At 59.7% G+C, this 57,671-nt stretch carries 46 protein-coding genes, 2 tRNA genes, 2 rRNA genes and 1 pseudogene (2 of these 51 running past the window's edge); 31 read left to right on the top strand and 20 right to left on the bottom strand.

Annotated features, from left to right (window positions below; all coding sequences use genetic code 11):
- The 6 genes from U6037_RS03445 to U6037_RS03420 all read right to left on the bottom strand — a co-directional run.
- A 23S ribosomal RNA gene (locus U6037_RS03445) occupies positions 1-2,795 on the bottom strand (it extends 99 nt beyond the left edge of the window).
- A 234-nt stretch (positions 2,796-3,029) separates the two neighbouring features.
- Positions 3,030-3,105, bottom strand: a tRNA-Ala gene (locus U6037_RS03440).
- Between the two features lie 10 nt (positions 3,106-3,115).
- A tRNA-Ile gene (locus tag U6037_RS03435) sits at positions 3,116-3,192 on the bottom strand.
- 123 nt (positions 3,193-3,315) lie between these two features.
- A 16S ribosomal RNA gene (locus tag U6037_RS03430) occupies positions 3,316-4,852 on the bottom strand.
- Together the 16S and 23S rRNA genes with 2 tRNA genes alongside form the textbook arrangement of a ribosomal RNA operon.
- A 577-nt stretch (positions 4,853-5,429) precedes the next feature.
- Positions 5,430-6,923: a CoA-acylating methylmalonate-semialdehyde dehydrogenase gene (locus U6037_RS03425; RefSeq protein WP_064118435.1), complete on the bottom strand. Its 1,494-nt coding sequence runs from the start codon at positions 6,921-6,923 to the stop codon at positions 5,430-5,432.
- A 77-nt stretch (positions 6,924-7,000) separates the two neighbouring features.
- The gene (locus U6037_RS03420; RefSeq protein WP_212546374.1) at positions 7,001-8,350 is read right to left on the bottom strand and encodes an aspartate aminotransferase family protein; all 1,350 of its coding nucleotides are present in this window, start codon (positions 8,348-8,350) and stop codon (positions 7,001-7,003) included.
- Between the two features lie 138 nt (positions 8,351-8,488).
- Between U6037_RS03420 and U6037_RS03415 the strand changes: the two genes are divergently transcribed.
- The 7 genes from U6037_RS03415 to U6037_RS03385 all read left to right on the top strand — a co-directional run bounded on the left by U6037_RS03415 (position 8,489) and on the right by U6037_RS03385 (position 16,506).
- The gene (locus tag U6037_RS03415; RefSeq protein ID WP_053116962.1) at positions 8,489-9,409 is read left to right on the top strand and encodes a LysR family transcriptional regulator; all 921 of its coding nucleotides are present in this window, start codon (positions 8,489-8,491) and stop codon (positions 9,407-9,409) included.
- Between the two features lie 143 nt (positions 9,410-9,552).
- The gene (locus U6037_RS03410) at positions 9,553-10,941 is read left to right on the top strand and encodes a nucleobase:cation symporter-2 family protein (RefSeq protein WP_322845808.1); all 1,389 of its coding nucleotides are present in this window, start codon (positions 9,553-9,555) and stop codon (positions 10,939-10,941) included.
- Between the two features lie 88 nt (positions 10,942-11,029).
- Positions 11,030-11,680, top strand: a complete 651-nt coding sequence (locus U6037_RS03405) for a TetR/AcrR family transcriptional regulator (protein WP_122594969.1) — start codon at positions 11,030-11,032, stop codon at positions 11,678-11,680.
- A 7-nt stretch (positions 11,681-11,687) separates the two neighbouring features.
- Positions 11,688-12,269, top strand: a complete 582-nt coding sequence (locus tag U6037_RS03400; RefSeq protein ID WP_322845807.1) for a YigZ family protein — start codon at positions 11,688-11,690, stop codon at positions 12,267-12,269.
- Between the two features lie 643 nt (positions 12,270-12,912).
- Entirely contained in the window at positions 12,913-14,460 is a 1,548-nt protein-coding gene (locus U6037_RS03395; RefSeq protein WP_322845806.1) for an ABC transporter ATP-binding protein, read from the top strand.
- Between the two features lie 13 nt (positions 14,461-14,473).
- Entirely contained in the window at positions 14,474-15,580 is a 1,107-nt protein-coding gene (locus U6037_RS03390; RefSeq protein WP_322845805.1) for an ABC transporter permease, read from the top strand.
- Positions 15,580-16,506 (top strand): ABC transporter permease, encoded by a 927-nt coding sequence (locus U6037_RS03385; RefSeq protein ID WP_322845804.1) that lies wholly within the window; start codon positions 15,580-15,582, stop codon positions 16,504-16,506. The genes U6037_RS03390 and U6037_RS03385 overlap by 1 nt, the downstream gene beginning before the upstream one ends.
- Before the next feature lie 40 nt (positions 16,507-16,546).
- Here the strand turns inward: U6037_RS03385 and U6037_RS03380 are convergent, their stop codons facing one another.
- Positions 16,547-16,981, bottom strand: coding sequence for a hypothetical protein (locus U6037_RS03380; protein WP_322847279.1), 435 nt, complete (start codon positions 16,979-16,981; stop codon positions 16,547-16,549).
- Positions 16,982-17,065: 84 nt separating this feature from the next.
- Here U6037_RS03380 and U6037_RS03375 point away from each other — a divergent pair, with 84 nt between their 5' ends.
- The 3 genes from U6037_RS03375 to U6037_RS03365 all read left to right on the top strand — a co-directional run bounded on the left by U6037_RS03375 (position 17,066) and on the right by U6037_RS03365 (position 19,736).
- The gene (locus U6037_RS03375) at positions 17,066-17,416 is read left to right on the top strand and encodes a MerR family transcriptional regulator (protein ID WP_322845803.1); all 351 of its coding nucleotides are present in this window, start codon (positions 17,066-17,068) and stop codon (positions 17,414-17,416) included.
- A gap of 25 nt (positions 17,417-17,441) precedes the next feature.
- The gene (locus U6037_RS03370) at positions 17,442-18,125 is read left to right on the top strand and encodes an SDR family oxidoreductase (protein ID WP_416221699.1); all 684 of its coding nucleotides are present in this window, start codon (positions 17,442-17,444) and stop codon (positions 18,123-18,125) included.
- A 252-nt stretch (positions 18,126-18,377) separates the two neighbouring features.
- Positions 18,378-19,736 (top strand): 8-oxoguanine deaminase, encoded by a 1,359-nt coding sequence (locus tag U6037_RS03365; RefSeq protein ID WP_127925724.1) that lies wholly within the window; start codon positions 18,378-18,380, stop codon positions 19,734-19,736.
- A gap of 117 nt (positions 19,737-19,853) precedes the next feature.
- Here U6037_RS03365 and U6037_RS03360 read toward each other — a convergent pair whose 3' ends face one another.
- Entirely contained in the window at positions 19,854-20,945 is a 1,092-nt protein-coding gene (locus tag U6037_RS03360; protein WP_322845802.1) for a calcium:proton antiporter, read from the bottom strand.
- A 287-nt stretch (positions 20,946-21,232) separates the two neighbouring features.
- Here U6037_RS03360 and U6037_RS03355 point away from each other — a divergent pair, with 287 nt between their 5' ends.
- From U6037_RS03355 to U6037_RS03345, 3 genes are all read left to right on the top strand, one after another.
- A complete protein-coding gene (locus tag U6037_RS03355) occupies positions 21,233-22,306 on the top strand; it encodes a BMP family ABC transporter substrate-binding protein (RefSeq protein ID WP_322845801.1) in 1,074 nt (357 codons plus the stop codon).
- 142 nt (positions 22,307-22,448) lie between these two features.
- A complete protein-coding gene (locus U6037_RS03350; RefSeq protein WP_322845800.1) occupies positions 22,449-23,414 on the top strand; it encodes a 2-oxoglutarate and iron-dependent oxygenase domain-containing protein in 966 nt (321 codons plus the stop codon).
- Positions 23,415-23,494: 80 nt separating this feature from the next.
- Positions 23,495-24,448, top strand: a complete 954-nt coding sequence (locus U6037_RS03345) for an adenosine deaminase (protein WP_008082147.1) — start codon at positions 23,495-23,497, stop codon at positions 24,446-24,448.
- Positions 24,449-24,568: 120 nt separating this feature from the next.
- On the opposite strand, the gene U6037_RS03340 is transcribed toward U6037_RS03345, so the two are convergent.
- The 3 genes from U6037_RS03340 to U6037_RS03330 form a co-directional block, all read right to left on the bottom strand.
- Positions 24,569-25,951, bottom strand: a complete 1,383-nt coding sequence (locus U6037_RS03340) for an MFS transporter (RefSeq protein WP_322845799.1) — start codon at positions 25,949-25,951, stop codon at positions 24,569-24,571.
- A 139-nt stretch (positions 25,952-26,090) separates the two neighbouring features.
- On the bottom strand, positions 26,091-26,825 hold the full coding sequence (locus tag U6037_RS03335) for a helix-turn-helix transcriptional regulator (protein WP_322845798.1): 735 nt from the start codon (positions 26,823-26,825) through the stop codon (positions 26,091-26,093).
- 317 nt (positions 26,826-27,142) lie between these two features.
- On the bottom strand, positions 27,143-28,072 hold the full coding sequence (locus U6037_RS03330) for a LysR family transcriptional regulator (RefSeq protein ID WP_322845797.1): 930 nt from the start codon (positions 28,070-28,072) through the stop codon (positions 27,143-27,145).
- 119 nt (positions 28,073-28,191) lie between these two features.
- On the opposite strand from U6037_RS03330, the gene U6037_RS03325 reads away from it, so the two are divergent.
- The 3 genes from U6037_RS03325 to U6037_RS03315 all read left to right on the top strand — a co-directional run bounded on the left by U6037_RS03325 (position 28,192) and on the right by U6037_RS03315 (position 29,865).
- Positions 28,192-28,485, top strand: coding sequence for a putative quinol monooxygenase (locus tag U6037_RS03325; RefSeq protein WP_322845796.1), 294 nt, complete (start codon positions 28,192-28,194; stop codon positions 28,483-28,485).
- Positions 28,486-28,517: 32 nt separating this feature from the next.
- Positions 28,518-29,531, top strand: coding sequence for a zinc-binding alcohol dehydrogenase family protein (locus tag U6037_RS03320; RefSeq protein ID WP_322845795.1), 1,014 nt, complete (start codon positions 28,518-28,520; stop codon positions 29,529-29,531).
- 160 nt (positions 29,532-29,691) lie between these two features.
- A complete protein-coding gene (locus U6037_RS03315; protein WP_007914687.1) occupies positions 29,692-29,865 on the top strand; it encodes a hypothetical protein in 174 nt (57 codons plus the stop codon).
- Between the two features lie 6 nt (positions 29,866-29,871).
- On the opposite strand, the gene U6037_RS03310 is transcribed toward U6037_RS03315, so the two are convergent.
- Together U6037_RS03310 and U6037_RS03305 are read right to left on the bottom strand one after the other, a co-directional pair.
- The gene (locus U6037_RS03310; protein WP_322845794.1) at positions 29,872-31,074 is read right to left on the bottom strand and encodes a multidrug effflux MFS transporter; all 1,203 of its coding nucleotides are present in this window, start codon (positions 31,072-31,074) and stop codon (positions 29,872-29,874) included.
- An 89-nt stretch (positions 31,075-31,163) separates the two neighbouring features.
- Positions 31,164-31,361 carry a cation transporter gene (locus U6037_RS03305; RefSeq protein WP_150652444.1) on the bottom strand — a complete coding sequence of 66 codons (198 nt, stop codon included), beginning with the start codon at positions 31,359-31,361 and terminating at the stop codon, positions 31,164-31,166.
- Positions 31,362-31,508: 147 nt separating this feature from the next.
- On the opposite strand from U6037_RS03305, the gene U6037_RS03300 reads away from it, so the two are divergent.
- The 3 genes from U6037_RS03300 (at position 31,509) to cueR (ending at position 34,891) form a co-directional block, all read left to right on the top strand.
- A complete protein-coding gene (locus U6037_RS03300) occupies positions 31,509-31,892 on the top strand; it encodes a hypothetical protein (RefSeq protein ID WP_322845793.1) in 384 nt (127 codons plus the stop codon).
- Between the two features lie 195 nt (positions 31,893-32,087).
- The gene (gene cueA, locus U6037_RS03290; protein ID WP_322845792.1) at positions 32,088-34,481 is read left to right on the top strand and encodes a copper resistance metal-translocating P1-type ATPase CueA; all 2,394 of its coding nucleotides are present in this window, start codon (positions 32,088-32,090) and stop codon (positions 34,479-34,481) included.
- Entirely contained in the window at positions 34,478-34,891 is a 414-nt protein-coding gene (cueR, locus tag U6037_RS03285) for a Cu(I)-responsive transcriptional regulator (protein ID WP_025111722.1), read from the top strand. Before cueA ends, cueR begins: the two co-directional genes overlap by 4 nt.
- On the opposite strand, the gene U6037_RS03280 is transcribed toward cueR, so the two are convergent.
- Positions 34,845-36,053: an MFS transporter gene (locus U6037_RS03280; protein ID WP_322845791.1), complete on the bottom strand. Its 1,209-nt coding sequence runs from the start codon at positions 36,051-36,053 to the stop codon at positions 34,845-34,847. The genes cueR and U6037_RS03280 overlap by 47 nt on opposite strands.
- 301 nt (positions 36,054-36,354) lie before the next feature.
- The gene (locus tag U6037_RS03275; protein ID WP_322845790.1) at positions 36,355-37,251 is read right to left on the bottom strand and encodes a PA4780 family RIO1-like protein kinase; all 897 of its coding nucleotides are present in this window, start codon (positions 37,249-37,251) and stop codon (positions 36,355-36,357) included.
- Positions 37,252-37,698: 447 nt separating this feature from the next.
- Here U6037_RS03275 and U6037_RS29385 point away from each other — a divergent pair.
- Together U6037_RS29385 and U6037_RS29380 are read left to right on the top strand one after the other, a co-directional pair.
- A pseudogene (locus U6037_RS29385) lies at positions 37,699-38,739 on the top strand (cache domain-containing protein); the annotation flags it as partial.
- Between the two features lie 138 nt (positions 38,740-38,877).
- Positions 38,878-39,645, top strand: coding sequence for a methyl-accepting chemotaxis protein (locus U6037_RS29380; RefSeq protein WP_416221716.1), 768 nt, complete (start codon positions 38,878-38,880; stop codon positions 39,643-39,645).
- Positions 39,646-40,063: 418 nt separating this feature from the next.
- Here the strand turns inward: U6037_RS29380 and U6037_RS03265 are convergent, their stop codons facing one another.
- Positions 40,064-41,341, bottom strand: a complete 1,278-nt coding sequence (locus U6037_RS03265) for an acetyl-CoA C-acetyltransferase (RefSeq protein WP_322845788.1) — start codon at positions 41,339-41,341, stop codon at positions 40,064-40,066.
- A 284-nt stretch (positions 41,342-41,625) separates the two neighbouring features.
- Here U6037_RS03265 and U6037_RS03260 point away from each other — a divergent pair, with 284 nt between their 5' ends.
- The 4 genes from U6037_RS03260 (at position 41,626) to U6037_RS03245 (ending at position 47,514) form a co-directional block, all read left to right on the top strand.
- Positions 41,626-42,978, top strand: a complete 1,353-nt coding sequence (locus U6037_RS03260; protein WP_322845787.1) for a 3-oxoacyl-ACP reductase — start codon at positions 41,626-41,628, stop codon at positions 42,976-42,978.
- A 2-nt stretch (positions 42,979-42,980) separates the two neighbouring features.
- Positions 42,981-43,835, top strand: a complete 855-nt coding sequence (locus U6037_RS03255) for a MaoC family dehydratase (RefSeq protein WP_322845786.1) — start codon at positions 42,981-42,983, stop codon at positions 43,833-43,835.
- A 299-nt stretch (positions 43,836-44,134) separates the two neighbouring features.
- Complete coding sequence (locus U6037_RS03250; protein WP_322845785.1) at positions 44,135-45,709, top strand: collagen-like triple helix repeat-containing protein; 1,575 nt, start codon at positions 44,135-44,137, stop codon at positions 45,707-45,709.
- A gap of 134 nt (positions 45,710-45,843) precedes the next feature.
- On the top strand, positions 45,844-47,514 hold the full coding sequence (locus U6037_RS03245; protein ID WP_322845784.1) for a ShlB/FhaC/HecB family hemolysin secretion/activation protein: 1,671 nt from the start codon (positions 45,844-45,846) through the stop codon (positions 47,512-47,514).
- Positions 47,515-47,658: 144 nt separating this feature from the next.
- Here U6037_RS03245 and U6037_RS03240 read toward each other — a convergent pair whose 3' ends face one another.
- The 4 genes from U6037_RS03240 to U6037_RS03225 form a co-directional block, all read right to left on the bottom strand.
- Positions 47,659-50,064, bottom strand: a complete 2,406-nt coding sequence (locus tag U6037_RS03240) for an autotransporter domain-containing protein (RefSeq protein WP_322845783.1) — start codon at positions 50,062-50,064, stop codon at positions 47,659-47,661.
- Positions 50,065-50,698: 634 nt separating this feature from the next.
- Entirely contained in the window at positions 50,699-51,106 is a 408-nt protein-coding gene (locus U6037_RS03235; protein ID WP_322845782.1) for a response regulator, read from the bottom strand.
- Between the two features lie 71 nt (positions 51,107-51,177).
- Positions 51,178-51,390: a Flp family type IVb pilin gene (locus U6037_RS03230; protein WP_150750022.1), complete on the bottom strand. Its 213-nt coding sequence runs from the start codon at positions 51,388-51,390 to the stop codon at positions 51,178-51,180.
- Between the two features lie 18 nt (positions 51,391-51,408).
- Positions 51,409-51,618, bottom strand: a complete 210-nt coding sequence (locus U6037_RS03225; RefSeq protein ID WP_007914649.1) for a Flp family type IVb pilin — start codon at positions 51,616-51,618, stop codon at positions 51,409-51,411.
- A 330-nt stretch (positions 51,619-51,948) separates the two neighbouring features.
- On the opposite strand from U6037_RS03225, the gene cpaB reads away from it, so the two are divergent.
- The 6 genes in view from cpaB to U6037_RS03195 are tightly spaced (at most 20 nt apart) and all read left to right on the top strand, a layout consistent with a single transcriptional unit that may run on beyond the window.
- Entirely contained in the window at positions 51,949-52,890 is a 942-nt protein-coding gene (cpaB, locus tag U6037_RS03220; RefSeq protein WP_322845781.1) for a Flp pilus assembly protein CpaB, read from the top strand.
- Positions 52,891-52,910: 20 nt separating this feature from the next.
- Entirely contained in the window at positions 52,911-54,128 is a 1,218-nt protein-coding gene (locus U6037_RS03215) for a type II and III secretion system protein family protein (protein ID WP_095121996.1), read from the top strand.
- Positions 54,125-55,315, top strand: a complete 1,191-nt coding sequence (locus tag U6037_RS03210; protein ID WP_102901613.1) for a pilus assembly protein — start codon at positions 54,125-54,127, stop codon at positions 55,313-55,315. Before U6037_RS03215 ends, U6037_RS03210 begins: the two co-directional genes overlap by 4 nt.
- A complete protein-coding gene (locus U6037_RS03205; protein WP_322845780.1) occupies positions 55,312-56,580 on the top strand; it encodes a CpaF family protein in 1,269 nt (422 codons plus the stop codon). Before U6037_RS03210 ends, U6037_RS03205 begins: the two co-directional genes overlap by 4 nt.
- A gap of 18 nt (positions 56,581-56,598) precedes the next feature.
- Positions 56,599-57,483: a type II secretion system F family protein gene (locus U6037_RS03200; protein ID WP_322845779.1), complete on the top strand. Its 885-nt coding sequence runs from the start codon at positions 56,599-56,601 to the stop codon at positions 57,481-57,483.
- A gap of 1 nt (position 57,484) precedes the next feature.
- Positions 57,485-57,671: the 5' portion of a type II secretion system F family protein gene (locus U6037_RS03195; protein ID WP_322845778.1), read on the top strand. It continues 698 nt past the right edge of the window; 187 of the gene's 885 nt are visible here — the first part of the coding sequence; its start codon is at positions 57,485-57,487; its stop codon lies beyond the right edge, outside the window.

Raw genomic sequence — 57,671 nt, 5'->3', positions numbered from 1 at the left:
GGAACTCAAGGTTCCAGTGAGATCTCATCTTGAGGCAAGTTTCCCGCTTAGATGCTTTCAGCGGTTATCTTTCCCGAACATAGCTACCCGGCAATGCCACTGGCGTGACAACCGGAACACCAGAGGTTCGTCCACTCCGGTCCTCTCGTACTAGGAGCAGCCCCTCTCAAATCTCAAACGTCCACGGCAGATAGGGACCGAACTGTCTCACGACGTTCTAAACCCAGCTCGCGTACCACTTTAAATGGCGAACAGCCATACCCTTGGGACCGGCTTCAGCCCCAGGATGTGATGAGCCGACATCGAGGTGCCAAACACCGCCGTCGATATGAACTCTTGGGCGGTATCAGCCTGTTATCCCCGGAGTACCTTTTATCCGTTGAGCGATGGCCCTTCCATACAGAACCACCGGATCACTAAGACCTACTTTCGTACCTGCTCGACGTGTCTGTCTCGCAGTCAAGCGCGCTTTTGCCTTTATACTCTACGACCGATTTCCGACCGGTCTGAGCGCACCTTCGTACTCCTCCGTTACTCTTTAGGAGGAGACCGCCCCAGTCAAACTACCCACCATACACTGTCCTCGATCCGGATAACGGACCTGAGTTAGAACCTCAAAGTTGCCAGGGTGGTATTTCAAGGATGGCTCCACGCGAACTGGCGTCCACGCTTCAAAGCCTCCCACCTATCCTACACAAGCAAATTCAAAGTCCAGTGCAAAGCTATAGTAAAGGTTCACGGGGTCTTTCCGTCTAGCCGCGGATACACTGCATCTTCACAGCGATTTCAATTTCACTGAGTCTCGGGTGGAGACAGCGCCGCCATCGTTACGCCATTCGTGCAGGTCGGAACTTACCCGACAAGGAATTTCGCTACCTTAGGACCGTTATAGTTACGGCCGCCGTTTACCGGGGCTTCGATCAAGAGCTTCGCGTTAGCTAACCCCATCAATTAACCTTCCGGCACCGGGCAGGCGTCACACCCTATACGTCCACTTTCGTGTTTGCAGAGTGCTGTGTTTTTAATAAACAGTCGCAGCGGCCTGGTATCTTCGACCGGCATGAGCTTACGGAGCAAGTCCTTCACCCTCACCGGCGCACCTTCTCCCGAAGTTACGGTGCCATTTTGCCTAGTTCCTTCACCCGAGTTCTCTCAAGCGCCTTGGTATTCTCTACCCAACCACCTGTGTCGGTTTGGGGTACGGTTCCTGGTTACCTGAAGCTTAGAAGCTTTTCTTGGAAGCATGGCATCAACCACTTCGTGTTCTAAAAGAACACTCGTCATCAGCTCTCGGCCTTAAGATCCCGGATTTACCTAAGATCTCAGCCTACCACCTTAAACTTGGACAACCAACGCCAAGCTGGCCTAGCCTTCTCCGTCCCTCCATCGCAATAACCAGAAGTACAGGAATATTAACCTGTTTTCCATCGACTACGCTTTTCAGCCTCGCCTTAGGGACCGACTAACCCTGCGTCGATTAACGTTGCGCAGGAAACCTTGGTCTTTCGGCGTGGGTGTTTTTCACACCCATTGTCGTTACTCATGTCAGCATTCGCACTTCTGATACCTCCAGCAAGCTTCTCAACTCACCTTCACAGGCTTACAGAACGCTCCTCTACCGCATCACCCGAAGGTGATACCCGTAGCTTCGGTGTATGGTTTGAGCCCCGTTACATCTTCCGCGCAGGCCGACTCGACTAGTGAGCTATTACGCTTTCTTTAAAGGGTGGCTGCTTCTAAGCCAACCTCCTAGCTGTCTAAGCCTTCCCACATCGTTTCCCACTTAACCATAACTTTGGGACCTTAGCTGACGGTCTGGGTTGTTTCCCTTTTCACGACGGACGTTAGCACCCGCCGTGTGTCTCCCATGCTCGGCACTTGTAGGTATTCGGAGTTTGCATCGGTTTGGTAAGTCGGGATGACCCCCTAGCCGAAACAGTGCTCTACCCCCTACAGTGATACATGAGGCGCTACCTAAATAGCTTTCGAGGAGAACCAGCTATCTCCGAGCTTGATTAGCCTTTCACTCCGATCCACAGGTCATCCGCTAACTTTTCAACGGTAGTCGGTTCGGTCCTCCAGTTAGTGTTACCCAACCTTCAACCTGCCCATGGATAGATCGCCCGGTTTCGGGTCTATTCCCAGCGACTAGACGCCCTATTAAGACTCGCTTTCGCTACGCCTCCCCTATTCGGTTAAGCTCGCCACTGAAAATAAGTCGCTGACCCATTATACAAAAGGTACGCAGTCACAGAACAAAGTCTGCTCCCACTGCTTGTACGCATACGGTTTCAGGATCTATTTCACTCCCCTCTCCGGGGTTCTTTTCGCCTTTCCCTCACGGTACTAGTTCACTATCGGTCAGTCAGTAGTATTTAGCCTTGGAGGATGGTCCCCCCATATTCAGACAAAGTTTCTCGTGCTCCGTCCTACTCGATTTCATGACTAAGAGATTTTCGCGTACAGGGCTATCACCCACTATGGCCGCACTTTCCAGAGCGTTCCGCTAATCTCAAAGCCACTTAAGGGCTAGTCCCCGTTCGCTCGCCACTACTAAGGGAATCTCGGTTGATTTCTTTTCCTCAGGGTACTTAGATGTTTCAGTTCCCCTGGTTCGCTTCTTGCACCTATGTATTCAGTACAAGATAACCATCTTATGATGGCTGGGTTCCCCCATTCAGACATCTCCGGATCAAAGTCTGTTTGCCGACTCCCCGAAGCTTTTCGCAGGCTACCACGTCTTTCATCGCCTCTGACTGCCAAGGCATCCACCGTATGCGCTTCTTCACTTGACCATATAACCCCAAGCAATCTGGTTATACTGTGAAGACGACATTCGCCGAAAATTCGAATTTCTCAACTAAGAGAACTCACAAATTTTACCTTAGCCTGATCCGTTACCAGTGAAAGTAACGTTCAGTCTATCTTTCTATCACATACCCAAATTTTTAAAGAACGATCTAATCAAAAGACTAGAAATCAATATTCTCAGTGGAATACTCATTTCTAAGCTTTCAGAAGCAGTTATATGGTGGAGCCAAGCGGGATCGAACCGCTGACCTCCTGCGTGCAAGGCAGGCGCTCTCCCAGCTGAGCTATGGCCCCATAACAAAATTGGTGGGTCTGGGCAGATTCGAACTGCCGACCTCACCCTTATCAGGGGTGCGCTCTAACCAACTGAGCTACAGACCCAATTTCGAGCGCGTAACTGTTAGCTTGGAGCTATCAGCTTGGAGCTTAAAGCTGCTTCTATCGTCTTCTTCAATGAATCAAGCAATTCGTGTGGGAACTTATGGAGCAGCTGATGTCGTCGATTAAGGAGGTGATCCAGCCGCAGGTTCCCCTACGGCTACCTTGTTACGACTTCACCCCAGTCATGAATCACACCGTGGTAACCGTCCTCCCGAAGGTTAGACTAGCTACTTCTGGTGCAACCCACTCCCATGGTGTGACGGGCGGTGTGTACAAGGCCCGGGAACGTATTCACCGTGACATTCTGATTCACGATTACTAGCGATTCCGACTTCACGCAGTCGAGTTGCAGACTGCGATCCGGACTACGATCGGTTTTATGGGATTAGCTCCACCTCGCGGCTTGGCAACCCTTTGTACCGACCATTGTAGCACGTGTGTAGCCCAGGCCGTAAGGGCCATGATGACTTGACGTCATCCCCACCTTCCTCCGGTTTGTCACCGGCAGTCTCCTTAGAGTGCCCACCATAACGTGCTGGTAACTAAGGACAAGGGTTGCGCTCGTTACGGGACTTAACCCAACATCTCACGACACGAGCTGACGACAGCCATGCAGCACCTGTCTCAATGTTCCCGAAGGCACCAATCCATCTCTGGAAAGTTCATTGGATGTCAAGGCCTGGTAAGGTTCTTCGCGTTGCTTCGAATTAAACCACATGCTCCACCGCTTGTGCGGGCCCCCGTCAATTCATTTGAGTTTTAACCTTGCGGCCGTACTCCCCAGGCGGTCAACTTAATGCGTTAGCTGCGCCACTAAGAGCTCAAGGCTCCCAACGGCTAGTTGACATCGTTTACGGCGTGGACTACCAGGGTATCTAATCCTGTTTGCTCCCCACGCTTTCGCACCTCAGTGTCAGTATCAGTCCAGGTGGTCGCCTTCGCCACTGGTGTTCCTTCCTATATCTACGCATTTCACCGCTACACAGGAAATTCCACCACCCTCTACCATACTCTAGCTCGACAGTTTTGAATGCAGTTCCCAGGTTGAGCCCGGGGATTTCACATCCAACTTAACGAACCACCTACGCGCGCTTTACGCCCAGTAATTCCGATTAACGCTTGCACCCTCTGTATTACCGCGGCTGCTGGCACAGAGTTAGCCGGTGCTTATTCTGTCGGTAACGTCAAAACAGCAACGTATTAAGTTACTGCCCTTCCTCCCAACTTAAAGTGCTTTACAATCCGAAGACCTTCTTCACACACGCGGCATGGCTGGATCAGGCTTTCGCCCATTGTCCAATATTCCCCACTGCTGCCTCCCGTAGGAGTCTGGACCGTGTCTCAGTTCCAGTGTGACTGATCATCCTCTCAGACCAGTTACGGATCGTCGCCTTGGTGAGCCATTACCTCACCAACTAGCTAATCCGACCTAGGCTCATCTGATAGCGCAAGGCCCGAAGGTCCCCTGCTTTCTCCCGTAGGACGTATGCGGTATTAGCGTTCCTTTCGAAACGTTGTCCCCCACTACCAGGCAGATTCCTAGGCATTACTCACCCGTCCGCCGCTGAATCCAGGAGCAAGCTCCTCTCATCCGCTCGACTTGCATGTGTTAGGCCTGCCGCCAGCGTTCAATCTGAGCCATGATCAAACTCTTCAGTTCAAACATCTTTGGGTTTTTAAGAAACCCTAAACTTGGCTCAGCAATCGTTGGTTACATCTTTGATTTCTCGCGGAGTAACTTGTGATGCTGATAATCTTGTTGACTATCAGTCTGACTCCACAAGCACCCACACGAATTGCTTGATTCAGTTGTTAAAGAGCGGTTGGTTAAGATCTTTCGTCTCAACCGAGGCGCGCATTCTACAGCAGCCTCATTTGCTGTCAAGTGATTATTTTCAGAAGTTTTCGAAGAATTCTTCAACAACTTCAACCACTTGCGCTTCAGATCTCTCGTCAGCGGGAGGCGAATTCTACAGCGTTACACGCTGCTGTCAACACCTCTTTTTCAACTTCTTTCTGCGCTTCGATGAACTGAAGCAACCTGCTATCGAAACCTACTTAACTCATTGAATCTCAAGGAGTTTTCCGTTTCGACTGCGCCGGAAGTGGGGCGAATTATAGACATCTCAAATCTGCCGTCAACACCTATTTTCATAAATCTGTCACATCGGTCAAAAAAACCCGAAAACATGAAGGCCGACCCCACGGGGTCGGCCTTGTCTGCACTGCCCTTCTACTTACAAGCTAGGGAAGGCGAACTGTGAAGCCTCATGGCTCGCCCGTTGTGGCCAGCGCTGAGTGATCGCCTTGCGACGGGTGTAGAAGCGCACACCATCCGGACCATAAGCGTGCAGGTCGCCAAACAGCGAACGCTTCCAGCCGCCGAAGCTGTGGTAAGCCACCGGTACTGGCAGCGGCACGTTGACGCCAACCATGCCGACTTCGATCTCGTCGCAGAACAGACGCGCCGCTTCACCGTCACGGGTGAAGATGCAGGTGCCGTTGCCGTATTCGTGATCGTTGATCAGTTGCATCGCCTCTTCCAGGCTGTTCACGCGAACTATGCACAGGACCGGCCCGAAGATTTCTTCTTTATAGATGCGCATCTCCGGGGTGACGTTGTCGAACAGGCAGCCACCAAGGAAGAAGCCTTCCTCATGACCGGCCACGCTGAAACCACGACCGTCGACCACCAGGGTCGCGCCCGCTGCCACGCCGTCATCCACGTAACCACTAACCTTGTCACGCGCCTGACCTGTCACCAGTGGGCCCATGTCCAGGCCACACGAAGTGCCGGCACCGATTTTCAACGCTTTGATCTGCGGCACCAGTTTCGCCACCAGCGCATCCGCCACCTGGTCGCCCACACACACAGCAACCGAGATCGCCATGCAGCGTTCACCGCAAGAACCGTAGGCCGCGCCCATCAGTGCGCTGACCGCGTTGTCCAGATCGGCATCCGGCATGAGCACCGCGTGGTTCTTCGCACCGCCCAGTGCCTGAACGCGTTTGCCGCGCTTGGTGCCTTCGGCGTAGATGTATTCGGCAATCGGCGTCGAACCAACGAAGCTCAGCGCTTTGACTTCCGGCGCTTCGATCAGCGCGTCCACCGCAGTCTTGTCACCGTGCACCACGCTCATCACGCCTTTCGGCAGACCGGCTTCCAGCAGCAGCTGAGCGATCAGCAGTGTCGAGCTTGGGTCACGCTCGGACGGCTTGAGGATGAAGCAGTTGCCGCAGACGATGGCCAGCGGATACATCCACAGCGGCACCATGGCCGGAAAGTTGAACGGGGTGATACCGGCAACGATACCCAGTGGCTGGAAGTCCGACCATGCATCGATGTTCGGGCCGACGTTGCGGCTGTATTCGCCCTTGAGGATTTCCGGCGCTGCGCAAGCAAACTCGACGTTCTCGATGCCGCGCTTCAGTTCACCGGCGGCATCTTCCAGAGTTTTACCGTGTTCTTCGCTGATCAATTGCGAGATGCGCGCTTCGTTCTGCTCGAGCAGTTGCTTGAAGCGGAACATTACCTGAGCACGTTTGGCCGGTGGCGTGTTGCGCCAGGCCGGGAACGCAGCCTTGGCGGCATCGATGGCTTTCTGAATGGTGGCCTGGCTGGCCAGTGGCAGCTTGTGGATGGCCTGACCGGTGGACGGGTTGAACACATCAACCGCGCGACCGTTCTCGGTCACCAGTTCGCCATTGATCAAATGCGGGATAACGCTCATCGAAAACTCCTGAATTCTTGTCCACGGGCACCCGGTTAAGGAGTGCCCGTTTTTGTAGGTATATATAGAAGGAAAAATCAGTCGAGCTTGTTCAGCACTTCGCCGACCGCGTCGAACAGGCGATCGAGGTCTTGCGGCTTGCTGTTGAAGGTTGGGCCGAACTGCAAGGTGTCGCCGCCGAAGCGCACGTAGAACCCGGCTTTCCACAGGGCCATGCCCGCTTCGAACGGACGCACGATGGCGTCGCCGTCACGACCGGCAATCTGGATCGCACCGGCCAGGCCGAAGTTACGGATGTCGATAACGTGTTTGGAGCCTTTCAGACCATGCAGCGCGTTTTCGAAATGCGGCGCGACTTCGGCGACGCTCTGCACCAGATTCTCTTTTTGCAGCAGGTCGAGCGCCGCCAGGCCAGCGGCGCAGGCCACCGGGTGCGCCGAGTAGGTATAGCCGTGGGGGAATTCCACCGCGTATTCCGGAGTCGGCTGATTCATGAAGGTCTGGTAGATCTCGGAGCTGGCAATCACCGCGCCCATCGGGATCGCGCCGTTGGTGACTTGCTTGGCGATGCACATCAGGTCCGGGGTGACGCCAAAGGTGTCGGCGCCGAACATGTTGCCGGTACGGCCGAAACCGGTGATCACTTCGTCGAACACCAGCAGGATGTTGTGCTGATCGCAGATCTCGCGCAGACGCTTCAGGTAACCCTGTGGCGGCACCAGTACGCCGGCGGAACCGGCCATCGGTTCTACGAATACCGCAGCGATGTTCGAAGCATCGTGCAGTTCGATCAGTTTCAGCAGCTCATCGGCCAAGGCGATACCGCCCTGCTCCGGCATGCCACGAGAGAACGCATTGCTCGCCAGCAAAGTGTGCGGCAGGTGATCGACGTCCATCATCGCCTGACCGAACAATTTGCGGTTGCCGTTGACGCCGCCGAGGCTGGTGCCGGCGATGTTCACACCGTGGTAACCACGGGCACGGCCGATCATTTTGGTCTTGGTCGCCTGACCTTTCAGGCGCCAGTAGGCACGGACCATTTTCACCGCAGTGTCAGCGCACTCGGAACCCGAGTCAGTGAAGAACACGTGGTTGAGGTTGCCCGGGGTCAGCTCGGTGATTTTCTCGGCCAGTTGGAACGACAGCGGGTGACCGTACTGGAAGCCCGGCGAGTAATCGAGGGTGCCCAATTGCTTGGAAACTGCTTCCTGAATTTCCTTGCGGGTGTGACCCGCGCCGCAGGTCCACAGTCCGGACAGCGAGTCATATACCTTGCGGCCCTTGTCATCGATCAGCCAGCTGCCTTCGGCGCCAACGATCAGACGCGGATCGCGCTGGAAGTTGCGGTTGGCGGTGTACGGCATCCAGTGCGCGTCCAGCTTCAGTTGGCTGGCCAGTGGCGACTGAGCGTTTTCAGGCATGTTCATCGGGCAAAACCTCGCAGGGCATAAGCGTCAGGGAGATAAAAAGCGTTGTTGCAGCTAAATTGCCACGGCGATAAAGTCGGTGAAATTCAACTCTTCTAACCTTCAGTTAGAACTTCGCTAAACAATGAGAACAATAAGATGAGCAGCCGCCGTCCCGATCCGCTGGCCCAGGTCAGTGACTTTGATATTCGCCTATTGCGGATTTTTCGCAGCGTGGTGGAATGCGGCGGCTTCTCGGCAGCGGAAACCGTGCTCGGCATTGGGCGCTCGGCAATCAGTCAGCAGATGAGCGATCTGGAGCAGCGTCTCGGTTTACGTTTGTGTCAGCGCGGCCGCGCCGGTTTTTCGCTGACCGAAGAAGGCCGTGAGGTGTATCAATCGGCGCTGCAGCTATTAAGCGCGCTGGAAAGCTTTCGCACCGAGGTCAACGGGCTGCACCAACATTTGCGCGGTGAGCTGATCATTGGCCTGACCGACAACCTCGTCACCCTCCCCCACATGCGCATCACCCACGCCCTCGCACAGTTGAAGGAGCGCGGGCCGGATGTGCAGATTCAGATCCGCATGATTGCGCCGAACGAAGTCGAGCAAGGTGTGCTCGATGGGCGTTTGCATGTCGGCGTGGTGCCGCAGGCCAGTGCGTTGTCGGGACTGGAATATCAGCCGCTGTACAGCGAGCGTTCGCTGCTTTATTGCGCGGTGGGCCATCCGCTGTTTTATGTTGATGACAAGCAACTGGATGACGAACGCTTGAACAGCCAGGACGCGATTGCGCCAACGTTTCGGTTGCCGGCGGATATTCAGGCGCACTACCAGGCGCTCAATTGCACGGCCAGTGCTTCTGACCGTGAGGGTATGGCGTTTTTGATTTTGACCGGGCGCTACATTGGGTATTTGCCGGATCATTACGCCAGTCTTTGGGTGCAGCAGGGGCGTTTGCGTGCGTTGAAAGCAGGAACGCGGTTTTACGATTTGAGTCTGGCATCGGTCACGCGCAAGGGGCGGCGCCCTCATTTGGTGCTGGAGAGCTTTTTGGAGAGTCTGGCGGCGACGCGTTGATAATGCGCGCGACGTTGGTTAGGTACAGCAAGATCAAGGGATCGCAGCCTTCGGCAGCTCCTACAGGGGGGATAAGTTGAGCAAGTGGACAGGTTTTTGCAGAGGGGGAATTACTTCGTTCCTTTGATAAGAAGCCTTAAGCCATGCAGCCAGATTCCGCACCGTCCAGCGACCTGATCTACGGCCTCAACGACCGCCCCAAACCACTCGCCGCAACTCTAGCGGCGCTGCAACACGTGCTCGCCAGTTTCGTCGGCATCATCACCCCGCCGCTGGTGATCGGCTCGGCGCTCGGGCTGACCGCGTATCTGCCGTACCTGATCAGCATGGCGTTGATGGTCTCAGGTGTTGGCACCTTCATTCAGGCGCGGCGACCGTTCGGCATTGGCGCGGGGATGATCTGCCTGCAGGGCACCAGTTTCGCCTTTCTCGGTGCGGTGCTGTCGGCTGGTTTTCTGGTCAAGCAACGCGGCGGCAGCCCGGAAGACATTCTGGCGATGATCTTCGGCGTGTGCTTTTTCGGCGCGATCGTGCAGATCGTCCTCAGCCGTTTCATTGGTCAATTGCGCCGCGTAGTCACGCCGCTGGTGACCGGGATCGTTATCACCCTGATCGGCATCAGCCTGATCAAGGTCGGCATCACTGATCTGGGCGGAGGTTTCAATGCGCCGGACTTCGGCGCGCCGGGCAATCTGGCACTGGGCGTTTTCGTGTTGCTGACGATCATTCTGCTCAACCGCTCGAACACGCCTTGGGTGCGTTTGTCGGCCATCATCATCGGTTTGCTGCTCGGCAGCCTGGCCGCGTGGTTCAGTGGGAAACTGGTGCCGCAGCCATTGCCTGACTTGCCACTGGTGAGTTTTCCTACGCCGTTCAAGTTTGGCTTCAGCTTCGACTGGACGGCTTTCCTGCCGGTCGCGCTGATTTATCTGATCAGCACCATCGAAACCGTCGGCGACCTCACCGCCAACTGCATGCTCGCGCGTCAACCGATCAGCGGTCCTTCTTATATAAGCCGCCTGCGCGGTGGCGTGCTCGGTGATGGTGTGAGCTGCATGATCGCCGCGACCTTCAGCGCTTTCCCCAACACCACGTTCGCGCAGAACAACGGCGTGATCCAGTTGACCGGCGTCGCCAGCCGCTATGTCGGTTTGTACATTGGCGCGATCCTGTTTTGTCTCGGTATGTTCCCGATGATCGGCGCGGTGCTGCAACAGATTCCGAAACCGGTGCTCGGCGGCGCGACCCTGGTGATGTTCGGCGCGGTGGCCGCTGCCGGCGTGCGCATCCTCGCGCAGTCACCGCTGGATCGCCGCAGCATGTTGATCATCGCCACTTCGTTCGGCGTCGGCCTGGGTATTGCTGCGCAACCGAACCTGCTGCACCTGCTGCCGAAACTGGTGCAGAACCTGTTCGACTCGGCGATCACCAGCGGCGGCCTGACCGCGATCATCCTTTGTCTGCTGCTGCCGGAGTCGAAAACCGAGGTCGCTGAAGTGCACCCGCCGCTGAACAAGATCGAACAGGCGTAACGGTTTTATCGCTCAAACACTTGTCGGATGCCTGTGGGTGCGCTATCAACGCAACTGGTTGCACCCACAGACAAACCCGGAAGTGCCTATGACCTTTGAAGTCCCAGCCCATGGCGGCAAACCCGCCAGCCGCATTCGTCAGAAGAACGAAGAGACCATCCTCAAAGCCGCCGAAGACGAGTTCGCCCGTCACGGGTACAAAGGCACCAGCATGAACACCATCGCCCAGAATGCCGGGTTGCCCAAGGCGAACCTGCATTACTACTTCACCAACAAACTCGGTTTGTACGTGGCGGTGTTGAGCAACATCATCGAGTTGTGGGACAGCACCTTCAATACGCTCACCGCCGAGGACGATCCGGCCGAAGCGCTGACCCGCTACATCCGCGCCAAGATGGAATTCTCCCGGCGCCAGCCGCAAGCCTCGCGAATCTTTGCGATGGAAGTGATCAGCGGCGGCGAATGCCTGAGCGAATATTTCAATCAGGATTACCGCGCCTGGTTCACCGGCCGTGCGGCGGTGTTTCAGGCATGGATCGATGCGGGCAAAATGGACCCGGTCGATCCGGTGCACCTGATCTTCCTGTTGTGGGGCAGCACCCAGCATTATGCTGACTTCGCCACGCAGATCTGCCGCGTCAGCGGTCGCAGCAAGTTGACCAAGCAGGACATGGAAGACGCCGGCAACAACCTGATTCGCATCATTCTCAAAGGCTGCGGCCTCACTCCTTCTGTATAAGACGTTTATGCCTTTCACCCTCAGCGGTTTTTGCGAGTACCGCGAAGAGATTCGCAAAAGCCGCTTTATCACTTTCGCCACGCCGATCGGCAGCCCTGCCGATGCGCAGGCGTTCTTTGAACAGCACAGCGATTTGAACGCCTCGCACAATTGCTGGGCGTGGAAACTCGGCGATCAATATCGCAGCAATGACGATGGTGAACCGGGCGGTACTGCGGGGCGACCGATTCTGGCGGCGATTGAAGCGCAGGATTGTGATCAGGTCGCAGTGCTGGTGATTCGTTGGTACGGCGGCATTCAACTCGGCACCGGCGGTTTGGCCCGGGCGTATGGCGGGGGCGCGAACAAGTGTTTGCAGACGGCAGCGAAGGTTGAGTTGATCAGCCGGGTACCGTTGAGTTGCGCTTGCGGGTTTGCCGAGTTGGCGTTGGTGAAGTTGCGCGTTGCCGATCTGGGTGGATTGGTAGTGGAGGAAAACTTCACGGCGAACGGGGTCGAGTTGAAGTTAGCGGTGGGTGAGGCGCAAATCGATGTCTTGCAAACCCAGCTAGCGGATTTGAGCCGTGGGCGGATTTTGTTGCAGCGGTGAAGCAAGATCAAAAGATCGCAGCGTTCCGCAGCTCCTACGGGGATCCGGGTTTGTCATGAATTTCGTTGGTGATACCGGTATCAGCGTTTTCGTGTAGGAGCTGCCGAAGGCTGCGATCTTTTGGGGCGCCCCCGAAATTTCTTATTCCACAGACTTGCCCACATCTGCTGTGCACCCGACTGTGGATAACCTGAGTACATCCCGCTGTAACCCTTCTGTCACGTGGCTTTGCGCGGTTTGTTCACTTTTCGTTCAATTCACCCGACGAAACGAATTTTTCAAACAGAAACAATCAGTTAGCACGGTTTATCACCATTAGAAGAAAGCACCGCAGTGCTTATGCCCGGGTTTGCAGCTTGCACACAATAACTGTGGAGCAACCTGTGGATAACCCGTTCATGACCGCCGCAGTCGCAGGTTCTGCCTAGCCCCCACGGGTTTGCTCGTTTTTTGATCAGTTGCCAACGGGCAAAACTGGAGCCCGATCAACGGCTTTGCGCTGAAATGGTGCTGCGAATCCCGCCGATTTTCACCGCAATGCTCTGCGCCGAGCGCCCTCACCCGCAGCCCGCTCGCGTTCCTGACTCAATGGCCAGGAAATTGCTTTATCCACAGGCACAACTCCAAGCCAGTCGAGCCTGTCATGCCAATCGCTCCACCCCTCCCGCGCCTGCAACTGCGCCACATCAGTAAACGCTACCCCGGTTGCCTGGCCAACGACGCCATCGACCTGAGCATCGCGCCGGGGGAAATTCATGCCCTGCTCGGTGAAAACGGGGCGGGCAAAAGTACCTTGATGAAAATCATCTACGGCGTCACCCAGGCCGACGACGGGGAAATGCTCTGGCAAGGCCAACGCGTCAACATCCGCAACCCGGCACAGGCACGGCAGTTGGGCATCGGCATGGTGTTCCAGCATTTCTCGCTGTTCGAAACCCTCAGCGTCGCACAGAACATTGCGCTGGCGATGGGCGCTGCGGCCGGGACACCGAAACAACTGGAGCCGAAGATTCGTGAAGTGTCGCGTCGTTATGGCATGGCGCTGGAGCCGGAGCGACTTGTCCACAGTCTGTCGATCGGCGAGCGGCAGCGCGTGGAAATCATTCGTTGCCTGATGCAGGACATTCGTCTGCTGATTCTCGACGAACCGACGTCGGTGCTGACGCCGCAAGAGGCCGATGAATTGTTTATCACCCTGCGCCGTCTCGCCGCCGAAGGCTGCAGCATTCTGTTCATCAGCCATAAGCTCGGTGAAGTACGGGCGCTGTGTCACAGCGCGACAGTTTTGCGCGGCGGGCGCGTGGCCGGGCATTGCGTGCCGGCCGAATGCTCGGATCAGCAGTTGGCGCAGTTGATGGTTGGCGAAGCGGCGGCGTTGATTGGCGACTATCCGAAGGTCAGCGGTGGCGCGGCGTTTTTGCAGGTGAAGGGCTTGAGTTGGCACAACCCGGATCCATTTGGTTGCTCGCTGGCGGACATCAATCTACAGGTACGTAGTGGCGAAATCGTCGGCATCGCCGGCGTTGCCGGTAATGGTCAGGATGAGTTGCTGGCCCTGCTCAGCGGCGAACAAACCTTGCCTGGGGCGGAAGCCGCGACCATTCGATTCGCTGAGCAACACGTCGCCGATTTGCGCCCGGATGCGCGCCGCAAACTCGGCCTGGCGTTCGTGCCGGCAGAGCGTCTCGGCCACGGCGCGGTGCCGGAATTGAGTCTCGCCGATAACGCCCTGCTCACCGCGTTCCAGCAAGGCCTGGTCAGCCATGGTTTGATCGAACGCGGCAAGGTCGAAGCCCTCGCCCAACAAATCATTCAGCGTTTCGGCGTAAAAACTCCGGACGCGCAAACCGCCGCGCGCAGCCTGTCCGGCGGCAACCTGCAGAAATTCATCCTCGGCCGGGAAATCCTCCAGCAACCGAAACTGCTGATCGCCGCGCACCCGACCTGGGGCGTCGACGTCGGCGCCGCCGCGACCATCCACCGTGCATTGATCGCGTTGCGCGATGCCGGCGCGGCGATTCTGGTGATCTCCGAAGACCTCGACGAACTGTTTCAGATCAGCGATCGCCTCGGCGCCTTGTGTGATGGGCGCCTGTCGGCATTACAGAACACCACCGATACGCAACTCAGCGACGTCGGCGGCTGGATGGCCGGTCAGTTCGACCACGCGCTTTCAGCCGCTACGGTTTAACGGAGTTATACACATGCTGCTTTCCCTCGAACCCCGTGGCCAGCAATCGCGATTGATGCTGTGGTGCTCGCCTTTACTGGCAGCGGCGCTGACACTTGGCTGCGGCTCGCTGCTGTTCATCGCCCTCGGTCATGACCCGCTGCAAACCTTGCACACGCTGCTGATTTCACCGGTCAGCGATATGTATGGCGTCTCCGAATTGCTGGTCAAAGCGTTGCCGATTCTGCTTTGCGCTTTGGGTCTGGCGGTGGCGTATCAGGCGCGGATCTGGAACATCGGCGCCGAAGGTCAATTGCTCCTCGGCGCACTCGCCGGCAGTGCCTTGGCGGTGAACATCATCGGCATGCAAAACCGTTGGGCACTGGTGTTGATTCTGCTCACCGGCACCCTCGCCGGCGCGGCGTGGGCCGGGCTCACCGCGTGGTTGCGCACGCGCTTCAACGCCAACGAAATCCTCACCAGCATCATGCTCAATTACATCGCCCTGAACCTGTTGCTGTTCTGCGTGCACGGGCCGTTGAAGGATCCCGCCGGTTTCAACTTTCCCGAGTCGGCGATGTTCGGCGACGCCAGTCGTTTGCCGCTGCTGATGGAGGATGGCCGCGTGCATGCCGGGGTGTATTTCGCCCTGCTCGCATTGGTCGCGGTGTGGGTGTTGTTGCAGAAAAGCTTTGTCGGTTTCCAGATCAAAGTGCTTGGCCTGGACAAACGTGCGGCGGGGTTTGTCGGCTTTCGCGAGAAGCGTTTGATCTGGCTGGCGCTGTTGATCAGTGGCGGATTGGCGGGGCTGGCGGGTGTCTGCGAAGTGACCGGGCCGATCGGCCAATTGGTGCCGCAGGTGTCACCGGGGTATGGCTATGCGGCGATTACCGTGGCGTTTCTTGGGCGTCTGAATCCGATCGGGATTCTGTTTTCGAGTCTGTTGATGGCGCTGCTGTACATCGGTGGCGAGAGCGCGCAAATGACGATGAACCTGCCGCAAGCGATCACCCAGTTGTTTCAGGGAATGATGCTGTTTTTCCTGCTCGCCTGTGACGTGCTGATCCTCTATCGGCCACGCCTGAACCTGCGCTGGGTGAAGCGTACTTCGACCACTGCCGTAACCGCCGGAGCGCTGTGATGGATATCGACCTGTTGAGCAATATTTTCTACGCCATGGTGCGTTGCGGCACGCCGCTGTTGCTGGTGGCGCTGGGTGAACTGATCTGCGAGAAGAGCGGCGTGCTCAACCTCGGTCAGGAAGGGATGATGCTGTTTGGCGCGGTGATCGGTTTTATCGTCGCGCTGAACAGCGGCAACCTGTGGTTGGGCGTGCTGCTGGCGATGCTGGCCGGGATGTTGCTGTCGTCGCTGTTTGCCTTGGTGGCGCTGGTGTTCAACGCCAATCAGGTGGCGACCGGGTTGGCGCTGACGATTTTTGGCGTCGGGCTGTCGACCTTTGTCGGCGCGGCTTGGGTGGGCAAACCGTTGGAGGGTTTTGAGCCGCTGGCGATTCCTTATCTGAGTGAGATTCCGCTGATCGGGCGGATGCTGTTTGCTCAGGATTTGCTGGTGTACCTGTCGTTTGCGCTGTTTGCGCTGGTGGCGTGGGTGATCATCAAAAGTCGTGTCGGGCTGATCATTCAGGCAGTCGGTGAGAACCCGGATGCGGCCAGTGCGATGGGCTTGCCAGTGTTGACCGTGCGTACCTCGGCGGTGCTGTTTGGCGGGGCGATGGCCGGGTTGGCGGGAGCTTATTTGTCGCTGGCGTACACGCCGATGTGGGCGGAAAACATGACCGCCGGGCGTGGCTGGATCGCGCTGGCGCTGGTGGTGTTTGCCAGTTGGCGGGTGTGGCGGTTGTTGCTTGGGGCGTATCTGTTTGGCCTCGCCAGCATCCTGCATTTGGTGGCGCAGGGATTGGGGCTGGCGATCCCATCGAGTTTGCTGGCGATGCTGCCGTATGTGGCGACGATTGTGGTGCTGGTGCTGTTGTCGCGCGATGCGCTGCGCACGCGGCTGTATGCGCCGGTGTCGCTTGGGCAGCCTTGGCAGGCGGGGCATTGATGCAGTGACCTTGTTGGCCCTATCGCGAGCAGGCTCACTCCTACATTGGATCGGGTTCACAACTCCCTTGTAGGAGTGAGCCTGCTCGCGATGGCTTTTCAACAGGCAATACTTGAGCAATGCCCCACGCCAGTTCGAAGACCAGGAAAACAATCAGAATCGAACTGGCACCGTGAAGCAAGGCATACGCCTGCCAAGCCGCAAACAGAAACCGCGCCACCGCGTCATACCATCCATAAAGCGCCTGCGGATCACGAATCCGCAGCACCGCCCAGACGCACACCACCGAACCCAACAGATTCGCCATCAACAGATGCACAGGTTGAAACGCCGGCAGCTCACCTGGCAAATTCAGTGCGCTCAACAACCCGTGCACAAAGGCAAAACTCCACGGCGTGGCAAACGCTGCCGTGACGATCAGGTCATACCAGGCGCTGCCGCGCACCACGTGGCGATACTGCGTTGAAGTCCACATCATCCATGCTCCAGAAATTCAGGGAGCAACCACGGTAAAGCCTGGAGTATGCTCCAGGGTCAATAGCCCTTTTTGAGAGCCCGCATGCGCATCGGTGAATTAGCCCAGGCCAGCGCCGTCAGCCGTGACACCCTGCGTTTCTACGAGCAGCGCGGGTTGATCGCGGCGCAACGCAGTGCCAACGGTTATCGCGACTATCCGCCGGAGATGGTGCAACTGGTGCTCTATATCAAAACCGCGCAACGCCTGGGATTTACCCTCGGCGAGATCGGTGACAGCGTTGCTGCGTTGTGGAACGCGCCCGATCCGGACAGCGCCGTGGCGCAGTTGCTGCGCGACAAACTGCAACTGATCGAAACCCGCATGCGCGAACTCGACGTACTGCGGCAAGAGCTGCAACTTCGGCTCGGTCAGGCCTGTCCATTGAATCCATGAACCTCATTCATCAAGGAAGCCCATCATGTCTGGAAAAAACGCACTGATCATCGGCGCCTCCCGGGGCCTGGGCCTCGGTCTGGTGAAAACCCTGTTGGCCGACGGCTGGCAAGTCACCGCCACCGTGCGCAATCCTGCCAATGCCGATGCGCTCCAAGCATTAGGCAAGGTGCGGATCGAGAAGCTCGACATGGACGACCAGCAAGCGGTCATTGCTCTGAGCCAACAGCTCAAGGGCGACACCTTCGACCTGCTGTTCGTCAACGCCGGGGTCAAAGGCCCGGCCGATCAAACCCCGGGCGGCGCGACACTGGCTGAAGTCGGTCAGTTGTTTTTCACCAACGCGGTGGCGCCGATCAATCTGGCTCAGCGTTTTGCCGGGCAGATTCGTGACGGCAGCGGTGTGCTGGCGTTCATGAGTTCCGGACTGGGTAGCGTGACCGTGCCGGACGCGCCGGAGCTGGCGCTGTACAAGGCGAGCAAGGCTGCGCTGAATTCGATGACCAACAGTTTTGTCACGCAATTGGGCGAGCAGAAGATGACGGTGTTGTCACTGCATCCGGGTTGGGTGAAGACCGATATGGGCGGCGAAGGCGCGGATCTGGATGTCGAAACCAGCACCCGTGGATTGATTGATCAGGTGAATGCGTACACCGGCAAGGGCGGGCATCACTTCATCAACTACAAGGGTGAAACGATTCCCTGGTAATTGATGATCCCCCTGTAGGAGCTGCCGAAGGCTGCGATCTTTTGATCTTTAAAACAAAATCAAAAGATCGCAGCCTTCGGCAGCTCCTACAGGGGTTGTGTATTTTGGTGATGTTGTCCTGTCGGGTTGGGCTTGCCCGCTGCAACAATTTGTTTGAAACTGCGCACCTCGTCCCCGCGGCGACCCTGGATCAGCAGACAGGGCATCACTGAGCTGGCAACCCTGAACCCAATTTTCAGAGGAGCCGGCAACATGCCCGCGACCCGTACCTGGTTAAAAAACCCCCTCGCCATTTTCACTTCCAACGAGCTCGATGCCCGTGGCGGTCTTGTCGTGCAAGACGGTGTCATCGTCGAAGTCCTCGCCGCCGGCCAACAGCCGTCGGCACCGTGCAATGAAGTGTTCGATGCCCGTGAACATGTGATCCTGCCGGGCCTGATCAACACCCACCATCACTTCTATCAAACCCTGACTCGCGCCTGGGCGCCGGTGGTCAATCAGCCGTTGTTCCCGTGGCTGAAAACCCTTTACCCGGTGTGGGCGCGCCTGACGCCTGAGAAGCTCGCGCTCGCCACCAAAGTAGCGTTAGCTGAATTGCTGCTGTCGGGCTGCACCACCGCGGCCGACCATCACTACCTGTTCCCGGACGGTCTGGAAAATGCCATCGACGTGCAAGTCGAAAGCGTCCGCGAACTGGGCATGCGCGCCATGCTCACTCGGGGTTCGATGAGCCTCGGCGAGAAGGACGGCGGCCTGCCGCCGCAGCAGACCGTGCAGGAAGGTCAGGTGATTCTCGACGACAGTCAGCGCCTGATTCACGAGTACCACGAGCGTGGCGATGGCGCGCAGATCCAGATCGCGCTGGCGCCGTGCTCGCCGTTTTCGGTAACCCCGGAAATCATGTCGGCCAGCGCCGAACTGGCGAACAAGCTCGACGTGCGCCTGCACACGCATCTCGCCGAAACCCTCGACGAAGAAGATTTCTGCCTGCAGCGTTTCGGCCTGCGCACCGTCGATTATCTCGACAGCGTCGGCTGGCTCGGCCCGCGCACCTGGCTGGCCCACGGCATCCATTTCAACCCGGACGAAATCGCCCGCCTCGGTCAGGCCGGCACCGGTATCTGCCATTGCCCGAGCTCGAACATGCGTCTGGCCTCCGGGATCTGCCCGAGTATCGATCTGACTGACGCGGGCGCGCTGTTTGGTCTGGGCGTGGATGGTTCGGCGTCCAACGATGCCTCGAACATGATTCTGGAAGCGCGTCAGGCGCTGTACATCCAGCGCCTGCGCTACGGCGCCGAGAAGATTACGCCGGAACGCGTGCTGGGCTGGGCGACCAAGGGTTCGGCGAGCCTTTTGGGGCGGACCGACATTGGTGAGATTGCCGTGGGCAAACAGGCGGATCTGGCGCTGTTCAAGCTCGATGAGCTGCGCTTCTCCGGCAGCCATGATCCGATTTCGGCGCTGCTGTTGTGCGGCGCGGACCGTGCGGATCGGGTGATGATTGCTGGCAAGTGGCGCGTGGTCGATGGCCAGGTTGAAGGACTGGACCTGAAAGGCCTGATCGCCGATCACAGCCAAGCGGCGCGCCAGCTGATCGCCGGTACCTGATCCAACGACATACTCCTGTAGGAGCTGCCGAAGGCTGCGATCTTTTGATCTGTTTTTCTAGAAGCAAGATCAACAGATCGCAGCCTTCGGCAGCTCCTACAGGGGATTTGGTTGGGCTTAGAGACCGAGCAAGGACAGCATGATGAACGTCGCAAACAGCACAAAGTGGGTCATGCCTTCGATGGCATTGGTTTCGCCGTCATTGAGGTTGATCGCACTAACAATCAACGTCAGGAAAATCATCACCGTCTGCACCGGCGTCATCGCCATCTGAAACGGCTGGCCGGTGTACAGCGCCATCGCTTCCATCACCGGCACCGTCAGAATCACCGTCGACAGTGACGCGCCCATCGCAATGTTCACCACCGACTGCATACGGTTGGCCAGCGCCGCACGCAACGCCGTCAAAATCTCCGGCGCAGCAGAAATCGCCGCCACCAGAATCGCGGTGATCACCGGCGGTGCGCCCGTGCCTTCCAGGCCCAGATCGAGGGTCTTCGACATCACTTCGGCGAGTGCGCCAATCACCACCACGCCAAACACCAGAATGCCGATCGACAACGCCAGGCTGACCGGTTTTGGTTCTTCCTCGATCGGTTCTTTCTTGCGGCGTTTGTCCGGGTAGCTGTAGCTGAAAAAGTAACTGTGCGGGCCGACCTGCATGCGCAGAAACAACGCATACAGCACCACCATCGCACCGATGGTGAACGCCGAATAAATCTTCCAGTTGGCCTCGGGAATAAACTCCGGCACCACCATCGATACGCCCATGGCGGTGAGAATCATCACGCTGTAGCTGCGCGCCGAATCGTCGTTGTAAGACTGCTCACCGTGCTTGATCCCGCCCATCAGCGCGGCGAGGCCGAGGATGCCGTTGATATCGAGCATCACTGCCGAATAGATCGTGTCGCGCACCAACGTGGCCGAGGCTTCGTTGCTCATCATGATCGCGAGGATCACCACTTCCACCAGCACGGCGGCGAGGGTGAGGATCATCGTGCCGTAGGGGTCGCCGACTTTTTCCGCAAGCAATTCGGCCTGATGAGCGACACGCATTGAGGCGGCGACGATGAACGCGATCAGCACCAGGCCGCCGATCAGCGCGACGATCTGGCCGCTGTGCAGCAACCAGTGTTCCAGCGGATAGGCGACGCACGCGGCGATGACGGCCAATAGCAGAAAGCTTTCTTGCTTGAGGATCGAGAGCATGGCGGGCCTTTTTGCCGAAGAGAGCGAATGAGCTACTGACTGCGGGGCGGCGCTAACGTTTCGTTACACCTTAGCGCACCAAGCGATGGCAGTGCTTTTGGCAGTTGCACTTTTATTGGCCTTGAGGGCGCTATCGCGAGCAGGCTCACTCCTACAGTTGACCGCATTCCCCTGTAGGAGTGAGCCTGCTCGCGATGGCCGTTACGCGATTTCGAATTGTTTGTTGTCCTGTTGGTCAGCAATTTGCATTGGCCCTGACCACACACAACAAAACGGAGCTCCAATTCATGCAAATACGTCCGCTGCACAAACTGCTGTGCGCCGCCCTCGGTCTGGGGATCAGCCTGAGCGCCAGCGCTGCCGATCCGCTCAAGGTCGGTTTCGTCTACATCGGTCCGATTGGCGACCACGGCTGGACGTATCAGCATGAGCAGGGGCGCAAGGCTCTTGCCGAGAAATTCGGCACTCAGATCACCACCAACTACGTCGAAAACGTTGCCGAAGGCGCCGACGCCGAGCGGGTCATCCGCAACATGGCCAAGGACAACTACGACCTGATTTTCACCACCTCCTTCGGCTACATGAACCCGACACTGAAGGTCGCCAAGCAATTTCCCAAGGTGACCTTCGAACACGCCACCGGCTACAAACAGGACAAGAACCTCGGCACCTATCTGGCGCGCACCTACGAGGGACGTTACGTCGGTGGCTTCCTTGCGGCGAAGATGACCAAGAGCAAAAAAATCGGCTACGTCGCTTCGTTCCCGATCCCCGAAGTGATCCGCGACATCAACGCGATTCAACTGGCGCTGAACAAGTACAACCCCGGCACCGAGATCAAGGTTGTGTGGGTCAACTCGTGGTTCGACCCGGGCAAGGAAGCCGATGCCGCCAACGCGCTGATCGATCAGGGCGTCGACGTGGTGTTCCAGCACACCGACAGCCCGGCGCCGATCCAAGCTGCCGAACGTCGTGGTGTGTACGCGGTGGGTTACGCCTCGGACATGGCGCACTTCGGGCCGAAAGCCGTGCTGACTTCGATCGTCAACGATTGGGCGCCACACTACATTCAGGCGACGCAAAGCGTGATCGACCACACGTGGAAATCCCAGGATTACTGGGGCGGGTTGAAGGAAGGCACGGTTGAACTGCCGATCAGCGACCTGGTGCCAGCGCCGGTGAAAGCCGAGGCCGAGCAGATCATTGCCGATATCAAGAGTGGCGCGCTGCAACCGTTTACCGGGCCGATCAAGGATCAGGCCGGGGTCGAAAAAATCCCCGCAGGCGTAAGCGCGACCACTGCGGAACTGGCGTCGATGAACTATTACGTGGAAGGCATGAAGGCTGAGATGCCGAAGTAACGCCAGTCATACCACCGTCCCTTGTAGGAGTGAGCCTGCTCGCGATAGCGGTGGGTCATTCAGCAAAAGTGTCGCCTGATACACCGCTATCGCGAGCAGGCTCACTCCTACATTTGATCTTCAGCGCTCTCAAGGATTGTGTATGGATCAGCTTCCGATCATCGACATCAGCCCGCTCTATAGCGACGACGAAAACGCCTGGCCTGCCGTGGCTGAACAAATCGACCACGCCTGCCGCGAATGGGGTTTCTTCTACATCAAGGGTCATCCGATTTCCGCGCAGCGCATCGACGCGGTGCTCGATCAGACTCAGCGTTTTTTTGCCCTGCCCACAGCAGAAAAACTCAAGATCGACATTACCCAGACCCGCCACCATCGTGGCTACGGCGCCATCGCTACAGAACAACTCGACCCAAGCAAACCCAGCGATCTGAAAGAAACCTTCGACATGGGCCTGCACCTGCCCGCCAACCACCCGGACGTGCTTGCCGAAAAACCGCTGCGCGGCCCCAACCGCCATCCAGCGCAAGCGGGTTGGGAAACCCTGATGGAGCAGCATTACCTCGATATGCAGGCCCTCGCGCAAACCCTGTTGCGGGCAATGACTGTCGCCCTCGACATCGAACGCGATTTCTTCGACAGCCGCTTCGTTGATCCGGTCAGCGTGCTGCGCATGATCCATTACCCACCGCGCCACACCGCCAGCTCCGCCGAGCAGCAAGGTGCCGGCGCGCACACTGATTACGGCTGCATCACCCTGCTCTATCAGGACAGCGCCGGCGGCCTGCAAGTGAAGAACGTCAAGGGCGAATGGATCGACGCGCCACCGATCGACGGCACCTTCGTGGTCAACCTCGGTGACATGATGGCGCGCTGGAGTAACGACCGTTATCGCTCGACCCCGCACCGGGTGATCAGCCCGCTCGGGGTGGATCGCTATTCGATGCCGTTCTTCGCCGAGCCGCACCCGGACACGCGCATCGAATGCCTGCCTGGTTGTCAGGACGCAGAGCATCCGGCGAAATATCCGACGACCACCTGCGCCGAATTCTTGCTGTCGCGCTTCGCCGACACTTACGCTTATCGCCGTGAGCAAGAAGCGGTTTGATGGATCGCTTGGTCAGGTTTTGCCAATTGTTTCGGCGAGCATCTGTAGAATGCCGTCATTGCACCTGATGAGAAAAGAATATGTACGACTGGCTCAACGCCTTGCCCAAGGCCGAACTGCACCTGCATCTGGAAGGCTCGCTGGAGCCCGAGCTGCTGTTCGCCCTGGCCGAGCGCAACAAGATCGCCCTGCCGTGGAACGACGTGGAAACCCTGCGCAAGGCGTACGCCTTCAACAATCTGCAGGAGTTCCTCGACCTGTATTACCAGGGCGCCGACGTATTGCGCACCTCGCAGGATTTCTACGACCTGACCTGGGCCTACCTGTTGCGTTGCAAAGCGCAGAACGTGATTCACACCGAACCGTTTTTCGACCCGCAGACCCACACCGACCGTGGCATCCCGTTCGAAGTGGTGCTCAACGGCATCGCCGCTGCACTGAAGGATGGCGAGCAGCAACTGGGCATCACCAGCGGTTTGATTCTCAGCTTCCTGCGCCACCTCAGCGAAGAAGAAGCCGAGAAAACCCTCGATCAGGCGCTGCCGTTCCGTGACGCGTTTGTCGCTGTCGGTCTGGACAGCTCCGAGATGGGTCACCCGCCGAGCAAGTTCCAGCGCGTGTTCGATCGTGCCCGTCACGAAGGCTTCCTGACCGTTGCTCACGCTGGCGAAGAAGGCCCGCCGGAGTACATCTGGGAAGCCATCGACCTGCTGAAAATCCAGCGTATCGACCATGGCGTGCGCGCCATCGAAGACGAGCGTTTGATGCAGCGGATCATCGACGAGCAGATCCCGCTGACCGTGTGCCCATTGTCGAACACCAAGCTTTGCGTGTTCGATCACATGTCCCAGCACAACATTCTCGACATGCTTGAGCGTGGCGTGAAGGTCACGGTGAATTCCGATGACCCGGCGTACTTCGGTGGTTACGTGACCGAGAACTTCTACGCGCTGCATGAACATTTGGGCATGACCCAGGATCAGGCCAAGCGTTTGGCGCAGAACAGCCTGGATGCGCGGCTGGTAAAACCGTAAGCAACAGCGCAAACCCCTTGTAGGCCTTCGCCTGCTCGCGATGGCGGAGTGTCAGACACCGATGTGTTAACTGACAGACCGCTATCGCGAGCAGGCTCACTCCTACAATTGGATTTGTGTTCAGCCTGGGATTTGGGTTTCAGTCAGCTCTTCAAGGGTTTTACCCCGCGTCTCCATCCCGAACAGCCACACCACCCCCGCCGCAATCGCAAAGCACGCCGCGCCCAGCGCGAACACCCCACCCTGCCCGGTTATCGGGAACACCAGCCCGGTCACCAACGGCCCGAGCAACGAACCCACGCGGCCAATGGCCGAGGCAAAGCCCGAACCGGTTGCCCGTGCCGACGTCGGATATAACTCCGGCGTATAGGTGTAGAGCACCGCCCACATGCCGAACAGGAAAAACTGCATCAACAATCCGGTGCCGATCAGCAGCGCCACGTTGCCGCCGAACACCGCGCTCTGCCCATAGAGAAATGCCATCACCCCACCGCCGAGCAACGTGACGATGCACACCGGTTTGCGCCCCCAGCGCTCGACCAGCCACGCTGCCATGAGAAATCCGGGAATGCCGCCCAAGGAAATCAGCACCGTGTAATACACCGACTGCGTCACGGCAAAACCCGACTGTTGCAGCAATGCACTGAGCCACGACGTCAATCCATAAAAGCCAAGCAGGGCAAAAAACCACAGGCTCCAGATCATCGTCGTGCGCTGGCGATATTGCGGCGACCAGATCTGCTTGAGCGCCGCGAAGAAGTTGCCCGGCGGCGTCACGGTACGCGGCAATCGAATCGGTTCCGGCAACGCGGCATCGCCGAGCGACGAACGCACCCGCGCCTCGATGCCATTCAACACCTTGTCCGCCGCCTCATGCCTGCCGGCCTGCTCCAGCCAGCGCGGTGACTCGGGAATGAAAAAGCGGATCGCCAGCACAAACACTGCCGGCACGGCCAACACCAGAAAGATGTCGCGCCAGCCAATCAGCGGCAGCAGGAAGTACGACAGCACGCCGGCCGCCACGAAACCCAGCGGCCAGAAACCATCCATCAACGCGATGTAACGGCCACGGCGTTGCGCCGGAATCAGCTCGGACAGCATCGACTGGGCAATCGGAAATTCCATGCCCATGCCAATCCCCAACAGGATGCGAAACAGCGTCAGCGTCTCGACGGTTTGCGCCGTAGAACACAGATAACTGGCCACGCCCCACAGCACGATGCTCCACTGAAACACCGGTTTGCGCCCGAAACGATCGGCGAGCATGCCGGACAGCGACGCTCCCAGCACCATGCCGAAGAAGCTCGAACTGGCGAGCAGCCCCGCTTGCGCGCTGCTCAGGCCGAACTCGGCTTTGATCGAGCCGAGCAGGAACGTCATCATCGCCAGGTCCATGGAGTCAAAGAAAAACGCCAGAGCGATGATGATGAAAATGATCCGGTGATAACCGCTGATCGGCAATCTTTCCAAGCGTTCTGCCGCGCTGTAGCCGTGTATGTCCATGCCGCTTTCCCCCATCCGAAATGTCCCCGGATCGAGTGTGCGCGATAGCGTTTCGGCGTTCGTGCTGGATGCGACCTGTTCGCAGTCGTGGACGACGCCAGAAACACCGGTGCTTCTCAGGCGTCGAATGCGCGGCGCTCTACAACGCCATTTCCAGCTCGGTTTCCTTGGCGAAGCGATGCAGCTCCCGTTGGCCGGTAGCCGTCAATTGCAAGGCCCGAGAGTCGTTGGGCAGCGTCAGCCAGCCGGACTGCATGAACAACTGCAACAACGCCGCGCCGAGTGAGCCACCCATGTGCGGGCGACGCTCGCTCCAGTCCGGACAAGCGCACGCCACTTGCACATTGCGATGCGCCAGCGCCTGGATGAACACGCCACGGCCGGCCAGCAATTTCGCCCCCTTGAGAGTCACCACGACGCGTTGCTCAAGTTGTTCGATCCAGCCGGCATCGAGCAGCCGCTGGTATAGATCGGCGGCCAGCGTACCGCCCAGGTGGTCATCGCAAAAACGCGCGCGCAGCAACGAGGACGGTGCAGTTTGCGGCTTGGCCATGGGGGTGGTGCGCTTGAACACCTCGGGAATGTCCCGTGGAGCACTGGCGATGGTGGCGCTGGCCAGTGCTTCTATCGCAGCACCGACTTCCGGCGCCGAGAGACGGAAAAACCGTTTGCGACCACGGACTTCGACCTTCAACAGACCACCCGTGGATAGCCGCGCCAGATGCGCGCTGGCCGACGATGGCGACAGCCCTGTCAGTAGCGCAAGCTCCTCGGTTTGCCGGGCCGAGCCATCCATCAACGCCCACATCATCGCGCTGCGCTTGGGGTCGGCCAGCAACGTGGCGATCTGGCTGATGCAAGGTGCATGTTCCATGTGTTCACTCCCTGTTGAATCGTATCGTCTACTGCTCGGAGACATCTTGGCCGCTAATGATTCATCGGCCAAGACGCGAAAATCGCCATGAACCGGGGCGAGGCAAGCTACTGACGCAGCCTGCTCCGGCACAGAAGCCGCAGCAGTTGCGCGACCGTCACTTGAAGACTGGCGACGCGGTGCGAAGGTCTCCGGGCCGGGGTGTCGGTGCTGGCGTGAGGCGGGCGCTAGTATAAGCGGGTTAGCTCCCGCGTCCCGCGCCGGGGCCTGCACAGGTGGTGATTGTTCCTGACAGAAATTTCTCTATTTACCTGCGACTAATGATCATCTTTGAGAAAAACGGGAAATTGACTACTCAAATCAGCGCATCGGCTGGCGAGCATTTCCCTCAGAAGGTTCACCGGCTTACTCAATTGGGCGCGATGGGCGCACAACAGATTCAGCGGTGCGCGCTCACAGAGCAGCTCTGGCAGCAGCACTTTGAGCCTCCCCGCGAGTACATCGGCGCCGACGTCCAGCCACGATTTGTAGGCAATCCCGGCTCCGGCCACTGCCCATAGACGCACGACGTCGGCGTCGTCGCTGAAACGGTCACCACTGACGGTCAGCCCGACTTCACGTTTACCGTCGTGAAAACTCCAATGGTCATGCACCCGGCTACCGAGCATGTACAGCAGGCAGTTGTGCTGGGTCAGTTGTTCGAGCTGGCGCGGTTCGCCGTGCCGGGCCAGATACGCCGGGGAGGCGCACAGCACCCGACGGTTGTGCGGGGCAATGGGCAAGGCAACCAGGCTCGAGTCTTCCGGCTCACCATAGCGCAAGGCGATGTCCACCGGCTGGCGGAACAGGTCGGCGATGCGGTCGCCGAGCAGCAATCGCACGGTCAGCTTCGGGTGCTCGCGCTGGAACTCGTCGAGCCACGGCAGCAACAGGTTACGGCCGAAGTCCGAGGGCGCCGACAACTGCAAGACCCCGCTGACCTGATCCTGGCCGCTGGCGAGCAAACGCCGACCTTCATCAAGATTGCTCAGCGCCGCCCGCGCGTATTCGAGAAAGCCTTCGCCCTCGGCGGTCAGGCGCAGGCTGCGGGTCGAGCGAGCGAGCAAGCGTGCTCCGAGCTGCTGTTCGATCCGCTTCAACGCCGCACTGGCGACGGCTGCAGACATGTCCATCACCCGCGCGGCCGCCGACAGACTACCCAGATCAGCCGCCCGGACAAACAACTGCAAGTCGTCAAAACGCAGCATGCTCAGCCTCGATTATCAAAAAAATATTGAAAGAGACTGCTCTTTTAGCCGGTTTTATCTCGCAGAGAAATAGCCAATCATCTCTCCATCGAATTCATCCCGCGCCTCTGGAGCCGAGCATGTCCCAGCCCTTCACCGCCATCGCTACTCTGATCGCCAAACCCGGCCAGCAGGATCGTCTCGAACAGGGCCTGCGTGCACTGGTTGAGCCGAGCCGCGCCGAAGACGGTTGCAGCCAATACGACTTGCACCGCGACCTTGCCGATCCGCAGGTTTTTCATGTGATCGAACACTGGGCCAGCGAAGCGATTCTTGAGGCGCACAACAACAGCGCGCACTTTCAGCACTTCCAGGCCAGCGCCGGCGACACCATCGAACACTTCCAGCTCAAGCGCCTCGGCGCGATTGCCTGATTCCCTCTTCTATTACCTGTACGGAGCCACTCATGAAAGCCATCGCCTATTACGCTTCCCTGCCGATCAGCGACGCCAAATCCCTGCAAGACATCGAACTGCCTGAACCGGTCGCCGGCCCGCGCGACCTGCTGGTGGAAGTCAAAGCGATTTCGGTGAATCCGGTCGATACCAAAGTACGGCAGAACGTGGCGCCGGAAAACGGCGCTGCGAAAGTGCTGGGTTGGGACGTTGCTGGCGTGGTCAAGGCAGTCGGCAGCGAAGTGACATTGTTCAAGGCTGGCGACAAAGTCTTCTACGCCGGCTCCATCGCTCGTGCCGGCGGCAACAGTGAGCTGCACGTGGTCGATGAGCGCATCGTCGGCCACATGCCGAAATCCTTAGGCTTTGCCGAAGCCGCCGCGCTGCCACTGACTGCAATCACCGCTTGGGAATTGCTGTTCGAACGCCTGCAAATCCGCGAAGGCAAAACCGCTGAAGACCAGAGCTTGCTGATCGTTGGTGCGGCCGGTGGGGTGGGTTCGATTCTTACTCAGTTGGCCAAACAGTTGACCGGTCTGAAAGTGATCGGCACCGCTTCCCGCGAGCAGACCCGCGATTGGGTGAAAGAACTGGGCGCTGATCTGGTCATCGATCACAGCCAGCCGCTGAGCGAAGAACTCAAGCGCGCCGGGATCGACAGCGTGACTCACGTTGCCAGTCTGACCCAGACCGACCAGCATCTGGATCAGCTGGTCGAAGCGCTGGCGCCGCAAGGCAAACTGGCACTGATCGACGATCCGAAGTCGCTGGACGTGAGCAAACTCAAGCGCAAGAGCCTGTCGCTGCACTGGGAGTTCATGTACACCCGCTCGCTGTTCGAGACGCCGGACATGATCGAGCAGCACAAACTGCTCAACCGCGTTGCCGAGCTGATTGATGCCGGGACGTTGAAGACCACGGTGGGCGAGCATTTCGGCACGATCAATGCGGCGAACCTGCGCCGGGCGCACGAACTGCTGGAAAGTGGCAAAGCCAAGGGCAAAATTGTTTTAGAAGGTTTCTAAAAAACCGCACAGCGCAGCCTTCGCCGGACCTAGAGCGGTCGGCGGGGCTGGGCTGTTTTTTGCCGTCAGTCCGATGCTTGACCGTTGTCACAATTGCGATCGTATTCAGGTCTACAATCGAAGCCTCTGCGATACATCTTTTACGCAAGGGAGGTCAGCAATGAAGATCCTGATAAAAGAAGTGGCAAAGTCTCAATGGCAGGTTCGTCTGGACCAGCACGCCGTGACATTCCGCAGTGAAGCCGAAGCACTGGCCTTCACCCGCACCCTCGAAGCGCGACTTTGCGCACCCCATCAGATTCCCGACCGCAGCCAGCAGCGCGCTGCCGGCTGAGGCTGTTTATGCCTCGGCCTGGGCTTGCGCCAGTGCCCGGGCATTCTGCACACGGCGGGTGAGCAGCGCCACGCACACCACAAGTAAACCGCACAGGCTGATGACGATTGCCATCGGCACGGCGCTGCCGTCGTGCAAGACCCCGACCAGCGCCGAAGCTGCGGCGGCGACGCTGAACTGCATGCAACCGAGCAGCGCCGAGGCACTGCCGGCGCGCGCGCCCTGCCCGTTCATGGCGCAGGCTGCTGCGTTGGGGCTGATGCAACCCAGGCTCGATACGCAGATGAACAGTGGGATCAGCAGCGGCCACAGGGATTCGGTATGCATCGCGCTGACCGCGAGCAGCGTCAGCCCGGCAGCGAAATAAACCCACACCGCCCGCGACAGCAAGAATGCCGGACCGCGTTTGGCCAACAACCGCGCATTGACCTGCGCGACCAGAATGAACCCCGCCGCGTTGGTGCCGAACAGCCAGCCGAAATGCTCGGCCGGCACGCCATACAGCTTGATGAAGATAAACGGTGAGCCAGCGATGTAGGCGAACATCCCGGCGATGGCGATGCCGCCGGTCAGAGCATGACCGAGGTAAACCCGATCCTTGAGCAAGCGTCCGTACTGGCGCAGGGCGCCGGACAACGGCTGGCGCGGCATGTGCGCCGGCATACTTTCCGGCAGACCCAGCGCCACGGCCAAACCGGCCAGCGCGCTGAACCCGGTCAGCACGAGGAAGATCGACTGCCAGCCGGTGGTGTTGACCAGCAGACCACCGAGCATCGGCGCCAGAATCGGCGCCAGGCCCATCACCAGCATCAATTGCGAGAAAACCTTCGCCGAGCCGACCGCGTCACATTTGTCGCTGACCACCGCCCGGGAAATCACCATCCCCGCACAGCCGCCCAACGCCTGGACGAAACGCGCACCGATCAGCCATTCGAGGTTCGGCGCATAGGCGCAGGCCAGCGATGCCAAGGTGAACAGCGTGAGCCCCACGAGCAGCGGAATACGGCGGCCAAAGCGATCCGCCACGGGGCCGTAAAGCAGTTGGCCAATCGACAATCCGGCGAAATACGCCGCCAGCGTCATCTGTACATGTTTCTCGTCAGTGCCGAACGCCAGCGCCATCGAGGGAAAGGCAGGTAAATAGAAGTCGATTGCCAAGGGCCCGAAGGCGGTCAAGGCACCGAGAATCAGAATGGTACGGAAGTTCATCAGGCATCCAGGTTGGCAAGTCGGCAGCCCGACAGTCTAGCCGCGCCCGGACGCCTTGAACATTCCGATAGCTCGCTAACTATAAAACTTCAGACGAGTTTCACCGCGTAGCCTTCTTCGCTGATCGCCTCGATGACCTGATCGCTGGTCAACGCGCTCTCGACGCCCACCTCTTTCGCCGCCAGATCGACCCGCACGCTGGCCGCCGGATCCTTGGCCTGCAGAGCGTTGGTGATGGCTTTGACGCAATGGCCGCAGGACATGCCTTGAACGTTGAACACTTGCATGGAATGACTCCTTTGAGTGAGGTTGCAGGCAGTTTCGAGCTTGCCACGATGGCAAGGTCAAGTTCTTCAATAAACTGCCGGGCTGGCAATCGGCGCCGCGCTCGGCCAAGCTGCGTACATCAATGACTCGATTCAGGAGATTCAGCCATGCGCTGGTCAGCTTTCAGCCTGTTTGGCTTTCTCAGCCTCTTTGCCGCCGTCCCTCAATTGCAAGCCGCTGGCGAGGACTATGCGGTGCTGATCATTTCCCGTGAGCGTCTGGAAGTGTCGACCTCCTGCGAGATCGGCGTGTACATCCAGGATCAGCTCTCGGCGCGGTTGCTGCAGGAGCAAAGCATTTCCTTCAACCTGCCGCCGGGCACTGTTTCGCTACGCTTGAAGTTGCTGCCGGGACAAGTCGCCGGTTGCAACCCGGGGATGCTCGCGCCGGGTTCGCAGGAGATCAAATTGCATGCCGGTGATGTTTTGAAGTACCGACTGGCGATGAACTCAGAAGGCGTCTATCTGAAGCGCGCCGATCTCGGCTATTAAGCAGATCCAAACCTGTGGGAGCGAGCCTGCTCGCGAATACGGTGTGTCATTCAACGATGATGTTGACTGATCCGCCGCTTTCGCGAGCAGGCTCGCTCCCACAGTTGTTTTTGCGGCGAGTCAAAGAATGGCGCTTGACCTTGCCCGCATGGCAAGGTTGATCCTTGTAGGCATCTACTACAGGGAGTACGACCGATGTCCGATTCCATCACGTTCGATCTGCCGATTGCCGGCATGACCTGCGCCAGTTGCGCCGGCCGTGTCGAGCGGGCGTTGAGCAAAGTCAGCGGCGCCAGTGCCGTGAGCGTCAATCTCGCCACCGAGCAGGCCCGTGTGCAGGCACCCGGCGGCAGTCTGCCGGCCTTGATGGACGCAGTTGAGCGCGCCGGTTACAGCGTCCCGCAGCAAACCATCGAACTGAATATCGAGGGCATGACCTGCGCCTCCTGCGTCGGTCGCGTCGAGCGCGCCCTGAACAAAGTCCCCGGGGTGAAAAGCGTCAGCGTCAACCTGGCCAACGAACGCGCCCACCTCCAATTGCTCGGTCAGGTCGATCCGCAAACCCTGCTCGAAGCCGTCACCAAGGCCGGCTACTCGGCCAGCGTCTGGCAAGCCGAACACCCACAAACCGATAACCAACAACAGCGCCTGAAACATGAACGCTGGGCACTGATCTGCGCGATCGCCCTGGCTCTGCCGCTGGTGGCGCCGATGTTGCTGCAACCGTTTGGCATCCACTGGATGCTCCCGGCCTGGGCGCAATTCGCCCTCGCCACGCCGGTGCAGTTTGTTTTCGGTGCACGTTTCTATGTCGCCGCGTGGAAAGCCGTGCGGGCGGGAGCTGGCAACATGGACTTGCTGGTCGCCCTCGGCACCAGTGCCGGTTACGGCTTGAGCCTCTATGAATGGGCCACCGCTGCCGGGCGCATGCCGCATCTGTATTTCGAAGCGTCGGCGGTGGTCATCGCGTTGGTGCTGCTCGGCAAATACCTAGAGAGCCGCGCCAAACGTCAGACCGCCAGTGCCATCCGCGCCCTCGAGGCGTTACGCCCGGAACGGGCCATTCAAGTGATCGACGGTCGCGAACAGGATGTCGCCATCAGCGCCCTGCGCCTCAACGATCTGGTGCTGGTCAAACCCGGCGAACGCTTCCCGGTCGATGGTGAAGTCATCGAAGGCCAGAGCCACGCCGACGAAGCATTGATCAGCGGCGAAAGCTTGCCGGTGCCGAAACAACCGGGTGACAAAGTCACCGGCGGCGCGATCAATGGTGAAGGGCGCTTGCTGGTGCGCACTCAGGCGCTCGGCGCCGAGACCGTACTGGCGCGGATCATTCGTCTGGTCGAAGACGCCCAGGCGGCCAAGGCACCGATCCAGAAACTGGTGGATAAAGTCAGCCAGATCTTTGTGCCAACCGTGTTGCTGATTGCCTTGGCGACACTGATCGGCTGGTGGCTCTACGGCGCACCGCTCGAAACCGCGTTGATCAATGCCGTCGCCGTTCTGGTCATCGCCTGCCCCTGTGCACTGGGCCTTGCCACGCCGACCGCGATCATGGCCGGCACCGGCGTAGCGGCGCGTCACGGCATTCTGATCAAGGATGCCGAAGCACTGGAACGCGCCCATGAAGTCAGCAGTGTGGTGTTCGACAAGACCGGCACGCTGACCTCTGGCACGCCGCGTATCGCCCATTTCAGCGCGGTGGATGGCGATGAAGACACCTTGCTGAAACTGGCCGGCGCGCTGCAACGCGGCAGCGAACACCCGTTGGCCAAAGCGGTGCTCGATGCCGCAGCGGAACGAGGACTGCACGTACCGGATGTCAGCGACAGCCAGTCGCTCACCGGTCGCGGCATCGCCGGCAATCTCGATGGCCGGCGTCTGGCCTTGGGCAATCGGCGCATGCTCGAAGAGAGTGCCTTGAGCGCCGGCAACCTGAGCGAATCCGCCCAAGCCTGGGAAGCCGAGGGCCGCACCCTGTCATGGTTGATCGAGCAAAGTCCTGAACCGCAAGTGCTCGGCTTGTTCGCCTTCGGTGACACCCTCAAACCCGGCGCACTGGAAGCCGTGCAACAACTCGCCGCCCGGGATATCCACAGCCATCTGCTGACCGGCGACAACCGTGGCAGCGCACGTGTGGTCGCCGAAGCGCTGGGCATCAGCAATGTCCACGCCGAAGTGCTGCCAGCGGACAAAGCCGCCACCGTCGCCGAGCTGAAAAAAACCGGCGTGGTAGCCATGGTCGGCGACGGCATCAACGACGCCCCGGCCCTCGCCGCTGCCGACATCGGCATCGCCATGGGCGGCGGCACCGACGTCGCCATGCACGCGGCGGGCATCACCCTGATGCGCGGCGATCCACGGCTGGTGCCGGCGGCGCTGGAAATCAGCCGCAAGACTTATGCGAAGATCCGCCAGAATCTGTTCTGGGCCTTCGTCTATAACCTGATCGGCATTCCACTGGCAGCGTTCGGCTTCCTCAACCCGGTGCTGGCCGGGGCTGCCATGGCGCTGTCGAGCGTCAGCGTGGTGAGCAATGCGCTACTGTTGAAAACCTGGAAACCCAAGGACCTGGAGGAACACCGATGAACATCGGCCAAGCGGCCAGACACAGTGGCCTGAGCGCAAAAATGATCCGCTACTACGAGTCGATCGGCCTGCTCAAAGCCGCCCATCGCACCGACAGCGGTTACCGAGTCTACGGCGACGATGACCTGCACACGCTGGCCTTCATCAAGCGCTCACGGGATCTGGGTTTTTCCCTGGAAGAGGTCGGCAAACTGTTGACCCTCTGGCAGGATCGCCAGCGCGCCAGTGCCGATGTGAAGGCGTTGGCGCGGCAGCACATCGACGAGTTGAATCAGAAGATTCGCGAACTCGGTGAGCTGCGCGACACTCTGCAAGACCTTGTCGAGCACTGCAACGGCGACCACCGCCCCGATTGCCCGATCCTCAAGGAACTGGCGTCGGGCTGCTGCGCGCAACCCGCCCGCGCTTAAGCGCCAGAGCCTTCATCAGTAACAAGGTACTGAGCGGGATGCCGTGGAACAGCATGACCACGGCACCCGGCGCCCACCATCCGTAGAACGGCGCGGCGATGAGCATGCCGATACCGAACCCGGTCATTTGCAGCAAGGTCAGGACGCTGAAAATCGGCAGGCGCAACTGCTCGGGTTCGCGCTGCAGCCGCGACATCAACCCGACTTCGGAAAAACCGTCACCCAGTCCCGCCGGCAAGGAAAACAGCAGCAGACCATAGAGGCTGTGCTGCTGGAACATCAGGATAAAACCGCAGGACATCAGCGCCACGCCGAAGAAAAACCGCTGTTCCAGATGGCTGTTGTCCGAGCCCTTGAGACGACTGGCGATTCGCGCGCCCAGCAGTTTGCCGCTGGCCCACACCGCGAGCATCAGGCCCAGCGTGGTGCTCGCCGACTCTGGCGTAAGCAGTTTCGAGATGATCGGAAAGCCGACGTTGTGCGCAGCGCTGCCCAAGGTGTCGGCCATGGTCACCGCGAGCATCGCAGCAATTACCGGCGCAGAACGCAGGCCTTGCTTGAGCGCTATCCATTCGCCGCGTCCGGTTCCCTCGTTGGCTGTTGCAGGTTCGAATCGCAGCGGCACAATCAACAACGCTGCTAGCAAATACGTCAGCGCATTCAGGGCGAATACCGTTTCAAAGCCAAAACCCGCCACCAGCAAACCTGAAACCAGACTGCCGCCGACCATGGCCGCTGAAGACGCCGAAGTGATCCAGGCGTTGGCCTTGAGCAGTTGCTCGGCGGGGATCAGACGCGGTAATTGACTGTTGAGGCCGATGGCGAACATCGAATTGCCCAGGCCCAGACCGAAAGCGATCACGGGCAGCAGCAAGGCTTGCTGGCTGACGGGCACGATCAACAGCAAACCGAGCACGCTGGCGCGCAGCAGATCGAACGCAATAAGCGGTGCGCGTCCGCTGCATCGACGGTAAAACGCGGTGCCAATCAGGCTGGCAAATATCCCCCCGCCGACGCGACTGGCGAGAAAGATCCCCACGCTCATGGCGCTGTTGCTCAGCAGGTAGACGTAGGTGGCCAGCGCGACCATGTTGAGGAAGGCGCCGAAATCAGAGATCAGTCGAGCGGTGACGATCAGGTGGGTGTTGCGGGGGGTGGTCACATTCAGTCCTTGAGTGTGGTTGGAGCGGTGGACAGTAGACTTGAATTGGCCAGGATCCGAAAGTCCCCTCACCCTAGCCCTCTCCCAGAGGGAGAGGGGACTGATTGGGGGATATTCCTGAGCTGCACCGATGTGAAAGAGCCTCACCGAATCCATAATCAACTCGGTATTTCAGGTCGATGTAAATCGACAGACAGCGCGGTCGGCCCCCTCTCCCTCTGGGAGAGGGCTGGGGTGAGGGGGTTTAGGGCTTCCGGTTCAAACAAAAAACCCGGCCGAAGCCGGGTTTCTCATCAAGCAATCACTGCATCCACGGTGGCGGCGGCGGTTCGTCCGACTTGCCTTTCGGCTCGTCGTCCGCCGCACGGATAGCCTGCTTGCGTTCCTCGTCGAGGCGCGCCGCTTCGATCTCGCGCAACACCCCGCCAACGTCGGCCAGGTCTTCCGGATCATCGAACTCACCGGTCAGCACACTGTTCGGGTGCAAGGTGCCGGCTTCGTACAACGCCCACATTTCTTTCGCGTACTTGGTCAGTTTCAACTCCGGCGCAAAGCGACCGAAGTACGAAGCCATGTTGCCAACATCACGCTCCAGCATGCTGAACGCGTGGTTGTTGCCGGCAGCGTCGACGGCTTGCGGCAGGTCGATGATGACCGGGCCGGTCGGCGTCAGCAGCACGTTGAACTCCGAGAGGTCACCGTGCACCAGACCGGTACACAACATCAGTACGATCTGCGAAATCAGGAACGCGTGATACTCGCGCGCCTGTTCCGGCTCCAGCACCACGTCGTTCAGACGCGGCGCGGCGTCGCCGAATTCGTCGGCCACCAGCTCCATCAACAGCACGCCGTCGAGGAAGTCGTAGGGTTTTGGCACCCGCACCCCGGCACCGGCCAGACGGAACAGCGCCGCCACTTCGGCGTTCTGCCAGGCATCTTCGGTCTCTTTGCGACCGAACTTGGAGCCTTTTGCCATTGCGCGAGCCTGTCGGCTGTTGCGCACCTTGCGGCCTTCCTGATACTCGGCCGCCTGGCGGAAACTGCGTTTGTTCGCCTCCTTGTAGACCTTTGCGCAACGTAACTGATTGCCGCAGCGCACCACATAAACAGCTGCTTCTTTACCACTCATCAGTGGGCGCAGCACTTCGTCGACCAGACCGTCCTCGATCAGGGGTTCAATGCGTTTTGGAGTCTTCATCAGCTTTTATTGTGGGTCCTTTATTACCAAACACGCGAATGTCACTCGTTATACGGCAATCCTCGCACAACGGGGAGGGGTTGCCGACCTGTGAACGTTGAGAATGCACACACTGTGCCGGATTAAACAGGGCCAACTCTGCGCTCGCGCATCGACCGTGGGGAATCATAGCCGAGCCTGTTGTACTTGTTGGTACATGTCTTCGAGGGCATTTGCGACAGAATCTGACACAAGGGTTAATACCCTTCGGAAGATTTTTTCGAAGCCGCCTCAATTTCCCTGTTTCGCAGCCGAAGCCCTCAATGACAGAGGGATTTGTCCGACAATCGTTCCAAAAAAATCAGCGATGCCGCACTCAGGGAAACGGGTGATCCACAACGTTTTCGGCTGCCAATAAACCACAAGTCATCTGCACTGCGTGGGCCTACAAGAAAATCTGGAGCGCGGATGAACATCAAACAGAAATTGACGTGGGCGTTTGCAATCATCGCCTGCTTGCCGGTGGTGCTGGTCGCGACCCTGGTGGTGATGAACCTGCGCAGCGATGCCCGGGACAGCTTTGTCGACGGCAGCGGTCGCGAGATCCGGCAGGTCAGCAATGCCATGCAGCTGTTTTTTGACGGCATCAGCCAGAACGTCGATTACCTGGCGTCGCAACCGCTGATCAAAAACACCGACGACAGCCTCAAGACCTACATGAGTGCCAACGCCGAATCCGTGCCGCAGGGCGAGATGGACAAGACGGTCTTCGCGTTCCTCCAGGATCTGGGTAACGCCCACCCGGCTTACGCCTATGCCATCGTCGGCACCGCCGCCGGCGGTTATGTGTCGTGGCCGGACGACCCCAAACTCAACAACTACGACCCGCGCCAGCGGCCGTGGTACAAGGCCGCCCAGGCCAAGCCGGGCAAACCGTTGCGTACCGCCGCTTATTACTGGGCGCAGGACGATGCGACCTACGTCAGCACTGTGCGCACCATCGACAACAAACTCGGCAGCAACGGCGGCGTGGTCAGTATCGACGTGACGCTCAAGCAGCTCACCGAAATCGTCAAACAGATCAAGCTTGGCGAAACCGGCTACCTGATGCTCCTGGAAAACAGTGGCACCGTACTGGTCGATCCGAAACAGCCGGAACACAACTTCAAGCCACTGGACAGCCTCGGCGAAGGCTACGCTCAACTGGCCAAGGCCGGCAAAGGTCTGGTCGAAGTCGAGCTTAACGGTGAGCGCTACATGGCCAACGTCTGGCCGTCGGAGCAGTTGGGCTGGACCTTCGTCGGCCTGATCAAGCAGAGCGATGTGATGAGCTCAGCCACGCAACTGACCTGGCTGATCGCAATCATCGCCGCCGTACTGGCCGTGCTGTTCGCCGTGGTCGGCGCCAGTTTCGCCAGCCTGATCGTGCGCCCGATCCGCAGCGTCGCCAGTGGTCTGGAAGGCATCGCGCAGGGTGAAGGCGACCTGACCAAGAACCTCGACATTCGGGGCAACGACGAAACCGCGCAACTGGCCAACTGGTTCAATCAGTTCCTTACCGCAATCCGCAGTCTGATCCAGCACATCGGCGGCGCTGCCGGAAAAATCCTCGCGACCTCGCAGAGCTCGACCCGAGTGTCGAGCGACATGGCCGAAGCAGCCGGGCGTCAGCGCGAAGCCGTCGACATGGTCTCGACCGCATTCCACGAAATGGTCGCCACCGCCAACGAAGTCGCGCGCTCTTGCAGCCAGGCAGCGGACTCCGCCGACAGCGGCCAGCGTCAGGCCCGCCAAGGCCAGCAGCAGATTGATGCGGCGGTAAACAGCGTCGACCAATTGAGTCAGGAGCTGGAGCAATCGGCGCAGTCGATGCAGCAACTGGAGCGCGACAGCAACGATATCCAGTCGATCCTCGGCACCATCCGTTCCATCGCCGAACAAACCAACCTGCTGGCGCTCAATGCCGCGATCGAAGCGGCGCGTGCCGGTGAACAGGGTCGCGGCTTTGCGGTGGTCGCCGATGAGGTGCGCGCACTGGCCAAACGCACGGCGGATTCGACGGCAGAGATCGATGGTCTGCTCGGTAATCTGGCCAAACGCACCAGCCAGGTCACACAACAGATGCATGCCAGCCTGCAGGTCTCGCAGCAGTCGGTGACGCGTATTGGCGAGGCGCGCGAAAGTTTCGGGCAGATCCGCGAGTCAGTGGACGTGATCCGCGACATGAACACGCAGATCGCCACCGCCGCCGAAGAACAGCATCAAGTGGCTGAGGATATCAATCGGCACATCAGCCAGATTCATGGCGATGCGCAGTTGGTGGCAGAACTGGCCAACTCGGCGCGTCTGGACTCGCAGAGTCTGGCGGGGTTGTCGAATGAGCTGGATGGGTTGGTACGCCGGTTTCGTACCTGAGATTGTTGCGACCTCAACAGCCCCTCACCCCAGCCCTCTCCCGGAGGGAGAGGGAGCTGACCGAGGTGTCTGGCGTTATACATCGACCTGAAATACCGCGTCGATTATCGATTGGGCTAAACGTCTGACGGAAACACCGTCGATTATGGATTCAGTAAAGCAAGATCAGGTCGGTGTAACTCCGAAGCATCCCCCAATCAGTCCCCTCTCCCTTTGGGAGAGAGGGCCGGTCGAGGTGTCTGGTGTTATACGTCGACCTGAATTACCGCGTCGATTATCGATTGGGCTAAACGTCTGACGGAAACACCGTCGATTATGGATTCAGTAAAGCAAGATCAGGTCGGTGTAACTCCGAAGCATCCCCCAATCAGTCCCCTCTCCCTTTGGGAGAGGGTTAGGGTGAGGGGCTCTTTCAGCGTCAGCGTTCGATAATGGCCGTAACACCCTGCCCGCCCGCCGCGCAAATCGATATCAACCCCCTGCCCTTCCCAGCCGCGTCCAGCAACTTGGCCAGGTTCGCCACGATACGCCCGCCAGTCGCAGCAAACGGATGCCCGGCCGCCAGCGAACTGCCCTTCACATTGAGCCGGCTTCGATCAATCGAACCCAACGGCGCATCAAGGCCCAGCCGGGTTTTGCAGTATTCGGGATCTTCCCAGGCCTTCAACGTACACAGCACCTGCGCCGCAAAAGCCTCGTGAATTTCGTAGTAATCGAAGTCCTGCAAGGTCAGCCCGTTGCGTGCCAGCAACCGTGGCACGGCGTACACCGGCGCCATCAGCAACCCTTCGGCGCCGTTGACGAAATCCACTGCCGCCGCTTCGCCATCGCGCAGGTACGCGAGAATTGGCAGACCCCGTTCCTTCGCCCACTCTTCACTGCCGAGCAGCACCACGGACGCACCATCGGTCAGCGGCGTGGAGTTGCCTGCCGTCAGTGTGCCTTTCGCGCTTTTTTCGAACGCCGGTTTCAGCGTTGCGAGTTTTTCCAGGGTCAGGTCCGGACGCAGGTTGTTATCGCGAGTCAGGCCCAGGAACGGCGTCATCAAGTCGTTGTGCCAGCCTTCGCTGTAGGACGCAGCCAGTTTGTGGTGACTTTCGAGGGCCAGTTGATCCTGCTCTTCACGCGGGATCTGCCAGGTCTGCGCCATCAGTTCGCAGTGCTGGCCCATCGACAGGCCCGTGCGCGGTTCGCCGTTGCGCGGAAATTCCGGGATCAGATGTTTGGGCCGCAGTTGCAGAAAGGTTTTCAGCTTGTCGCCGGTGGTCTTGGCGCGGTTGGCTTGCAGGAGGATTTTGCGCAGGCCTTCGCTGACACTGATCGGTGCGTCCGAGGTGGTGTCGACACCGCCGGCGATGCCGCAGTCGATCTGGCCAAGGGCGATTTTGTTAGCCACCAGGATCGCCGCTTCCAAGCCAGTGCCGCAGGCTTGCTGAATGTCGTAGGCGGGCGTCGCGGGTGACAGGCGCGAGCCGAGCACACATTCACGGGTCAGGTTCATATCTCGTGACAATTTCAGCACCGCGCCCGCCACCACTTCGCCAATGCGCTGGCCGTGCAGGTTGTAGCGTTCGATCAGGCCTTCGAGGGCGGCGGTGAGCATCACCTGATTGCTGGCCGTGGCGTACGGCCCGTTGGAACGGGCGAAGGGGATGCGGTTACCGCCAATGATCGCGACGCGGCGCAGCTGACTCATGAATAACTCCTTGTCCAAAGGTCTGAATTCACGCCAATCCCTTGTAGGAGTGAGCCTGCTCGCGATAGCGGTGGGTCAGATAAACGTTTCTTGACTGATACACCGCTATCGCGAGCAGGCTCACTCCTACAGGGGGTCAGCTGTGTTTATGAATGTGCGTTCGGCAACACAAATGCCGGGGGCAAACTACTCTGCTGTTCTAGCGTAGGCCTTATTGCGTGGATCGAACGATTGATTGCCATCGACAGTCCACACTTTGAACCCCAACTTCTGGAGAGCGTTCCATGTCTGACCGCTATATCGACTTCGCCAACTCGTCCATCGGCCATCGTCTGGTCGGGGCGCTGGGTCTGCCGTCGCCGGTGCGACTGGAACGCTGGCAGGCCGGGCGCCTGCGGCCAGTGGAAGGTGCACTGCTGATCGGCGGCGGGCCGCTGGCCGAGCGCATCAGTGCCTTCGCCAACCGTTTGACCGACGGCATCTACCGCTACGGCGAGCAACCGGCGAGCGCCACCGAATGGATTCCCGGCCATGGCCCGAAACTAAAAGCCGTGGTGTTCGACGCCAGCGAATTGCTGCACACCGACCAGCTCAAGCAGCTGCGCGAATTCTTCCAGCCGTTGATGAAGAACCTTGAGCACAGCGCGCATCTGGTGATTCTCGGTCGTGCGCCGGAAACCCTGAGTGATCCATTTGCCGCCAGTGCGCAACGAGCGCTGGAAGGGTTTTCCCGTTCGCTGGCCAAAGAGCTGCGCAGTGGCGGCACGCTGCAACTGATCTATGTCGGCGAAGGCGCGGAAGATCAACTGGAAGGCCCGCTGCGGTTTTTCCTTTCGCCGAAAAGTGCGTTCGTGTCCGGGCAAGTGATTCGCCTGACCACGTGTGCGACGCCAGTGACGGACTGGACGCGGCCACTGGCCGGGCGCAAGGCGCTGGTCACCGGGGCAGCACGCGGCATCGGTGCGTCCATCGCGGAAACACTCGCTCGCGATGGCGCCGAGGTGATACTGCTCGATGTTCCCCCGGCCAGGACCGATCTTGAAGCCCTCGCCGCGCGTCTCGGCGGGCGCGCCATCACCCTCGATATCTGCGCCGAAGATGCCGCCGCACAACTGATCGAACAGCTGCCCGACGGCCTCGACATTCTGGTGCACAACGCCGGCATCACCCGCGACAAAACCCTGGCCAACATGACGCCGGAGTTCTGGGACGCGGTGCTGGCGGTCAACCTCAATGCCCCGCAAGTGTTGACCAAAGCCCTGCTCGACAGCGGCACGTTGCTCGACAACGCGCGGGTGATTCTGCTGGCCTCGATCAGCGGCATCGCCGGCAATCGCGGGCAAACCAACTACGCCGCGAGCAAGGCCGGTTTGATCGGGCTGGCGCAAGCCTGGGCTCCGACGTTGCTGGAACGTGGCATCAGCATCAACGCCGTCGCTCCCGGTTTTATCGAAACGCAGATGACCGCACACATCCCGTTCGGTCTGCGCGAGGCCGGGCGGCGCATGAGTTCACTCGGTCAGGGCGGCTTGCCGCAGGACGTTGCCGAAGCGGTCGCGTGGCTGGCGCAACCGGGCACCGGCGCGTTTACCGGGCAGGCGCTGCGGGTCTGTGGACAAAGCGTTCTGGGGGCTTAGACATGAACATCGTATGGCACACGCTGGATCGCGAACCGAGTCTGCCCGGGCTGTACTCACGGGCGGCGACGCGCCGGAAAATCACCGGCACGCACTTGCCTGACGGCGGCTTGCGCTGTTGGGTCGATGTCGATGGCAAACGTCTGGCGGCCTATCGCAAGGTCTGCGGATTCGTCGATGACGGTCTGCTGCCGCCGACGTATCCACACATCCTCGCCTTCGCCTTGCAGATGCAATTGCTGACGGCCAAAGAGTTTCCGTTTCCACTGCTGGGGCTGATTCATCTGAGCAACCGCATTCGCCTGTTGCGCCCGATGGGCAGGATCGGTCGGGCGCAAGTGAGCGTGCGCGTGACGAATCTGCAAGCGCATCCGAAAGGTGCGACGTTCGATGTGCTGACCACCCTGGATGATCAGCTCGGGCCGCTGTGGGAAGCCGAAAGCCAGATGCTCTGTCGCGGCGTCAAGCTTGAAGGCGAGCCGGTCGAGGAGATTTGGCAGCCATCACAATCCTTGGAGCAAGTGGCGCACTGGAAAGCCCCGGCGGACATCGGGCGGCAGTACGCCAAAGTCTCCGGAGACTACAACCCGATTCACTTGAGTGCGGCGAGTGCCAAGCTGTTTGGTTTTCCGACAGCAATCGCCCATGGTCTGTGGAACAAGGCGCGAACGCTCGCGGCGCTGAGCGATCATTTGCCCAAGGCCAACCTCGAGATCGCCGTGCACTTTCGCAAACCGGTGCGCCTGCCCAGTGAGGTGACATTGCAGGCGAGTGCAGCGGGGTCCAGCGGTGAGTTGCGTCTGACCGGCGCGGGTGATCTGGAGCACATGGTCGGGCAGTTGCAGCCGATTGCCTGAGCCTTCGCCATACCATTAATTGTGTGTATATCACTTAAGTTTTGTCCGCCTCCTCCGCCTTTGCCGAAAACCTCCGGGCCTTGATTATCAAGGCCTTTTTTTGTGCGCCTATATATTGGGTATTAGTCATTACGCACTGCTCTTCACCTTATATATAAAGGCGTTAATACCAACTTGAGAATGGTGCAAAACCTGCCCCTGGACTGAGATTGAGCACAACGGTCGAAGGCATCACCGACGACAGATCGGCGAGCCATCGAAGACAACGAACGTTGTGACAGGTGCAAGGAATCTCCATCATGAAAACTCAAGACGTGTGGTGCAAATCAGCAATTGCTCTGGCATTGATTCTCTCCCTTGGCCTCGCCGGTTGCAGCAGCGGCGGTGGCGGCCATCACAGCAGCTCCGGCAGTTCTGCGGCGGACGGCACCGCCGGCACTGGCGGTACATCGGGTACTGGCGGCACGGGTGGCACCGGTGATACGGCCGGCACTGGCGGAACCGGTGGCACCGGCGGTACTGGCGGAACCGGCGGTACAGGTGGCACCGATCCGACCAATCCAACCAACCCGACAGATCCGACCGATCCCACCAACCCGACCAATCCAACCACTACACCGCTGGTGACCACCACGCTGGTACAGGATGTCGGTAAAACCGTTGCTGGCGTCGGCGATGGCGTTGGCCAGATTGGTGACTCGCTGAGCAGCGTTCCTGTTGTCGGTGGCGTTGTACAAAGTGCGGCCAACACCGCTGGCAATGTCGTCACCACCCTGGGTGATGGCATCGGCAACGGCATCGGCAAACTGGCCACCGATCCTAAAGGTTTGACCACCACCGTCGCTTCGGTCGGCGGCGTGGTCACCGATGTCGGCAACGGCGTTTCCGACCTCAGCGGCAAACTGGCGACGGCTACCGGCAGTGTTCCGGTGGTGGGTGGTGTTGTGACCAAAGTCGCGCCGCTACTTGATGGTGTCGGCGAGAAAGTCACCATGCTCGGCAATACCCTCGACACCACGCTCACCAGCGGCCCGACCAGCCAACTGACCAACAAACTCGGCTCCAGTCTGGTGCCGGTGATCGCCATGGTCGAAAGCACCACGGACAAGGTCGGTGATGCCACCGGGCTCGGCGATCCACTCAAAGGCGTGATCTCGCAAGTCGGCGGTGCGGTGAACACCCTGGGCGGCAAGGTCACCGATGCGGGTAACGGCAACGCCCTCACCAACACACTCGGCGGCGCGTTGAGCGATACCGGCACCGCGGTCGGCAAGGCCGGTGGTCTGGTGTCCAACGGCACCGGCTCGGGTACTGGTGGAGTGGGTGGTGGTTTGGGCGGTGGCCTCGGCGGCACCGGTTTGCTGCAAACCGTCGGCGGTGCTGTGGTCAACGTCGGCGCAGGCCTGAATGCCGGCAATACCAACGGCGTGGTCAGTGCCGGCGGTGTCACGGCTGTTGGCCTTGGCAACACCGTCGCTTCGCTCAACACCGTACTCGGCGGCTCGGGTTCACCGATCACCGCAACGACTTCACCGCTGGCTACCGTTGGCAGCGTCCTGGGCAACGGCCTGAATCCGGTCACCAGTGCCGTCACCAACGTGACCCAACAAGTGGGCGGCGCTACCGGTCTCGGCTCGCCAGTCGCCGGTCTCACCGGTCAGGTCGGCGGCGCCGTCAGCAACATTGGTGGCGCGATTGCCGCCACCAACAACCCGGTCACCACAGCAGTCGGTGGTCTGGTCAGCAACGTCGGCGGCACCGTTTCCGCTGTCGGCGGACTGGTCAACGGCGGTGCCAGCGGGGGCACCACCGGTGGCGGTCTGGGCGGCGTACTCGGCGGTTTGACCGGCGCCCTGGGAGGCAACAAACGCTAAATTGCACCTGGCCGATTCGACGGCCTCACCTACAGCGCCTACGCTTGGTTGAGGGCGGAAGATTCCCACGAGTCTTCCGCCTTTTTTCTTAGGAGAAATCAGCCCTGCGCTGTGATCTGACCATGGAGTGTCCTATGCGCGTAATGGCATCCCTGCTGTTCCTCAGTCTCAGTTCCGCCGCCCTCGCCGACACCCTGCCCAGTTTTCTCAACAGCAACGAAACCATCCGCAACCTGCCGGTGCCGAACCTGCCGGCCGACGCCTATCGCCCGAGCGCCGCGCCCGTGCAAGTGCCGGACGCCGGTGCAGCCGCCGCGCAACCGCTGTTGATGGACACCAAAATCAAACTGCAAACCGTGCAGATCGAAGGCGGCACCCTCTACCCGCTCAACGAACTCGCGCAAATCTACAAACCGTTGATTGGTCATGAGACCCGCCTTGCCGATCTGATCGAAGCCACGCGCAACATCACCCGGCGTTATCAGCAGGACGGTTACCTGCTGTCGTACGCGTTCTTGCCACAGCAAAATTTCAATGACGGCGTAGCACGCGTGGTGCTGGTGGAAGGTTACGTACGGGACATCCAGATGCAGGGCGATGTCGGCCGGGTCAAAGGACTTATCGATAAACTGGCCGCGAAGATCCAGGCCGAACGGCCACTGACCCGCAAGACCTTCGAGCGCTACACCACGCTGATGACACGCATCCCCGGCGTGACGATTCAGGCTCAGGTGCCACCACCGGGCACCACCGATGGCGCGACCACGCTGATCGCCCAGGCCAGCCGCAAACCGTTCACCAGCACCCTGAGCACCACCGAAGACAACCGCAACGGCACCCAGGCCTTGCTCGGTGTCAGCAGCAACTCGCAGACCTCGATGGGCGAGCAACTGAGCCTCAGCGGCTTGTTCCCGCCGGGTGACGATCACGAACATTACTACCGCCTCGACTACAACCAGTTCCTCGATGCCGAGGGCACGCAACTGGCGCTGTCCGCCTCACGCTACCGCGCCGACCCCGGCACCAACGTCGTGCTCGACAACGGCCTGCAGCTCAAACCGCACCGCGAAAACGATCGCTACTCGATCGGTTTCACCTTGCCGCTGATTGCCGCCTCCAACGAACTGCTGACCGCCGGTTCAAGGCTTTACGCGGTCAACGACAAAACCCGCTACAACGTGATCGGCTTCCCGCTGAGCGTCGAAGAGCGCACCGACATCCGCGCCCTTGCCTTCGAGAGCGACTGGCGCAAGGCTGATGCGCGCCAGCTGCGGATCCTCAGCGGCGGTGTCTACCAAGGCCTGGACAGCATGGGCGCGAAAACCAACAACGACGCCATCGACCTCGACTTCTTCCGCGTGCGGCTGTCCGGCGTGCAGAGCGACAAGTTTTTCGACAACTGGCAAGGCGTGCTTTCCGCGGCACTGTACTGGAGCGACGACACCCTGCCCGACAGCGAACGCGCGGTGTTCGGCGGGCAGAATTTCGGTCGCGGTTATCCCGACGATCAAGCGTCCGGCGACAAGGGCTGGGGTGTGGCTTACGAGGTCAACTACAGTTTCAACCGCGACGGCAGCTGGGTGCGCATCCTGCAACCGTATGTCGTGCTCGACCGCTCGCGCAGCTGGTTCAACGAATTGCCGGTGCGGGCCAACAACCTGTCATCGACGGCGATCGGGCTGCGGTTTGGCGATGCCAAGTACTACAACATTGCGCTGGAGGCAGCGAAGGCGATGTCCGATGAAGCACTGGATACGTTCAATCGCAAGCCTCGGTACAGCATCAGTTTCAGTTATCAGTTGTAGGGCCGGGATTGCACTGCGCCCCTGAGTCAAAACAACTGTGGGAGCAAGCCTGCTCGCGAAAGCGCTGGATCAGCCAACCGTTCTGTTGACTGGCACACCGTCTTCGCGAGCAGGCTCGCTCCCACAGGTTCTACGTGATGCGGATCAGAACGCGTAACGCACCTTCGCGGTAAAGCCGTCGGCACTGAAACCGCTGGCCGTTACGTAGTTGTACGAACCGCCGACACTCCACGCACCCATCCGGTAGTTGGCACCCAGGCCCAGTTCATAGCTGTCGCGCACCGGTGTGGTGCCACGGCTGGTGAATGAATCGCCGCCGAGTACGAACGATGAGGAGGTCGCAACCTTGTCGCCAATCACGTCATGCCAGGCCATGACTTTCGCCTCAGGTTCCAGACTGCCGGTGCCGAGCGCAAAATCGGCGGCCAGGCGCGCACCGAAGCCCATCTCACCGACTTCGTAACGCTGGCTGCCGACATTCAGCGCTGCCGAACTGCCCTTCTCGCGATAAGAATCCATGCCGACGTTGGCGTAACGCGCACCGACCTGCGGCTCCAGCACCACACCCGGGGTCAGGCGCAGGGTATGACCGGCCAAGGCACTGACGCCGAATACATCGCTGTCGTAATCGCCTTTGGCGCGGGTGCCGGCGATGTAGCGTTTGGATTCGTTGTCGTTCCAGCCATACATCAGCGAAGCGTCCACGAACCAGTTGTCGTGCATCCAATTGCCGTAAGCGGTCAGCGCATGACCGGTCACTTTGGTTTTGCTGCCGATACCGGATTTCACATCGGTGTCGAGGTAGCTGTAAGCCAGACCGATCGATGTGTCGGCGTTCAACTGGCCGTCGGCGCCTACGGCAATCCCGTGGCTGTCGGCGTCATAACCAGCGACACCGCGACGGGCATCCTGATCGGCATCGCTGTTGAGGGCTTGCAGCCAGACGCCTTTTTCCAGGCTGCCGGTGGCCGTACGTGCGCGATTGGCGCGGTCGTTGATCACGCCCGAGACCAGCGTCTGGCTGTTGGTGGCGGCGTGCAGGACACCACGGCTGACGTCCGGGCTGAGTGTCTCGGCCAGCCGCGCCAGTTGCGTGTCGGTGCTGGCATTGGCGAACGCCTGGAACACCGGATCCTGTTCACCAAGACGTGACATCAGCGAGGCCGACAGTCCGACCAGCGCAGAAGCAGCATTTCGGGTGCCACCCGCATCGAGGGTGTTTTGCGTCAACACATCTTGCGACTTGGTGCTGACCAGCGCCTTGACGTCGTTGCCTTCCACGCCGAAGCTTTTGACTTCCAGCAACGCCGAAGACGACTCGACCGTAAGGTTGTCCCCGCCGATCAGATTGCCCGAACGGATCAACGTGTAACGGTTGCCGCCGGCAGCCGTGCGGAAATCGCTGGAGCGTGCCTGCAATTGCACATGCCCGCCCGGCGCGATCTCGGTGGTGCCGGTGACGGTCAGAATCGCCCGGTTGATGTCGGTGTCATTGCCGACCGACATCGCAATCACCGAGTCCGCTTCTTCCATGTCCAGATCGCCGACGATCGTGGTATGTGCCCGCGCCAGGGTCAGCGTGCCTTCTTGTACCGTGACGTAACCGGACTTGATCGTCGCACCATCGAAGTTGACCTCGCCATCAATCGACACCCCGGAAAGGCCCAGCAAGTCGCCTTTGACATCGCCGTTATTCCAGTAAAAGTAACTCAGGCCATCGTCCACTTGAATGGCCGCCGTACCGCCCTCGATCATGCCGTATGACTGAACAATGTTGAGCGGACCTTGTCCTGCAGGCTGGTTGTACACATGAATGCCGATGCTCTCCCCGTATACGTTGCCGTAGTTGTAGAGACCGTATTGGCTCGCATTCGATGCAGACACAAGCTGCACCCCGTTCAACACCAAAGCTTCGGCGCCACTGCCGGTGGCCCTGAGCGTCGACCGGCTCACGACGGCGGCGGACAGTGCGGTGTTTTCCAGATAAAGGCCACGGGCGTTGGTGCCGCTGACGACGATGGGGCCGGAGTTGATCACACCGCGGCCAAACGAAGTGTCGACCAGCGCAACCCCGGTGGCGTTATTGCCGCTCACCGTGATTGGACCTGAGTTCATGAAGGTGCCACGAACCGGAGTGCCCTTCAGCGCGATACCCGTCGATTCACCGCTGGCAGCCAAGCCATTGACCGTGACCGAACCCTCGTTGCTGAAGTTGTAGCCGAGCTGCGCCCACGACACGCCCGCCGCCGGCGCTATGTCGATCCCGACACCGTGGGTGGCGCCATCGATGGTGATCCTGGCCTTGTTGACGATTTCGCTATTGACCGACAAACCGGTGAACCGCGCCGCGCTGGTCATCGCCGACGAAGAGCTTTCCACAACATTCGCCGTGCCCACGAGATTCAGAAAATCGTACGTCTGCTTGACGCTGACCAACGGCCCCGTGCCCAGATCGTAATTGAGCGTGACAGCGCCGACACCCGGAGCCTGAACAACAGCAGCCGCCACAGAAAGCGCCAGCAAAGAGCGGCGCAGACAAGAAGTATTCAAACGAGATTCCCTTCCAAAACATGAAAAACAGTTTCAGCAGGGTTCACGTATTCATTCAGGCATCCCTACCGGCCCGCCAGGTGTCCTGGCTCGGGCGCGGGGAATGTACATGAGCCATCACTTTGACACCATCAAAAGGTCAAAGGAATGACGTCAAATATTCAAAGAAACCGACCAACTGTCAGCCCGCAATCGCGAGCAGGCTCACTCCCACAGAAAAACAAACGCAAGAACAGCGCAAATCGCACATCGCCTCTGCTCCTCACCACTCGACAGGATGAGCGTTAGCTCGGCTGCAGCTCTTGATCTTGATCCACGGGCGACGTCGGCAGGCTGAGCGGAGGGATTGATCCGGGGTGGGAGCGAAGCGACCGTTTGGCGAAGCCAAACACAGCGAGAGGAGGTGCAGCGAAGCAAACCGTAGGCGCTGCGCCCGGATCGATCCCGGAGCGAAGGAACCCCGAGCTTTAGCGAGCGGGCCGCACGTAGGAGCAAGCCTTTTTGGGTACTTTTTCGGCGTCTGGAAAAAGTGCCTCGCCGTAAGGGCGAAACCGCCAGCCGCAACACCCAAAAAAACGGATATTCACCAAAAACACCCAAAGCACGGTCGGCCCAAAGGCCGCCGAGTTCAACCTCAGCCAACCTGAACCTTAGGCTTGGGAAACAAATTATCCAAAGTCTCCAACAACCTCAGGTAATAAATCGGCTTGCGAAACAGATCCACCACCTGCAACCGCAACAGATCACTGACATCTTCCATATCCGCATGCCCCGACATCACAATCACCGGCAAATGCTGCCGAGAAGTATGCTCACGCAACCGCTTGATCAACGACATCCCGGACTCCTCCGGCATACGCAAATCAGTAATCACCAACGCAATATCGGGATGGCGCGTCAGATGATGCAACGCCAGCTTCACCGACGTTGCGGTATGACAAGTAAACCCCTCACCCTCCAGCAACTCCGCCAGCTCCAGCAACGCATCCTCCTCGTCGTCAACCAGAAGCAACTGTTGGCGCGGCAGCGAGGAAGCAGTCATGGGCAATCCCTGAAAACTGAAAGTGAACCCGAGTGTAGCGCGGCATCAACCAGGCAGCAGTTTCATTCAACTCAGGGCGGCGGTGCGGGGGCCGTCACGGCAGTGCCGCCCAGTGCCACCAGCAAATTGTTGAACATCACCAGGACCCTGGCGCCAACGGGGGTGACGAACACGATGACCACCACCGCCACCATCGCCACGACAATCGCATACTCGATTGCCGACGCGGCTTCAGTACTGGCAAAGAAGCCGCGGACACGCACTTTCAAATAATCAAAGAGCATCGCCATTCTCCTCGCCAGTCAGGGCCTGGTTACCGCTGTGCCACCCAGCCCGGTCAGAATATTGTTGAAGTAAGCCAACACGCGGTTACCCAGCGGCGTGACGAAAGCCACCACGACCACGGCAACCATCGCCACCACGATCGCATATTCGATCGCCGACGCGGCTTCTTCGTTTTTGACCAGCAAACGGACTCTGGCCATCAAATAATCGAGGATCATCCGACACATACGACTACTCCTTTGCGCCTGTGGCGCCCATGTCACGCTGCTGCGGCAAAAACCACCGTGCCATTTGAGCATTGTCAACAAAGCCCCACCCAACAACTGTAAGAACGGATTAATCACAAAGGATTAATCACATCGCGAAGTTGCCGATTGCTGCTGTTAATTGGCCAAGACTCATACTTTAGTGGGTTATTTTCCTGTCACTAATGGCGTTTTGGCTTGGATCAGCTAGCGTGGAAATAGCGAAATAGTTGCATGTTCATAGCTGCCGGATTGGGAACTTCTCTCGTAAGCAAGTGCAGTGGGTAGTGCAGCAGGAAAGGGAGAGCCGTCATGAACAGTCGCGTCACCATGGGCCTTGCAGCCATCCTTCTGCTTGGAGCGATCTTTGTCGGTTACTGGGGACTGGTGCTCAGCCGTCAACCGGCACCCGTTGCCGAAGCCCCCGTTGCTCCAGCCGTCACCGTTGAAAAAACTGTCGCGATCGCCGAAGACCAGACTCGCCAACCGGTGGTGGTATTGCTGCACGATGTACCGCCCTTCACCGCGCTGACGGCGGCCGATGTCGCGGTGGAAAAACTGCGCAGTGCACCGGCCGGCAGCTTGAGCAATGTCGATCAGGCCATCGGCCGCACACCCTGGCGGCACCTCAGCGCCGGCACTTGGCTGAACGATGAAAGCTTCACCGCCGGCGGCTCACTGGCACGCATGATTCACCGCGATGAACGCGCCCTCACCGTGGCCGTCGACGAAGTGATCGGCGCGGCCGGGCAACTGATTCCCGGCGATTACGTCGATGTGCTGCTGTATCTGCGCCAGGACACCAGCAACCTCGAACAGTCGGCGCAGATCGTCGTCCCGGCCATGCGTGTGCTCGGGGTTGGCGATCAATATGGGCTGACCAACGACGGCCAACCGGCTTCGCCGGCCCTGAGCGCCGAGGAAAAACTCAAACAGGATCAACGCCGCATCGCCGCGCGCACCGTGGTGCTGGCAGTGCCGGAACAACTGCTCAGCCGACTGATGCTGGCAACGCAAGTCGGCACCTTGCGTCTGGCCGTACGCAGCAGTGAAGAACAACGCCTGGCCAAATACTGGGCCGGCGAAACTCAGGCGCCGGAGCATCTGAGCAGCGCCAACAGCCAACTCTTCCAGTTCACCCAACTGGCCTTGGGCGCTGGACCGAAAGCGCCTACCGGCGGCGGTTCCGGCGCGGCCCCGAGGCCTGCCGTGGAAATTATTCGCGGCAATCAGATCACCCAACAAAACCCATGACTGCGCAAGGATCCAAGGGCATGCAGAGTCGTTCCAGGCCGACATTCAAACCCATGCTGCGCGCCCTGCTACTGATGGGCCTGTCGATGGACGCCGCGTTGGCGGCGGTCGGCAACTGTTCGGCACTGGGGCGCATGCCGCCGGTGATCGAAATCGGCGAAGGCTTTCAACAGGACGTGCAGTCGCCGGTAGCGATCACCCGTCTGGCGATTGGCGATCCGAAAATCGCCGACGTGCACGCCAACGGCAGTTCGTCCTTTCTGCTCACCGGCGTTGCGCCCGGTGCCACCAGCCTGATGGTCTGGACCTCGTGTTCAAGCGAGCCGCGCCAAAGCATGGTCTTTGTTCAGGGCGCCGCCACTGCCGCCATGACCGCCACCCTACCCTCGGATGACCCGAGCCTGCCGTCGCAAGTGCAGACCGACATTCGTTTCGTCGAAGTCAGCCGGACCAAACTCAAGGAAGCCACCGCCTCACTGATCGGCACGCGCGGCAACTTTCTGTTCGGCTCGCCCGGCACCCTGCCGCCGATTGACGGGGTGCCGCAGCCACGCCTGCCGGTGGACAACTCGCTGTTCAACTTCTCGTGGGTCGGCGGCAAGACCATGGCGATCATCAATGCGCTGGAAACCAGCGGCTTCGCCTATACCCTCGCGCGGCCAAGTCTGGTGGCACTGAACGGGCAGAGCGCAAGCTTTCTGGCCGGCGGTGAAATCCCGATTCCGGTGCCCAGTTCCGGCAGTGACAGCGTGTCGATCGAATACAAGGAATTCGGTATCCGCCTGACCCTGACACCGACCATCATCGGCCGCGATCGCATTGCGTTGAAGGTCGCCCCGGAAGTCAGCGAACTGGACTTCAGCAACGCCGTACAGATTGCCGGCACCACTGTGCCGGCCCTGACCATCCGCCGCACCGACACCAGCGTGTCACTCGGCGATGGCGAAAGCTTCGTCATCAGCGGCTTGATCAGCACCACCAACAGCTCGCAGGTGAACAAGTTTCCCGGCCTCGGCGACATCCCGGTGCTCGGCGCATTTTTCAAAGGCTCGCAGATCAAGCGCGAAGAACGCGAACTGCTGATGATCGTCACCCCGCATCTGGTCCAGCCACTGGCCGCCGATGCGCAACTGCCGTCGTTACCGGGCGAAAAACTGCGTAATTACGATCCGAATTTCTACCGCATGTTCTTCCTTGAAAACGGCAACTTCGACAAGCGCAGCGGGTTATCGCAATGAGCCAGAGCCTGAGCCAGACCTTTCTCGCCATCACCCGCAACAGCACCGATCTGGAGTGGCTGCAAGGCGCACTCGCACCGTTGGGCCAAGTGGTCAGCGCCGGTGGCGGCAGCCTTGATGAACTGCTGGCGCTGGTGGACGTGACCTTTGCCAATCTGGTGTTCGTCGGCCTTGATCGCGAGCACGTGGTCGCCCAGAGTGCGTTGATCGAAGGCGCGCTGGAGGCCAAACCGATGCTGGCGATCGTGGCGCTCGGCGACGGCATGGACAATCAGTTGGTGCTCAACGCGATGCGCGCCGGCGCCCGGGATTTTGTCGCTTACGGTTCACGCTCCAGTGAAGTCGCCGGGCTGGTGCGGCGCTTGAGCAAACGCCTGCCGCCCGTGGCACCGAACACGCAACTGGGCGGCCTCACGGTGATGTATGGCGTGCAGAGCAGTTCCGACGGCGCACTGCTGGCCAATCACATGGCGTTGGTGGTGCAAAAGAGCGGTCAGCAAACCTTGTTGCTTGATCTCGGTTTGCCGCGCGGTGACAGCCTCGCCCTGCTCGGGCTGGAAAGTTCGTTCCACTTCGGCGATGCCTTGCGCCACTTGCGCAGGCTCGACGCCACGCTGATCGACAGCGCCTTCACCAGTGCCGAAGCCGGCCTGCGGATTCTCGCCTACGCCAGCAACGACGAGCCGCTGGAAAACACCAGCGCCGCCGAGCTGTACATGTTGCTCAGCGCCTTGCGCCAGCACTTCCAGCACATCGTCGTGAACCTCACCGGGCAGACCGACAGCGAAGCCTTGCGCACCTTTGTCAGCCACTGCGACAAGTTGCTCTGGTACACCGATCAGAACGTGCTCAACTGCCGACGCAACCTTGCCGTGCTCAATCTGTGGCGCGAAAAAGGCATGAAGCTCGACCACGGACGCCTGCTGATCGACCGCTACTTGAGCAACGTCGCGCCCGATTCGGACACCCTCGGCAAGACCTTCAACCTGGAAGTGATTGCCACGCTGGCCCTCACCCCGGAAGTGCGCCTCAACGCGAAAAACCAGGGCGTCAGCCTGTTCGAGCTGGCCCCGCGAGAAAAACTCACGCAGAGCCTGCGCGCTCTCGGCGAACGTCTGGCGAAACGTTCCGAAGGTCTGGCCAAGCCCAAAGTGACCTGGTTCGACCGCTTGCGAGGCACCTCATGAGCGCAGAAAAACTCTTCGGTGCGGCGCCCCGCAGTGGCGTCGGCAACAGCGATCACGAAGGCCTGAAACTGGTCCTGCATCGCTACATCATCGACGCCCTCGAAGAGTCGGGGAAAAACCTGCTGGAAGGTTCACGCCAGCAACTCGCGCAATTTGTCACCGACAAAGTCGCCGAGTATATCGCGCGTTTGCACCTGGCGATTTCCCGCTACGAAATGGAGCGTCTGGCCGAAGAGATCGTCGACGAGCTCACCGGTTTCGGTCCACTGGAAGTGTTGCTGCGCGATCAGTCGGTGACCGAGATTCTGGTCAACGGCCCGCACCGGGTGTTCATCGAACGCGACGGTGTGCTGCACCAGAGTGACCTGCGGTTTATCGATGCGCATCACGTCGAACGCGTGATGCAGCGCATCCTCGCACCGCTCGGCCGGCGCCTCGACGAGTCTTCGCCGATGGTTGACGCGCGCCTGCCGGATGGCAGTCGGGTCAATGCGATCATTCCGCCGATTGCCCTCGACGGCCCATGCCTGTCGATCCGTAAATTTCGCAAGGACATGCTCAAGAGCACCGACCTGATGGCGATGCAAACCATCGACCTGTCGATCTTCGAGTTTTTCCAGGATGCGGTCGGCAAGCGCTGCAACATCCTGATCAGCGGCGGCACCGGCACCGGCAAGACCACACTGCTGAATATTCTCAGCCAGTTGATCAACCCGCACGAACGTCTGGTGACCATCGAAGACGTTGCCGAATTGCAACTCGGCCACCCTCACGTGGTACGCCTCGAAACCCGGCCGCCGAATGCCGAAGGCCACGGGGAAGTGAAGGCCAGCGACCTGATCCGTAACGCCCTGCGCATGCGCCCCGACCGGATCATCCTCGGCGAGATTCGTGGTGTCGAAGTGGTCGACGTCCTCACCGCGATGAATACCGGTCACGACGGTTCGATGAGCACCGTGCACGCCAACAACGCTCAGGATGCCTTGCTGCGTCTGGAAACGCTGGTCGGCCTGACCGGCCGCTCCATCGCCGAACGCACCCTGCGCCAGATGATCTGCGCCGCCCTCGACGTGATCATTCAGTTGACGCGCATGCCCGACGGACGCCGCTGCGTCAGTGAGGTGGTGGAAGTGGTCGGTATTCGCGAGGACGTCTACGTCACCAACACCCTGTTCCGCCTCGACCGCCGCAGCGGTTTCGGCTTCCTGCGCGAAGCGATCAATCCGGCCGGCGACAAGCTGCGCCACGAGGCGCATCTGGGCTGACGGCAAGGAGCACCGAGCATGCTGGGACCGATCATTCTCATCGTTATCTGCCTGATGCTGCTGGGGCTGTCGATCCGACTGTTCCTGCAAGGTCTGCGCAAGACCGCCACGGAAAAAGTCCTCAACCGACTGGCCGCCGGGCAACCGCAACTGGCACCTGAAAAACCGGTCTGGGTCGGCCTCGAACGGATGTTTCTACGCGCTGGGCTCGGCCGCCCGACCGAGCGCTTCGGCCTGTGGCTGAGTCTTTGGGCGCTAGCGATAGCGCTGGGGTATTTTCTTGCCGACTGGGTCGGCCTGCTGCTGATGATCTTCGCACCGCCACTGGCGCTGCGACTGTACATCGCGGTGCTTTACCAGCGCCGGGTCAAACGCATGATCGAGCAACTGCCGCAGTTGCTCGATCACACCGTACGTAGCCTGAAGTCCGGGCGCACGCTGAGCGACGCGGTCATGGGCGGCATCGAAGCCAGTGAAGATCCGCTGAAAAAAGCCATGGGCCGGGTCCAGCGCAACGTGCAACTAGGCGTGAACCTGCCCGATGCCGTCAGCGATTTCGCCGAGCTGTATGAACAGGATGAACTGCGCATGTTCGCTCTCGGCCTGAAGGTCAATCATCGCTACGGCGGCAACGCCAGCGAGCTGCTGGAAAACCTGATCAAACTGATCCGCGAACGCGACCAGGGCGCGCGCCAACTGCGCGCGCTCACTGGCGAAACACGCATGACCGCCTGGGTACTCGGTTCGTTGCCGCTGCTGCTGGTGAGTTACTTCATGCTGACCAACCCCGGCTACATGCTCGGGATGTGGAACGATGCGAGCGGCCAGCACATGTTGATCAGCGCTGCCGTGTTGCAAGTGTTCGGCAGCCTGGCGCTATGGCGCATGTTGCGGAGCGTCTGAGATGGTCTGGCTCGCGGCTCTGATGTTGCTGCTCGGTTCCCTGCTGCTGGTGGGCAACCATCTGCTGACCGAGCGGCGCCGGGTGCGTCAGGTCAATCAACGCCTGCAAGGGCATCTGGTGCGCGAGAACCGTTTTGGCAGTTGGCTGCGCGCACTGGGCGGCAGCAAATTCGGCCAGCGCTCGGTAA

The organism is Pseudomonas sp. B33.4, from assembly GCF_034555375.1.
Classification (GTDB): Bacteria; Pseudomonadota; Gammaproteobacteria; order Pseudomonadales; family Pseudomonadaceae; genus Aquipseudomonas.
This window is presented reverse-complemented; position numbering and strand designations above follow the sequence as displayed.

Excerpts from the sequence above, each read along its gene's own strand:
- U6037_RS03335 (WP_322845798.1), bottom strand. The coding sequence starts at position 26,825 with ATGGAACATGCACCTTGCATCAGCCAGATCGCCACGTTGCTGGCCGAC.
- U6037_RS03315 (WP_007914687.1), top strand. The coding sequence starts at position 29,692 with ATGAAGATCCTGATAAAAGAAGTGGCAAAGTCTCAATGGCAGGTTCGT.
- cueA (WP_322845792.1), top strand. The coding sequence starts at position 32,088 with ATGTCCGATTCCATCACGTTCGATCTGCCGATTGCCGGCATGACCTGC.
- U6037_RS03345 (WP_008082147.1), top strand. The coding sequence starts at position 23,495 with ATGTACGACTGGCTCAACGCCTTGCCCAAGGCCGAACTGCACCTGCAT.
- U6037_RS03260 (WP_322845787.1), top strand. The coding sequence starts at position 41,626 with ATGTCTGACCGCTATATCGACTTCGCCAACTCGTCCATCGGCCATCGT.
- U6037_RS03325 (WP_322845796.1), top strand. The coding sequence starts at position 28,192 with ATGTCCCAGCCCTTCACCGCCATCGCTACTCTGATCGCCAAACCCGGC.
- U6037_RS03255 (WP_322845786.1), top strand. The coding sequence starts at position 42,981 with ATGAACATCGTATGGCACACGCTGGATCGCGAACCGAGTCTGCCCGGG.
- U6037_RS03375 (WP_322845803.1), top strand. The coding sequence starts at position 17,066 with ATGCGCATCGGTGAATTAGCCCAGGCCAGCGCCGTCAGCCGTGACACC.
- U6037_RS03385 (WP_322845804.1), top strand. The coding sequence starts at position 15,580 with ATGGATATCGACCTGTTGAGCAATATTTTCTACGCCATGGTGCGTTGC.
- U6037_RS03265 (WP_322845788.1), bottom strand. The coding sequence starts at position 41,341 with ATGAGTCAGCTGCGCCGCGTCGCGATCATTGGCGGTAACCGCATCCCC.
- U6037_RS03210 (WP_102901613.1), top strand. The coding sequence starts at position 54,125 with ATGAGCCAGAGCCTGAGCCAGACCTTTCTCGCCATCACCCGCAACAGC.
- U6037_RS03245 (WP_322845784.1), top strand. The coding sequence starts at position 45,844 with ATGCGCGTAATGGCATCCCTGCTGTTCCTCAGTCTCAGTTCCGCCGCC.
- U6037_RS03395 (WP_322845806.1), top strand. The coding sequence starts at position 12,913 with ATGCCAATCGCTCCACCCCTCCCGCGCCTGCAACTGCGCCACATCAGT.
- U6037_RS03215 (WP_095121996.1), top strand. The coding sequence starts at position 52,911 with ATGCAGAGTCGTTCCAGGCCGACATTCAAACCCATGCTGCGCGCCCTG.
- U6037_RS03330 (WP_322845797.1), bottom strand. The coding sequence starts at position 28,072 with ATGCTGCGTTTTGACGACTTGCAGTTGTTTGTCCGGGCGGCTGATCTG.
- U6037_RS03205 (WP_322845780.1), top strand. The coding sequence starts at position 55,312 with ATGAGCGCAGAAAAACTCTTCGGTGCGGCGCCCCGCAGTGGCGTCGGC.
- U6037_RS03420 (WP_212546374.1), bottom strand. The coding sequence starts at position 8,350 with ATGAACATGCCTGAAAACGCTCAGTCGCCACTGGCCAGCCAACTGAAG.
- U6037_RS03415 (WP_053116962.1), top strand. The coding sequence starts at position 8,489 with ATGAGCAGCCGCCGTCCCGATCCGCTGGCCCAGGTCAGTGACTTTGAT.
- U6037_RS03300 (WP_322845793.1), top strand. The coding sequence starts at position 31,509 with ATGCGCTGGTCAGCTTTCAGCCTGTTTGGCTTTCTCAGCCTCTTTGCC.
- U6037_RS03305 (WP_150652444.1), bottom strand. The coding sequence starts at position 31,361 with ATGCAAGTGTTCAACGTTCAAGGCATGTCCTGCGGCCATTGCGTCAAA.
- U6037_RS03320 (WP_322845795.1), top strand. The coding sequence starts at position 28,518 with ATGAAAGCCATCGCCTATTACGCTTCCCTGCCGATCAGCGACGCCAAA.
- U6037_RS03410 (WP_322845808.1), top strand. The coding sequence starts at position 9,553 with ATGCAGCCAGATTCCGCACCGTCCAGCGACCTGATCTACGGCCTCAAC.
- cpaB (WP_322845781.1), top strand. The coding sequence starts at position 51,949 with ATGAACAGTCGCGTCACCATGGGCCTTGCAGCCATCCTTCTGCTTGGA.
- U6037_RS03250 (WP_322845785.1), top strand. The coding sequence starts at position 44,135 with ATGAAAACTCAAGACGTGTGGTGCAAATCAGCAATTGCTCTGGCATTG.
- U6037_RS03230 (WP_150750022.1), bottom strand. The coding sequence starts at position 51,390 with ATGCTCTTTGATTATTTGAAAGTGCGTGTCCGCGGCTTCTTTGCCAGT.
- U6037_RS03275 (WP_322845790.1), bottom strand. The coding sequence starts at position 37,251 with ATGAAGACTCCAAAACGCATTGAACCCCTGATCGAGGACGGTCTGGTC.
- U6037_RS03400 (WP_322845807.1), top strand. The coding sequence starts at position 11,688 with ATGCCTTTCACCCTCAGCGGTTTTTGCGAGTACCGCGAAGAGATTCGC.
- U6037_RS03235 (WP_322845782.1), bottom strand. The coding sequence starts at position 51,106 with ATGACTGCTTCCTCGCTGCCGCGCCAACAGTTGCTTCTGGTTGACGAC.
- U6037_RS03405 (WP_122594969.1), top strand. The coding sequence starts at position 11,030 with ATGACCTTTGAAGTCCCAGCCCATGGCGGCAAACCCGCCAGCCGCATT.
- U6037_RS03380 (WP_322847279.1), bottom strand. The coding sequence starts at position 16,981 with ATGTGGACTTCAACGCAGTATCGCCACGTGGTGCGCGGCAGCGCCTGG.
- U6037_RS03200 (WP_322845779.1), top strand. The coding sequence starts at position 56,599 with ATGCTGGGACCGATCATTCTCATCGTTATCTGCCTGATGCTGCTGGGG.
- cueR (WP_025111722.1), top strand. The coding sequence starts at position 34,478 with ATGAACATCGGCCAAGCGGCCAGACACAGTGGCCTGAGCGCAAAAATG.
- U6037_RS03365 (WP_127925724.1), top strand. The coding sequence starts at position 18,378 with ATGCCCGCGACCCGTACCTGGTTAAAAAACCCCCTCGCCATTTTCACT.
- U6037_RS03360 (WP_322845802.1), bottom strand. The coding sequence starts at position 20,945 with ATGCTCTCGATCCTCAAGCAAGAAAGCTTTCTGCTATTGGCCGTCATC.
- U6037_RS03390 (WP_322845805.1), top strand. The coding sequence starts at position 14,474 with ATGCTGCTTTCCCTCGAACCCCGTGGCCAGCAATCGCGATTGATGCTG.
- U6037_RS03225 (WP_007914649.1), bottom strand. The coding sequence starts at position 51,618 with ATGTGTCGGATGATCCTCGATTATTTGATGGCCAGAGTCCGTTTGCTG.
- U6037_RS03370 (WP_416221699.1), top strand. The coding sequence starts at position 17,442 with ATGTCTGGAAAAAACGCACTGATCATCGGCGCCTCCCGGGGCCTGGGC.
- U6037_RS03310 (WP_322845794.1), bottom strand. The coding sequence starts at position 31,074 with ATGAACTTCCGTACCATTCTGATTCTCGGTGCCTTGACCGCCTTCGGG.
- U6037_RS03350 (WP_322845800.1), top strand. The coding sequence starts at position 22,449 with ATGGATCAGCTTCCGATCATCGACATCAGCCCGCTCTATAGCGACGAC.
- U6037_RS03355 (WP_322845801.1), top strand. The coding sequence starts at position 21,233 with ATGCAAATACGTCCGCTGCACAAACTGCTGTGCGCCGCCCTCGGTCTG.
- U6037_RS29380 (WP_416221716.1), top strand. The coding sequence starts at position 38,878 with ATGGCCGAAGCAGCCGGGCGTCAGCGCGAAGCCGTCGACATGGTCTCG.
- U6037_RS03425 (WP_064118435.1), bottom strand. The coding sequence starts at position 6,923 with ATGAGCGTTATCCCGCATTTGATCAATGGCGAACTGGTGACCGAGAAC.
- U6037_RS03340 (WP_322845799.1), bottom strand. The coding sequence starts at position 25,951 with ATGGACATACACGGCTACAGCGCGGCAGAACGCTTGGAAAGATTGCCG.